The following is a 54,839-nucleotide window of genomic DNA, read 5'->3' on the forward strand; positions in this document are numbered from 1 at the left end:
AAGCCATGCTCGACCAGCTGATGAAGGTCGACCAGGATCGCCAGGCGGCCTACGTCGCCCTCGCCCACGTGGATGGCGAATTGCAGGAAGTGGGCATTTCCCGCTACGCCACCGCCAGCGGCAAGGACGAGTGCGAATGTGCCGTTACCGTCATGGACAGCTGGCAGCACCATGGCCTGGGTCGCCTGCTGCTCAAGCACCTGATCGATCATGCCCGGACCAAGGGCTTGCGGCAGATGTATTCGGTCGACGCGGCAGCCAACCATGCGATGCGCGACCTGGCCAAGGCGGCGGGGTTCACCACCGCCGCTGACCCAGATGACCCCAGCCAAGTCATTCACCGGCTCTCCCTGATCTGACCCAGGGCCGCCGCACCCTGACAGGTCAAGGCGCGGCGGCGCGACGACGGGAGTTTTCCCCTGAACGGCCCTTCGAATAAATTGATGGAAAAACTGTACGGCAAGCAGTATCAGGTCGACACTGCCGATATTGCCCCGGTGCTTCATCAGTACGCCGAACCTTTGCCACACCTGGATACGCCAGCATTCGCAGCGCTGTTCGACCGCTACACTGACGCGCGCGTCATCCTGCTGGGCGAGGCAAGCCACGGCCCTCCCCGCATTGCTTCAAGGCGTGTCTGCATGCCCCTCCTCGGGCAACAGATCGAACTGCGCGAGGCAGCGCTGCTCATCAGCGGGGGTCAGCGCCTTCAGGCCGCTCACTTCCTGCATCGGTGTCTCGAACAACGCCAGGCGGATCACCCCATTACGCTGGAGGAAGGTTTGCGCCAGGCAGGTGCACACGGGCTTGCCGACCAACGCTGCAAGCTGCTCATTTTCAGGCACCTGCACCTGTGCCAGCAGGTTGGCCGAGCAGTTTTCCATGATTTGCGCCACGGAGCGCCCGGCCAGCCATACGGTGGCACCGCCCAGCACCGCCAGGAGCAACAGCATGCCCATCAGCACGTTCGATTCCCGGGTGATCGAGCGCAGGAAGGCCAGCCTGGCCTGCCAGCCCGTCTCCTGGCCGTTGAAAATGGCTTTGCCGACCGTGCGTTTCACGCCACGCTGCACGGCCCAGCCCAGCGCCACACACAAGGCCAGCAGGCTCAGGAGCACGGCCGGATCGCGCATGGGCATGCGCCAACTCGGGCTCACGGCACGGTAGACAGACGCCGCTATGAGTAACGTGGCGATGGCCACGATCCAGCCCACGCTGCCCCTGGGCCGGTGCATCCAGGCCCGTAGTTTCGCACGTGCTTGCGTATTCATGACTACCTCCCGCGCCGGGTTCAGCGCACCGGGTCGATGGCAACGGTTTCCTGATATTCCGGCACGCACACCTGCCAGCCCAGCTCCAGGCTGATGCGCCGTCGCAAGGTGTCGGCAGCGTGTGGCTCGCCATGGATGACGTAGGTCTGCTGCGGTGGCCGGGTGAAACCACGCAACCACTCCATGATCTCGTCGGCGTCGGCGTGGGCGGAGAGGTTTTCCATGGCGTGCACCTGCGCCCGGATGGGCACGTCTTCGCCCTGCAGGCGTACGCTGTGGGCGCCAGCGACGATATCAGCCCCGCGCGTGCCTCCCGCCTGAAAACCGGAGAACAGGATGCTGTTGCGCGGATTGGGGGCCAGCGCCTTCAGGTGGTGCAGCACCCGACCACCGGTGGCCATCCCACTGGCGGCAATGATCACCGCCGGCTCGCGCAGCTGGTCAAGGTGGCGGGACTCATCGACCGTGCGGATGATCCGTGTGCCCTTGCACATCGCCGCACACTCCGCCGCCGGTAGCCGATGTTGATTGCGAAACTGCTGATACAGGGCCGTGGCATCGGTGGCCATCGGGCTGTTCAGGTACACCGGGATATCCGGGATCAGCCGGTCACGCTTGAGCTTGTAGAGGTAATACATCAGCAGCTGGGCGCGCCCGACAGCGAATGAAGGAACCAGGACGATGCCATGGCGCAGGAGTGTCTGGTTGATGACCTGGGCCAGATACTCCTCGATCGATTCTGTCGGGTGCTTGCGATCACCGTAGGTGGACTCCACAAGCAGCACATCCGCCGTACGGACCAGCTCCGGTGCCCGCATGATCGGGTCTTGCGGCCTGCCCAGGTCACCCGAGAAGACCAAGGTCTGGCCCTGCGCACTGACCTGCACAGTCGCCGCGCCCAGGATATGGCCAGCCGTGCGCAGCAGCAGGTCCATGCCCTCGGCAATCGGCGTTGCCTGATGCAGCTCCACCGGGCGCAATAGTGCCAGCGCCTGTTTGGCATCCTGCTCGGTATAGAGCGGCCGCGCCGGGGTGTGCTTGGAATAACCGTGGCGATTGGCATGTTCGGCCTGCTCCTCCTGCAGCCGAGCGCTGTCGAGCAGGAGCACTTCAGCCAGGGCGCAGGTTGCCGGCGTGGCATAGATCGGTCCGCTATAGCCTTCCCTGGCCAATACTGGAAGGTAGCCACTGTGGTCGAGATGGGCGTGGGTCAGCACGACTGCATCCAGCGCCCGCAGTGCCGAAGGCAAGGGTTCCCAGTTGCGCAGGCGCAATTGCTTGTAGCCCTGGTACAGCCCGCAGTCTACCAGTATCCGCGTGCGGTCGCGGGTCAACAGGAATTTGCTGCCGGTCACCGTCCCGGTGCCGCCGAGAAAGGTCAGTTGCATGGCCAAGGCTCCTGGGTTTCGAACACATGAGGATGGACCGCGAGCACGCTGCACGGCGGATGGCCGACCATGCGTTCAGTAGTGTCGCCCAGCAGCTTGTCCAGCCCTTTGGGCTGCACCACGCCCATCACCACGGCGTCGACTTCAAGTGCCACGACCTGTTCGCGTATCACCTGCACCGAGCCGCCCTCCACGAAGTGTCGGCGGTCCGGCGCCACACCTTCTGCCTCTGCCAAGGCGTTGAAGGGTTCCTGCAGCGCCGCGCGCAGCTCGTCGATCCACGCCTCGGTGACGTTCATGTCCGCGGCGAACACACCGGCCAGGTTGTAGGCCGACAGCAGATGCAACGCAGCATCGCACTGCAGTGCCAACGCCTGGGCGACGCGAATCAGCCCTCGATTAAACCGTTCCTGAACCTCTGGCGTCTCGCTGAAACAGGTATCCACGGCGACCAGAACGCGCCGAGGCAATGAAACGGCCGCTTTGGGCACGAAGAGGGTGAGCCCCTTGAAACCTCGCATCAGCGCACTGTCCAGCGGGGTACCGAACAGCCGCGCCAGGGTCGACGCGGATTCGCTGTCCTTGATCACCAGGTCCGGCTGCAGTTCGCTGATGTAGGCGATGGCCTCGCTGCGGATATCGACGGCGGCAAGGCTGTCGACCGTCAGTATCACACCGCTGCCGCGGTGCCGGTCGGCCAGCGCCCGCAGTTGCACGCAGTAGTGGTCGTACTGGCGTTTGATATCAGCCTCGTTCAGGCGCTCTTCGCGCAGCAGGTGCTCCTCGCTCGGCTCGAACAACCCCAGCACATGCACGCTGGCGCCGCTGACATGCGCCAGCGCCAGCCCACTGCGCAGCGCGGCTGAATGGGGATCGACTTCGGTAAGCAGCACCAGCAATTGTCGAAACTGACCCATGATGAACCTCCGGGGCTTGCGCGGCTGGGATGTGTTGAGGGAATTTTCCGAACGCTGGCGCGCTGGCGTTTGATGCAGATCAGAAACTGGTGATTCGGCCCGAACTTGACGATTGTCAGAATTGCGGCGGCGCGCCACGTTACAACGGCTTCAGGCATCTATCCGGGTAACGGGAGGCACCATGAACACGCAGCAGAGTGAACAGCCGAACGCCTGCGAGCACTGGGTCGAAAAGCTTGATGACGGTACGCCTGTGCTGATCCGCCCGCTGCGCGAGGAGGATCACGACCGGGACAAGCGTTTTCTCAGCACGATCGCCTACGAGTCTCGGCGCTTGCGCTTCATCGCCGGGCTCAGTGGCGGCCTGCCCAGCCTGGACCCGCAAGGGATGCCGGTCGACTATCACCAGCGCATAGCCTACATCGCGCTGGCGCACGTCGACGGTTGCCTGCAGCAAATTGGCGCCAGCCGTTACGCCGGCATACCGGGCAGCCTGAGCTGCGAATGTACGGTAGCGGTGCGTGAAGACTGGCAGCGCAAAGGCCTGGGTGCGCGCTTGCTGCGGCACCTGCTCGGCGCGGCGCGGCGCAGTGGCTTTGAGTGGATGATTTCCAGGGACCTGGCGAACAATTACGCCATGCACCGGCTGACCAAGGGGCTGGGGTTCAGCTCACGCTACCTGGGCGGCGATGTCAGCGAGATTCTCCACGAACTGGACCTGCGGGCCTGAAAACAAGGCCCTTGCGGGCCTTGTACCTCACCACTGGGAATGCTCGGGGGAAATCACCAGCACACTGCTGGACAAGCGATGCAACACCCGCTCGGCAGTACTGCCGATGAACCAGCCGATGCCATGGTGGTGATAACTGCCCATGACCAGTATGTCGATATCATTGTTGTCCATGAACACGGCCAGGGCTTTGGCCGGGTCGCCGATGCGCATGTGGCGGTGCTCGGCGGCAATGCCATTGCGCTCGGCAAGGGCCTGGAAGGCGTCGCTCTGTGCTTCGTGTAGCGTCCGGGCGACGTTGGAATCGAACAGGAACGAATGCGCCCGGCTGCCGCCCGCGTCCAGGTACATGGAACCCAGGTCGTAGGCATACAGCAATTCGATCTGCGCGCTGCACTGCAGGGCCAGTTTCAGCGCCTCACTGATGATCTGGTCGTTGAAGCCTTCGAACTGATCCTCGGGCCTGGACAGGTCCACCGCCGCCAGGATCCTGCGCGGTAACGCATGGCTGGCCTTGTGCACCAGATGCAGCGGTATGCGGGTTTCGCGCAGCAGCTGGATATCCAGGTTGGTGAACATGGCACGCGCCCACCAGGGCTCATGCTCGAACTCCTTGATCAGCAGGGCGAACGGCTGTTCGCGCAGGTGCACCAGGATCTCGTTCAAGGGATGTTGCACCCACACCACTTCAGTGGTGACTGTGACGCCGTTGCGCCGCATCGGCTGCGCCTGGTTTTCCAACCACTCCCGGTGTTGCTGCACATAACCTTCGCGCATCACCGCCAGCGCCTGGTCATTGACCAGGCCCGCCGTGGCAAGCCCTTCCACATAATCGAAAGCCACGATGTGCAGCGCCATGCCCTTGGCCTTGGCCAAGGCTGCGGCTCGGTCGTAGACGGGGGTTCGGCGCATCAGGGGCGATGCGATCAACAGCAGTCTTTGCGGGGTTTCCATGGCACACCTCGACGGTTGCGATACGTAACCGAAGCATCGTTTACCGGTGCTTTGCGGACTTGACGTTTGTCAACTGACGCCCCAATGGACCAACGGTATTTCCCACAGCACAAAAACTTGACGAGGATCAACGTATCGCCGATTGCCGGGCGCACGCTACGCCCATATCAACAACAATTTCCAGCCCCGGAGGCGTGCCATGGCCCTAATGAAAGCAGCGGTGTTCGTCGAAAAAGTGGCGATCACCCCCTGGCCCTCGCGCACTGGATGCAGGGACCCCTTTGTTTGCATCGTTCCGCAGTTTTCTTGCCCATGCATGCTCTTGGACTGGTCACCCCGCCCAGTTGCGCAGACTCGGGCTGATTTCCGATGCGCGAAGGAGGCCTGAACATGTCTGGCCAACTGAAAGTCACGCTGCTCGAACAGCCTGCTTCGCCTCCGGTTCACCTGAAACCGCTGGCGACGCTGTGCCGTGATTGTCGGGTCAGCGGCTTGTGCCTGCCCACCGGTTTGCCCCTGCACGACAATAGCTGCCTGGGCTCGCTGATCGGGCCGCGCATGCGCATCCGCAAAGGCACGGCGCTGTTCAATGCCAATGATCCCTTGACCATGCTCTATGCCGTGCGCTGCGGCAGTTTCAAGACCAGCCTCAACAGCGTCGAGGGCCAGGGTGTCGTGATCAACTTCTGGATGCCGGGCGACGTGCTCGGGCTGGATGCCATCGCTACCGATCACCATGTCTGCGACGCGATCGCCCTGGAAGATAGCGAAGTCTGCCCGGTCCCCTATCGTCGCCTGCAAGCGCTGGCGCGCGACTTTCCGGCCTTGCAACAAAGCCTGAACCGCTTGATGAGCCGGGAGATCGTACGTGAACACGAGCGCGTGCTGATGTTGTGCAACCTCACCGCCGAACAGCGCCTGGCCAGTTTTCTGATCGGGCTGTCCCGGCGCTTCGTCAACCGTGGCTACTCCGCCCATGGCTTCATGTTACGCATGTCGCGCGAGGACATAGCATCCTACCTGGGCCTGCGCCTGGAGACCGTATGCCGATCGGTCGCCCGCTTGCGTGCGCAAGACGTCGTCAGCCTGCACGGCAGGCTGGTGGAAATACTCGACATGCCAGCATTGATGGCGTTCGAGCAAGGCGGCCTTGACGGTGAACGCAAGCACTCCCCGAAAGCACCATGCTCGACACCCTGAAGCCCTGCCGCCGCCGGGCTGAGAACCTTCGCCATCACCGACCTGCAGGGTGTAGCATTTTTGTTCAGGCCAGCCCGCCAAAGCGCTGGTAGAAGCCCTCGTTCACATCCGGCAAAGGCCCGTCGGCCGTCTCCAGCGCCGCATTCAGCCACTCCTCTGCCTTGGCAAACACCAGCCGATACAGGTTGCGGCACAACTGTCGCGCGGCCCTTCCCTCCCAATCCCCTGGCAGCAGCTCGTCTGGCAGTTGCGGGTCGCGCAACAGCAGGCGGCGGTACTCGTGAATCAGCAGGGTGCGCGCCAGGAAACAATCTTGCGCATCGAGCAGTTGCTGCTCTTTCAGGCTCTGCCACAGCGGCCTGAACAGCTGGATGAACTCGCTGTACTGCTGCCCCAGCTCATCGATACGCCAGCTCTCCCGCACCTGGGCGCGCATGGCCTTGGACGCGAGCACTTCCTGGGTGTGGGTTTCGAAGACGATACTGTCGTCGCTGGCTTCCAGGTCACGCAAGGTTGCGGTCAGATCAGCGCGGTCTGCCCGTGGGCAGCCAAGCAGGTTCGGCGCCATAACGCCAAACCCCTGCCATTCCAGCTCTTCACGCAAGGCCTTGCGTTTGCCGGCCTCAAGCTGCGACAGCAACACCAGCGTCCAGGCGCCATCCCAGGCCGGTTGGCTCGGGCTGTAGACACGTTTGAAGGCTTTTTCGAAACGGCGGCGGCCAGTGCCCGTCAGGCTGTAGTAACTGCGTCGGCCAACTTTTTCAGCGGTGAGCCAACCCTCTTTGGTGAGGCGAAAGATCGACGTGCGGATCAGTCGTTCGTTGATGCCGATCGGCTCCAGCAGGTTGATCAGGCTACCCAGCCAGACGGTCCCCCCATGGGGCTCGATGGCATCGCCGTACAAGGTGATGATCAGTGAGCTGGCGCGGATTGGCGTCTGCTCCTGAAAGCGAGTGATCAGGTTGTTCAGTGGGGCAAGATTGCTCATGGGCGAACTGTGCGCGGATAAAGCACCGACTATACCTGTGCGGCGGGCCGCCTGACCATTGCGTGACGCTACCAGGCTCATGCCGAAGCCTGGCCTTTGGGCCGTACACCGGTATCTTCCATGCGCGGGCGCCCTGGTTCGGCTTCGGCCAATGGCGGGCATTCGACCATGCTGTTCATGCAGCGCTGCGCCAGGTGCTGATACTCCGCAGTACCGCGCTGCTTCCAGGCCAACTCCTGTTCGCTCAAGGGCCGTTTGACCTGGGCCGGCGACCCCATCACCAGGCTCTGCGCTTCACATGCGAAGCGGGCTTTGACGAACGCCGTCGCCGCGACGATGCAGCGTGGTGCGACATGGGCGCCATCCATCACCACAGCGTTCATGCCGATCAAGGCGTCCTCGCCCACTTTGCAGCCGTGCAACACCGCGCCATGACCAACATGCCCGTTTCGTTCGACCACCGTGTCGCCACCCGGAAAACCATGCATTACACAGGTGTCCTGCAAGTTGGCGCCCTCTTCCAGCACGATGCGGCCGAAATCACCCCTGAGCGATGCCAAGGGCCCTATGTAGCAACGTGGGCCGACGATGACGTCGCCAATCAGTACTGCGCTTGGGTGCACGTAGGCTGTGGGGTGAACCACAGGCGTCAAGCCGTCCAGTCGATAGCAAGGCATGAAAGCTCCAGAAATGATTTGAAATGGCACCCGATCTTGTATCAAAAAATATTTCGTCGTCAATCGGCGTAGTCGTGTATCGCTTTCTCATGGCTAAGATCCTCCTGAAAACCTAGCAAAAAAATCAGCAATCTCGCCATTATCAGCGCTGAATACGGCATTTGCACTGCACGACAGCAACACTATCATTGACGCTATGAGATACACGAAACAATTTTCGATGTTGCATTTCCGTATCACGTAATGCATATACTCACCCCACCTGGTCGTGATCCATCGTCACGCCCCTGCAAACAATTCCAAGAAATGCCGGCCCACGATGTGCCGTGCGTGCAGCCAGAGGAACCCGACATGCCGCGATATCTCGACGTGCAGGCGCCGGAAAACGGCGTTCAGCTCATTACCCTGCAACGGCCCGAGGCACTGAATGCCCTGTGTACCGAGTTACTGGCAGAGCTGGCCACTGCGCTCGACGCAGCCGCCCGGGATGACCAGATAGGCGCTGTTGTGCTCACCGGCAGCCGCAAGGCGTTCGCCGCAGGCGCTGACATCCGCGAAATGGCAGAGCGCGACCTGGTCGGCATCCTCAACGACCCTCGAGTAGCCCACTGGCAACGCATCGCCGCCTTTGCCAAGCCGCTGATTGCTGCGGTCAACGGCTACGCCCTGGGTGGCGGTTGCGAATTGGTGATGTGTGCCGACATCGTCATCGCCGGCAGCGACGCCCGCTTCGGCCAGCCGGAGATCAACCTCGGCATCATCCCCGGTGCTGGCGGCACACAGCGCCTGTTGCGTGCCGTCGGCAAGCCGCTGGCCATGCAGATGGTGCTGACCGGCGAAGCCATCACCGCCCGTCACGCCCAGCAAGCCGGCCTGGTCAGCGAAATAACCCAGCCCGAATTCACCGTAGAACGCGCCATGCAGATCGCCCGCAACATCGCCGCCAAGGCGCCGCTGGCAGTGCGCCTGGCAAAAGAGGCGCTGCTCAAGGCCGGTGATACCGACCTGGCCAGTGGCCTGCGCTTCGAACGCCATGCATTCACCCTGCTGGCCGGCACCGCCGACCGTGACGAAGGCATTCAGGCCTTTCAGGAAAAGCGCCCGGCGCGCTTCCAAGGCCGCTGATCATTTACCCCTCGACTGACGGAGCGAGTCTGTCATGACTTTCCAGCACATCCTGTTTTCCATCGAGGACGGCGTGGCCTTCCTCTCCTTGAACCGCCCCGAGCAGCTGAACAGCTTCAACGCCGCCATGCACCTTGAAGTGCGCGAAGCCCTCAAGCAAGTTCGCCAGAGCAGTGATGCACGGGTGCTGTTGCTGACGGCTGAGGGCCGCGGCTTTTGCGCCGGCCAGGACCTGTCCGACCGTAACGTCGCCCCAGACGCCGAGGTGCCAGACCTGGGCGAATCGATCGACAAGTTCTACAACCCGTTGGTGCGCACCCTGCGCGACCTGCCGCTGCCGGTGATCTGTGCGGTAAATGGTGTGGCCGCCGGCGCCGGTGCCAACATCCCACTGGCCTGCGACCTGGTGCTGGCCGGGCGATCGGCCAGCTTCATTCAGGCATTTTGCAAAATCGGCCTGGTGCCGGACTCTGGTGGTACCTGGTTGCTGCCGCGCCTGGTCGGCATGGCGCGGGCTAAAGCACTGGCCATGCTGGGCGAGCGGCTTGGTGCCGAACAGGCCCAGCAATGGGGGCTGATCCACCGCGTGGTGGACGATGCCGCCCTGCGCGACGAAGCCCTCACCCTCGCTCGCCAGCTCGCCAGCCAGCCCACCTATGGCCTCGCGCTGATCAAGCGCAGCCTCAATGCCAGTTTCGACAACGGCTTCGATGAACAACTGGAACTCGAGCGCGACCTGCAACGCTTGGCCGGGCGCAGCGAGGACTACCGTGAAGGCGTGAGCGCCTTCATGAACAAGCGCACACCCGCATTCAAGGGGCGCTGAACATGGGCGCACTCGCAAGCACAGTGCAAGTAGCGGTGATCGGTGCCGGTGCCATGGGCGCCGGCATCGCCCAGGTCGCCGCCCAGGCCGGTCACCCGGTAAAGCTTTACGACAACCGCCCGGGGGCTGCCGCCCAGGCAGTGGCCGGTATAGAACGGCAACTCGCCCGGCTCGTGGAAAAAGGCAAGCTGCGGGCCGTAGAGCGCGAAATGATCAGCCTTCGGCTATGCCCGGTCGACACGCTCGAAGCATTGGCTGATGCCGGCCTGGTGATCGAAGCCATCGTCGAGAACCTGCAGGTCAAGCAGGCGCTCTTCAGCCAGCTAGAAGCCCTGTGCACGGCTGATTGCATAATTGCCAGCAACACTTCGTCGCTGTCCATTACCAGCCTGGCTGCAGGCCTTGCACGCCCGCAGCAGGTGGTGGGCATGCACTTCTTCAACCCGGCACCGCTGATGGCGCTGGTCGAGGTGGTGTCAGGCCTGGCAACCGAACCGGCCGTGGCCGCGTGTATCTACGACACCGCCCAGGCCTGGGGCAAACAGCCGGTGCACACGCGCTCGACACCGGGCTTTATCGTCAACCGTGTGGCACGGCCTTTCTATGCCGAGAGCCTGCGCCTGCTACAGGAAGGAGCAGCGGACTGCGCCAGCCTTGATGCGCTGCTTCGCGATGCGGGTGGTTTCCGCATGGGGGCGTTCGAGCTTACCGACCTGATCGGCCACGACGTCAACTACGCCGTTACGTGCTCAGTGTTCGATGCGTTCTATGGGGACTTCCGCTTCCAGCCTTCACTGGTGCAAAAAGAGCTGGTGGATGCCGGCCGCCTCGGCCGCAAGACTGGGCAAGGCTTCTATAGCTACGCCGAAGGCGCCGAGCGCCCTGCACCGGTCGAATTGCACAGCTCCACCAAGGCCGAAGCCTGCGTTATCGAGGGGCAACTGGGTGTACTTCAGCCACTGGTCGAGCGCCTGCGCCAGAACGGCATCGTCGTGACCCAGCGTGCCGGTAGCGGCGTGATCCAGGTCGGTGATGCCACCCTGGCATTGTCCGATGGCCGCCTCGCCAGCCAGCGCGCCCGTGAAGATGGGCTGCGCAACCTGGTGCTGCTCGATCTCGCGCTGGACTACAGCATTGCCTCGCGGATTGCCATCAGCTGGTCGGGCGATACCACCGAAAGCGCCCGCGACCAGGCGGTGGCCCTGCTGCAGCGGGCCGGCCTCAAGGTCACTGCGGTCGCCGACCTGCCCGGCCTGGTGGTACTGCGCACAGTGGCAATGCTCGCCAACGAAGCCGCTGATGCAGTGCTGCAGGGCGTCGGCAGCGCCGCCGACATCGACCTGGCCATGCGCGCCGGTGTCAATTACCCCTGCGGCCCGCTGGCCTGGGCGACGAACATCGGTATTGCCCACACCCTGCGCGTGCTCGACAACCTGCAGCGCAGCTATGGCGAGAGCCGCTACCGCCCTTCCCTGTTGTTACGTCGCTGCGAGGCCAAAGGAGGCACCCTGCATGACTGAACTCGAACTGGCACACGCCTGTGCCGACGCCATGTATGCCCGCGACCCGGCCACTCAGGGCCTGGGCATCAGCCTGCTGGATGCCGGCCCGGGCCGGGCAAGCCTGCGTATGACGGTACGCGCCGACATGATCCAGGGCCACGGCACGTGCCATGGCGGGTTCCTCTTCGCCCTGGCCGACTCGGCGTTTGCTTTTGCCTGTAACAGCTATGACCAGGCCACCGTGGCGCTGGGCTGCAGCATTGACTACCTGGCCCCGGCGTTGCGCGATGACGTGCTCACCGCCGACGCCAGCGAGGTCAGCCGCAAAGGCCGCACCGGCCTGTACGACGTGCGCATCCACAACCAGCGCGGTGAGCTGGTGGCGATGTTCCATGGCAAATCCTACAAAGTGCGCGGCACCGTGCTGGCGCAGGAGACACAACATGACTGAACCCACCCTCGCCGATGCCTTGATCATCGACGCCGTGCGCACCCCCATCGGCCGCTATGCCGGGGCCTTGAGCGGCGTACGTGCCGACGACCTCGCCGCCATCCCACTGAAGGCCTTGATCCAGCGCCACCCCGAGCTTGACTGGAAAGCGATCGACGACGTGATCCTCGGCTGTGCCAACCAGGCCGGCGAAGACAACCGCAACGTGGCGCACATGGCCAGCCTGCTGGCCGGGCTGCCGATGGAAGTGCCCGGGACCACGATCAACCGACTGTGTGGTTCGGGCCTGGACGCCATCGGCAACGCGGCCCGCGCCCTGCGCTGCGGTGAAGCCGGGCTGATGCTGGCTGGCGGCGTAGAGTCGATGTCGCGTGCGCCATTCGTGATGGGTAAGTCGGAGCAGGCGTTCGGCCGCGCAGCGGAGTTGTTCGACACCACCATCGGTTGGCGCTTCGTCAACCCACTGATGAAGGCTGCCTACGGCACCGATTCGATGCCGGAAACCGCCGAGAACGTGGCTGAACAGTTTGGCATTTCCCGCGTCGATCAGGATGCCTTCGCCCTGCGCAGCCAGCACAAGGCGGCTGCAGCTCAGGCCTGCGGCCGCCTGGCGCAAGAAATCGTACCGGTCGAGATCCCGCAGCGTAAAGGACCGGCCAAACGGGTGGAGCACGGCGAGCATTTGCGCGGCGACACGACGCTGGAACAACTGGCCCGCCTCGGCACGCCATTCCGTGAGGGCGGCAGCGTCACCGCCGGCAATGCCTCCGGCGTCAACGACGGCGCCTGTGCCCTGCTGCTGGCCAGCAGCGCCGCTGCCCGGCGCCATGGCCTGAAAGCCCGCGGCCGTATCGTCGGCATGGCGGTGGCCGGGGTTGAGCCGCGGCTGATGGGCATCGGCCCGGTACCCGCAACCCGGAAGGTGCTTGAGCTTACGGGATTGTCGTTGGCCGACCTCGACGTCATCGAACTCAACGAAGCGTTCGCCGCCCAGGGCTTGGCAGTGTTGCGCGAGCTGGGCCTGGCCGACGACGACCCCCGGGTCAACCGCAACGGCGGAGCCATCGCCCTCGGCCATCCGCTGGGCATGAGTGGTGCGCGGCTGGTTACAACCGCCCTCCACGAGCTGGAAGCAACCGCCGGGCGCTATGCCCTTTGCACCATGTGCATCGGGGTTGGCCAAGGCATAGCCATGGTCATCGAGCGCCTCTGAGCGGATCAGACCATCAGCCTGTTACCGAACCGAACGCAGCCGTATATGCTGCGCTCATGACACTCACCGCGTGGCTTGCAACCGCTGGCGCGCGGCGTACAAGAACAATTCGAGTGAAGCCATGAACATGTACCATGATGCCGACCGTGCCCTGTTGGACCCGATGGAAACCGCCAGTGTCGACGCCCTGCGCCAGCACCAGCTGGAGCGCCTGCGCTGGAGCCTGAAGCACGCCTACGACAATGTGCCGCTGTACCGCCAGCGCTTTGCCGAATGCGGCGCCCACCCCGACGACCTCACGTGCCTGGAAGACCTGGCGAAGTTCCCCTTCACCGGCAAGAACGACCTGCGCGACAACTACCCCTACGGGATGTTCGCCGTCCCCCAGGAAGAGGTGGTGCGCCTGCATGCTTCCAGCGGCACCACCGGCAAGCCGACGGTGGTCGGTTACACCCAGAATGACATCAACACCTGGGCCAATGTCGTGGCGCGCTCGATCCGTGCGGCCGGCGGGCGCAAGGGTGACAAAGTGCATGTTTCCTACGGCTATGGGCTTTTCACTGGCGGGCTTGGTGCGCACTACGGCGCCGAGCGCCTGGGCTGTACGGTAATCCCGATGTCGGGTGGCCAGACCGAGAAGCAGGTGCAGCTGATCCGCGACTTTCAGCCCGACATCATCATGGTCACACCGTCCTACATGCTCAACCTGGCCGACGAGATCGAGCGCCAGGGCATCGACCCGCATGACCTCAAGCTACGCCTGGGAATTTTCGGTGCCGAACCTTGGACCGATGAACTACGTCGCTCGATCGAGCAGCGCCTGGGCATCAATGCCCTCGACATCTATGGTTTGTCGGAAATCATGGGCCCCGGGGTGGCCATGGAATGCATCGAAACCAAGGACGGCCCGACCATATGGGAAGACCACTTCTACCCCGAAATCATCGACCCGGTCACCGGCGAAGTATTGCCAGACGGTCAGCTGGGCGAACTGGTGTTCACCTCGCTAAGCAAAGAGGCGCTTCCGATGGTGCGCTACCGCACCCGTGACCTCACCCGCCTGCTGCCCGGCACCGCCAGGCCGATGCGGCGGATCGGCAAGATTACCGGGCGCAGTGACGACATGCTGATCATTCGCGGCGTCAACGTGTTCCCGACCCAGATCGAGGAACAGGTATTAAAAATAAAACAGCTTTCCGAGATGTATGAGATTCATTTGTATCGCAATGGCAACCTGGACAGCGTAGAGGTGCATGTAGAGTTGCGTGCGGAGTGCCAGCACCTCGATGAAGGCCAGCGCAAGCTGGTTATCGGGGAGCTGAGCAAACAGATCAAGACCTACATCGGCATCAGCACCCAGGTGCACCTGCAGGCTTGCGGCACGCTCAAGCGTTCCGAGGGCAAGGCGTGCCACGTGTACGACAAACGGTTGGCCAGCTGATTCATTCGGCTGCCTCTTCGGCCCCGGCATAGTCCGGGGCTTTTTTTTGCGTTTTATGCGCGCTTGCAGGTGCCGCGCAACCCCTGTGGCAGCGGGTTTACCTGCGAAGAGGTCGAAAAGCGATACACAAATCTTATTTGATACACCTAAAACTGTTTGACGTTGTGTTTTGTATCGCTTACAAATGACTCATGCCTTAGCAGGAGTCGCAGCACATGTACGCACAGCTAGTGGAAACCGGAGTCAAGCGCGTAAAGTCGCTGGAAGAAATGTCCCCCGAGGAACGCAACTTCCAGGAAAAGATCGACGCCGAAATCAAGATCGAAGCCAAGAACTGGATGCCCGAGGCCTACCGCCAGACCTTGATCCGGCAGATTTCCCAGCACGCCCACTCGGAAATCGTCGGCATGCTGCCCGAAGGCAACTGGGTCACCCGCGCGCCTAGCCTCAAGCGCAAGCTGCAACTGATGGCAAAGATCCAGGACGAGGCCGGCCACGGCCTGTACCTGTACAGCGCCATGGAGACCCTGGGCGCCGACCGCGACGAGGAGATCGCCAAGCTGCACAGCGGCAAGGCGAAGTATTCGAGCATCTTCAACTACCCCACCCTCAGCTGGGCCGACATGGGCGCAGTGGGCTGGCTGGTGGATGGGGCCGCTATCGTCAACCAGGTGGTGCTGCAGCGCACCTCCTATGGCCCCTACTCCCGCGCAATGGTTCGTATCTGCAAGGAAGAGAGCTTTCACCAGCGCCAGGGCTACGAAATCCTCCTGACCATGATGCGTCACGGCACACAGGCCCAGCGCGACATGGTCCAGGACGCGATCAATCGCCTGTGGTGGCCATCGCTGATGATGTTCGGCCCCAGCGACGAACACTCCCCGAACAGCGCACAGTCCATGGCCTGGAAGATCAAGCGCCAGACCAACGATGAACTGCGCCAGCGTTTCATCGACCAGACCGTGCCGCAGCTCGAACTGCTCGGCTGCACCGCCCCCGACCCTGAACTGAAGTGGAACGCCGAGCGCGGTCACTACGACTTCGGCGAAATCCAGTGGGACGAGTTCTACGAAGTGATCAAGGGCAACGGCCCGTGCAACCAGGAACGTGTCGCCACCCGCCGCAAGGCCATCGAGGACGGCGCCTGGGTACGCGAGGCCGCCGTGGCCTACGCGCGCAAGCAACAGAACAAGAACGCCGCCTGAGCGGCGATTGATGCGGAGATCGAAAATGTCTGTCTGGACCCTCTACGAAGTGTTCGTGCGCAGCAAGCACGGCCTTAACCACAAGCATGTCGGCAGCGTGCACGCCGCCGACGCCGCCATGGCCATCGAAAATGCCCGCGAGCTGTACACCCGCCGCAGCGAGGGCGTCAGCCTGTGGGTAGTGCCTTCGGCGCTGATCACCGCCTCCTCCCCCGACGAGAAAGACCCGCTGTTCGCTCCTTCGGACGACAAGGTCTACCGCCATGCCAGCTTCTACGAGCTGCCCGATGAAGTCGGACACATGTGAGGTTGGTCATGCACAACGAAGCCCTGATCCCTTACCTGTTGCTGCTCGGCGACAGTGCCCTGGTCCAAGGCCAGCGCCTCTGCGAATGGTGTGGCCACGCCCCTGCCATCGAAGAAGAGCTGGCCCTGATGAACGTTGGCCTGGACCTGGTCGGCCAGGCCCGCAACTGGCTGGAATACGCAGCCGAACTGCTTGACGACGGTCGCGACGCCGACGCCCTGGCCTTCCGCCGAGACGAGCGCGCCTACCGCAACCTGCTGCTGGTCGAGCAACCCAACGGTGATTTCGCCGTGACCATGACCAAGCAGTTCCTCTACGACGCCTGGCACTTCGCCGTGCTACAGGGCCTGGTCGGGTCCCGCGACGAGCGTATCGCCGGTATCGCCGCCAAGGCACTCAAGGAAGTCACCTACCACCTGCGCCGTTCCAGCGAGTGGGTACAGCGTATGGGGGGCGGTACAGAACAAAGCCGCCAACGCATGCTCGCCGCCATTCCGGCACTGTGGCGCTTCACCGTCGAACTGACGGCCGCCAGCGACAACGAGGTGCGGTTGGCCGAAGCGGGTATTGCCGCTGCCCCGGCAACTGTGGGTGCCGCGTGGCTCAAACAGGTGAGCGAGACTTTCGCTTCGGTCGAGCTGCCGCTGCCCAAGGCTGCCAGCCACTTCTACCTGGACAGTCGCAAAGGCCTGCACACCGAGCACCTGGGCCTGCTGCTGGCCGAGATGCAGTTCCTGCCAAGGGCTTACCCCGATGCAACCTGGTGAGCTGATTGCCGGCGACCGTGGCGCGCGGCCGCCACGCGGCGACGACCTGGCCCGGGCCTGGGAGGTCCTTGCCCAGGTCATGGACCCGGAAGTACCTGTGGTCAGCGTGGTCGACCTGGGAATAGTCCGCGACCTCGACTGGCGCGCCGGCCACCTGCACCTGGTGGTCACGCCGACCTACTCCGGCTGCCCGGCCACCGAGGTGATCGAGGGTGATATCCGCCAGGCGCTGGAGCAGGCGGGCTTCCCCGCACCGGATCTTGAGCGCCGGTTGACCCCGGCCTGGAGCACCGACTGGATCAGCGAGCTGGGCCGCGAGCGCCTGCGCCTCTACGGCATCGCTCCGCCGCAAGGCAGCGCCAGCAAGCGCAGCCTGCTAGGTGAAACACCCCAGGTGTGCTGCCCGCAGTGCGGCAGCGCCCATACCGAATTGCTCAGCCAGTTCGGCTCCACCGCTTGCAAGGCGCTGTACCGCTGCCGCGAGTGCCTGGAGCCGTTCGACTATTTCAAATGCATTTGAGCCGTGGAGAACGCCATGAGCCAGTTTCACAGCCTGACCATCAAGCAAGTGCGCAACGAAACCCGTGATGCGGTTTCGATTGCCTTCGACGTGCCCGAGCACCTGCAGGCGCAGTTCCGCTTTACCCAGGGCCAGTACCTGGTCATGCGCACGCAGCTGGACAACGAAGAGGTCCGCCGCTCTTACTCTATCTGCAGCGCCGTGCAGGACGGCGAGCTGCGCGTGGCCGTCAAGCGCGTGCCAGGCGGGCGTTTCTCGGCGTTTGCCAATGAAGTGCTCAAGGCCGGCCAGCAACTGGAGGTGATGCCGCCAGCGGGCAGCTTCTTCGTGCCGCTGGACGCTGCCCGCCAGGGCAATTACCTGGGCGTGGCCGCTGGTAGCGGCATTACCCCAATCCTGTCGATTATTGGCACCACCCTGGACAGTGAGCCGCACAGCCGCTTCACCTTGCTGTACGGCAACCGCTCCAGCTCTGGCGCGCTGTTCCGCGACAAGCTCGAAGACCTGAAAAACCGCTACCTCGACCGGCTGAACCTGATTTTCGTGTTCAGCCGCGAGCAGCAGGATGTCGACCTGTACAACGGTCGCATCGATGCGGACAAATGCGGCCAGCTGTTCTCCCGTTGGCTGGATGTGCCAGGCCTGGACGCCGCCTTCATCTGCGGCCCCCAGGCGATGACCGAAACCGTGCGTGACAGCCTGCAGGCCAATGGCCTGGGCAAGGAGCGCATTCATTTCGAGCTGTTCGCCGCCGCCGGCAGCGAAACCCGCCGCGAAGCCCGTGAGGCCGCGCGCCAGGTGGATTCCGCGCTCAGCCACATCACCGTGATCAGCGACGGCCGTGCCCTCACCTTCGACTTGCCACGCAACACCCAGAACGTGCTGGACGCTGGCAATGCCATCGGTGCGGAACTGCCCTACTCGTGCAAGGCCGGCGTGTGCTCGACCTGCAAATGCCGGGTGATCGAGGGGGAAGTGGAAATGGACAGCAACCATGCCTTGGAAGACTACGAAGTGGCAGCCGGGTATGTGCTGTCGTGCCAGACCTACCCGGTGAGCGACAAGGTGGTGCTCGACTTCGACCAGCTTTAAGACCGCCCCGCCTGCTTCGCGGGCGCGCCCGCTCCCACAGGCACCGCACAAAGGCTGAGGACAACATCCTCCCTGTGGGAGCGGGCATGCCCGCGAAGAGGCCCTTTGCAATACCGCAACACCCGCGTGACCTCAACAAAACAATTACAAAACCAAGAGATCGCTTGCCATGACACCCGAACGCATAGAAAGCATCGCCAACCACCCCGATTTCCAACACCTGGTGCGGCGTAAACGCCGCCTCAACGGCAGCCTGACCCTGGCCATGCTGGTGATCTACTACGGCTTCGTCCTGTTGGTGGCGTTCTCTCCCAGCACGCTTGGCCAATCCCTTAGCGGCGGTGTGACCACAGTCGGCATGCTGGTGGGGGTGCTGATGGTGCTGCTGTCCTTCGCCCTGACCGGCATCTACGTACACCGCGCCAACAATGTGCTCGACCCGCTCAACGAAAAGGTCAAGCAGGAGTGCGCACAATGAACTGGACCGCCATCTCGATGTTCATGGTGTTCGTCTGCTTCACCCTGCTGGTCACCCGCTGGGCGGCCTTGCGCACCCGTTCGGCCAGCGACTTCTATACCGCCGGTGGGGGCCTGACCGGCATGCAGAACGGCCTGGCGATTGCCGGCGACATGATCAGCGCCGCCTCCTTCCTGGGCATTTCCGCGATGATGTTCATGAACGGCTATGACGGCCTGTTGTATGCCCTGGGCGTGCTGGCCGGCTGGCCGATCATTCTGTTCCTGATCGCCGAACGCCTGCGCAACCTGGGCAAGTACACCTTTGCCGACGTAGTCAGTTACCGCCTGGCACAAACCCCGGTGCGCCTGACTTCGGCGTTCGGCACCCTGGTCGTGGCGCTGATGTACCTGGTGGCGCAGATGGTCGGCGCCGGCAAGCTGATCGAGCTGCTGTTCGGCATCAGCTACCTGTACGCCGTGATGCTGGTCGGTGTACTGATGGTTGCCTATGTCACCTTCGGCGGCATGCTCGCCACCACCTGGGTGCAGATCATCAAGGCGGTGATGTTGCTGTCGGGCACCAGCTTCATGGCCTTCATGGTGCTCAAGCACTTCGGCTTCAGCACCGAAGCCATGTTCGCCAGCGCCGTCGCCGTGCATGCCAAGGGCCAGGCCATCATGGCCCCGGGGGGCTTGCTGTCCAATCCGGTGGATGCCATTTCCCTGGGCTTGGGCATGATGTTCGGCACCGCCGGCCTGCCGCATATCCTGATGCGCTTCTTTACCGTCAGTGACGCCAAGGAAGCCCGCAAGAGCGTGTTCTACGCCACTGGTTTCATCGGTTACTTCTACCTGCTGCTGATCGTCATCGGCTTTGGTGCCATCGTGATGGTCGGCACCGAGCCGTCCTACCGCGACGCGACCGGTGCAATCATTGGCGGCGGCAACATGATCGCCGTGCACCTGGCCCAGGCTGTCGGTGGCAACCTGTTCCTTGGCTTCATCTCCGCTGTGGCCTTTGCCACCATCCTGGCCGTGGTCGCCGGCCTGGCGCTGTCCGGCGCATCGGCGGTCTCCCACGACCTGTATGCCTGCGTGATCCGCCAAGGCAAGGCCACCGAGCAGGAAGAAATGCGCGTATCGCGTATCGCCACCCTGCTGATCGGCCTGCTGGCGGTGCTGCTTGGCCTGATGTTCGAGTCGCAGAACATCGCCTTCCTGTCCGGCCTGGTGCTGGCGGTGGCTGCCTCGGTCAACTTCCCGGTACTGCTCCTTTCGATGTTCTGGAAGGGCCTGACCACTCGCGGCGCGGTGTGCGGCAGCATGGCCGGCCTGGCGTCGGCGGTGCTGCTGGTGGTATTGGGCCCGGCAGTGTGGGTCAACGTGCTGCATCACGAGAAAGCGCTGTTCCCGTACAGCAACCCGGCGTTGTTCTCCATGAGCCTGGCATTCCTCAGTGCGTGGGTGTTCTCGGTTACCGACAGCTCCGAACGTGCCAGTGAAGAACGAGGCCGCTACCTGGCCCAGTTCATCCGCTCCATGACCGGTATCGGCGCTGCCGGCGCCAGCAAGCACTGACCTCAAGGACGAACAACCATGTCGGGTAAAACAACAACAATGAACCGCACTCACTTCATGTCAGCTGCCTGCCTGGCCACCCTTGCGTTGCCAGTGCCGGCGATGGCCGACTTCATCGGCGACAGCCACGCACGCCTGGAGCTGCGCAACCACTACATCAACCGCGACTTTCGCCAGAGCAACGCCCCGCAGGCCAAGGCAGAGGAATGGGGCCAGGGCTTTACCGCCAAGCTGGAGTCCGGCTTCACCGAGGGCCCGGTCGGCTTTGGCGTTGACGCCATGGGCCAGCTGGGTATCAAGCTCGACTCCAGCCGCGACCGCCGCAATACCGGGCTGCTGCCCTTCGGCCCGAACAGCCACGAACCGGTTGATGATTACAGCGAACTGGGCCTGACCGGCAAAATCCGCGTGTCCAAAAGCACCCTGCGCCTGGGCACCTTGCAGCCAATCTTGCCGGTGGTGGTCTACAACGACACCCGCCTGCTGGCGTCCACCTTCCAGGGCGGCCTGCTGACCAGCCAGGATGTCGATGGCCTGACCTTCAACGCCGGCCGCCTGACCAAGGCCAACCTGCGCGACTCCTCGGGCCGCGACGACATCGGCTACGGCGCTGCCAGCAGTGACCACCTGGACTTTGGCGGTGGCAGCTACGCCATCACCCCGCAAACTAGCGTCAGCTACTACTACGCCAAGCTCGAAGACATCTACCGCCAGCAGTTCGTCGGCCTGATCGATACCCGCCCCTTGAGCGAAGGCGTGAGCCTGCGCAGCGACCTGCGCTACTTCGACAGCCGCAACGACGGCGCCGAGCGTGCCGGCAACATCGACAACCGCAACTTCAACGCCATGTTCACCCTGGGCGTGCGCGCGCACAAGTTCACCGCCACCTGGCAACAAATGTCCGGCGACAGTGCCTTCCCGTTCGTCAACGGCGGCGACCCGTTCACCGTCAACCTGGTGACCTACAACACTTTCACCCGCGCCGGGCTGGACTCCTGGCAAGTGCGCTATGACTACGACTTTGTCGCGATGGGCATCCCCGGCCTGAGCTTCATGACCCGCTACACCGACGGCCGCCACGCCGAAACCGCCACTGTCAGCAATGGCCGCGAGCGCGAGCGCGACACCGACATCACCTACGTCATCCAGAGCGGCCCGTTCAAGGACGTGAGCCTGCGCTGGCGCAACGTCACCTTCCGTTCCGGCAATGGCCTGACCAACGCCGTGGACGAAAACCGCCTGATCATCGGCTACACCCTGGCGCTGTGGTAACAGCGCCCCCTTAAATTTGAACAGCATGGAGAACAGCATGTCTGCCGCCCCTACCCTGCAAAGCTTCATCGCCGGCCGCTGGCTCGGCCAGCACGGCGCCCAGGCCCTGCGCAGCGCCCTTGACGGCCACGTACTGGCCTACAGCCACGAAGAGCGCCCGGACTTCGCCGAAGCCGTCGACTTCGCCCGTGCTCGCGGCCTGGCCAGCCTGATGGCCATGGACTTCCAGCAACGCGCTGCACGCCTGAAAGCGCTGGCCCTGTACCTGGCCGAACGCAAGGAGCAGCTGTACACCCTGTCGCACCATAGCGGCGCCACCCGTGCCGACAGCTGGATCGACATCGAAGGCGGCAACGCCACGTTGTTCGCCTATGCCGGCATCGGCAGCCGCGAGCTGCCGTCGGGCAACCTGGTGCACGAGGGCCCGGCCATCCCGCTGGGCAAGCAAGGTCACTTTGCCGGTAGCCACATCCTGGTGCCGCGCGCCGGGGTGGCGGTGCACATCAACGCCTTCAACTTCCCCATCTGGGGCATGCTGGAAAAGTTCGCCCCGACCTTCCTGGCGGGCATGCCGTGCATCGTCAAGCCGGCCACTTCCACCAGCTACCTGACCGAAGCCGTCGTACGCCTGATGAACGCCTCCGGCCTGCTGCCAGAGGGCAGCCTGCAACTGGTGATCGGCAGCACCGGCGACCTGCTCGACCGCCTGCAAGGCCAGGACGTGGTGACCTTCACCGGTTCCGCCGATACCGCCGCCAAATTGCGCGTCACCCCGAACCTGATACGTAATTCGGTACCGTTCACCGCCGAAGCCGACTCGCTGAACTGCGCCATCCTCGGCCCGGACGTAACGCCAGACAGCGAAGAGTTCGACCTGTACATCAAGGAGGTGGTGCGTGAAATGACCACCAAGGCCGGGCAGAAGTGCACCGCCATCCGCCGCGCCATCGTGCCGGCCAAGCACATCGACGCAGTTGCCACGCGCTTGCGCGAGCGGTTGAGCAAGGTGGTAGTGGGTGACCCGTCGCTGGAAGGCGTACGCATGGGCGCCCTGGCCTCTCACGACCAGCAGCACGACGTGGCCGAGCGGGTGCGCAGCCTGCTAAACAGTTGTGATCAGCTGTTCGGCGCCAGCGATGGCTTTGCTCCGCGTGGCGAGGGCGTGGCCGAGGGTGCATTCTTTGCCCCAACCCTGCTGCAGGCCCGCGACCCGCATGCCGAAGGCGGCGCCCACGATATCGAAGCGTTCGGCCCGGTCAGCACGCTGATGGCCTATGAGGATCTCGACGAAGCTTTGGCGCTGGCCGCGCGAGGCAAAGGCAGCCTGGTGGCGACACTGGTCACCGCCGACCGCAGCATCGCTGCCAAGGCCATTCCGGTGGCGGCTGCCTGGCATGGCCGCCTGCTGGTACTCGACAGCGAAGCCGCCAAGGAATCCACCGGCCACGGCTCGCCTCTGCCGCAGCTCAAGCATGGCGGCCCGGGCAGGGCCGGTGGCGGCGAAGAGCTGGGTGGCTTGCGCGCGGTCAAGCACTACCTGCAACGCGCCGCCGTACAGGGCTCGCCAAGCATGCTTACGGCAGTCACGGGCGAATACGTACGCGGCGGTGAAGTGATCGAGACCGAAGTGCACCCGTTCCGCCGCTACTTCGAGCAGCTGCGCATCGGTGAATCCCTGCTCACCCATCGCCGCACCGTCACCGAAGCAGATCTGGTCAACTTCGGCTGCCTGTCGGGTGACCACTTCTACATGCACTTCGACGAAATCGCCGCCAAGCAATCGCAGTTCGGTAAACGCATTGCTCACGGCTATTTCGTTCTGTCGGCAGCTGCCGGCCTGTTCGTATCGCCTGGCGCCGGGCCAGTACTGGCCAACTATGGCCTGGACACCCTGCGTTTCATCAACCCGGTGGGCATCGGCGATACCATTCAGGCGCGCCTCACCTGCAAGCGCAAGATCGACCAGGGCAAGACCAGCCCGCTGGGCCAGCCGCAGGGTGTGGTGGCGTGGGATGTAGAGGTGACCAACCAGCTGGGTGAGCTGGTAGCCAGCTATGACATCCTGACCTTGGTGCTGAAACAGCCTGAGTGACTTGTTGACCTCGCGTGCCTCTTCGCGGGTACATCGGACCGCGAAGAGGCACGCACAGGTTACATAAAGGCCAAGGGCCACCTCGTACATCTGCCCTAATCGCCCACCTCGTCCCTCGGCGTTATAGTCCAGCGATAACAACGCCAAGGAAGCTCCCATCATGCACGCCCTCAAGCTCGTCCTCAGTGCCGCCCTCCTTGCCGGCGTCGCCGGCTGCCAGACCATCAAACCCTCCGAAGACACGCTCAAGCAGCGCACCGAGTTCATTCTGAACACCAAGGTTTCCAATGTCGCCGACGTGCGCAGTGACAGCACCATCACCTACTACACCGCCACCACCGCCAAAGGCCGGTACGAGTGCCAGATGCCCAGCGGTGGCATCGTCGCGGTCGCCGGCATGGGCCTGTACGAGCCCACGCCCTCCTGCATGAAGGAAGGCCAGGCGATCATCCTGCAATAACCCACGCACAACCCCTGCGCCCTTGCGCCGGTCTAAAGCGCCGGCGCCGCAGGCTCCTCGCGCAATGCGCGCAGGGCCGCACGCAGTTCAGCTGGGCGTACCGGCTTGGAAAGCACGGCGATATTGCGCTCATGCACCGCTGCCTGAATCTTCTCCGGGTCGTGCCCGGTCATGATCAACGCGGGTACGTCCCAGCCGCGCTGGGCCCGCAACCGGTCGATGCAGTCGACCCCGGTTGCCTCCTGCCCCAAGTCATAATCGGCAACGATCACTTCACAATCACTGCTCAAACCAGCAGGCGAACTGTGCGCCTCTACTTCACACCCCCAGCGCTGCAGCAGCGCCGAGGTCGCCCGCAGCACATTGTGGTCGTCTTCCACCAGGCATACCCGCAAGCCGCCAAGCAGGCCGGCCGCTGCCGGCGAGCGCTCGCCCACAACCAGGGCTGGCTGAGCGCTGAGGCGCGGCAAGCCTTGCAGGCTGACCGCCGTGCCGTGGCCTGGCCGCGAACGCAGCTTTACTTTCAGGCCCATCAGATGCCCAAGCCGCCGCACAATCGACAAACCCAGGCCCACACCCTCGACATCGTTGTCGCGTACCTGGCGTACCCGGTAGAACTCTTCGAACACCAACCGCTGATGTGCTTCGTCTATGCCTCGCCCCTGGTCATAAACGACGATGGCAAGGCCTTCGCCGCAGCGCCGTACCGCCAGCAGCAGCGGGCGATGCGCCGCATATTTGAAGCAGTTGGACAGTACGTTCTGCACCATGGTCGTCAGCATGCCGCGGTCGGTGCACGTCCAGTACGCGCAGGGCCGCAAGCGTATCTCCACCCCGGCCCAGCGGGCGGGCTCGGTGTTCTGACGCACCAGCTCCGCCAGAAATCCGGCCAGGGCGAATGTCTCGCTGCGCGGTTGCACGCGCCCGTTGTCCAGGGTGTAAAGGTCGAGAATCGAGCGAAAAAGCTGCGATACATTGAGCAGCGAGCGGTCGATGCTATCCACCAGTCGCCGCTCCTCTTCGCCCAGCTGCGCCTCGCGCAGGCATGCCGTGAACAGGCCGATAGAGTGAATCGGTTGGCGCAGGTCGTGGCTGGCCTGCGCCAGGAAGCGGGATTTCTCGCGGTTGGCCGCCGCAGCCTGTTCAGAGGCCTTGCGCGTGCGCTCCAGCAGCAGGTGCGCATACACCGGGATGACCGTGCTGGTGGTAAGCAACATCAACACCATGAACGGGTTGGCCTGCCAGTAAGGCGTGATCTGGTACACCACCAGCAACGCCGCCAGCGCCAGCACCGTGGCAATCGCCAGGTAGCGCGAGCCGAAGCGCATGCCGTTGCCCAGGTTCACCCACACCATCACCGCATAGATCGGCAACGCCGCCTCGCCACCTACCACCAGGCCGAAGCAGGTACCGGTGTAGTCATGCACCATCCCCAGTACCCGTCGCCAAGGGTAATTCCCGGGCCAACGGGCAATGGCCTGGCGCAAACCGATGGACACCAGCACAAAGGTGACGATGTAGTAGATGACCGGCAGATAAGGGGCAGGCGAACTGCCCGGCAGAAAGCCCAGCACGGTCATGTAGACCAGCGCACAGCAGGCAACGATCACGCGCAGGTTGGCTTGATCGAGTTCGTTGTTCTTGTCCAGGTCCATGACCAGCCTCCCTGTGCACGGGGTCGCATTGCCGCCATCCGTAGGCAGCACCCTTTCTCCGAGGCTGCTAAATTAGCATGGCCTTCTACACTTGCGGCTACAGGGAGTTGCCAAGCGTGACGTGTCGCATCATCGTGGCGGATGACCATCCGCTGTTCAGGGAAGCCCTGGCGCGCACCGTAAAGCGCGTGGTTGCGGGTGCCTGCATAGAAGAGGCCGGCAACCTGGATGAAGTAATGGCCTTGGCTGATGGCGGGGAGGTACCTGATACCCTGATCCTCGACCTGCGTTTCCCCGGGCTGGTGGACATCCAGTGCCTTGCGCGTTTACGCCAACAGTTTCGACGCACCACGCTGATCATCGTGTCGATGGTCGACGACCCCGCTATCGTCGAGCAGGTGATGGCTACGGGAGTCGAGGGGTTCATCGGCAAAAGCATCGCCGCAGATGAGATAGGGGCGGCAATCCTCGCCATACGCAATGGCGAGGTGCTGGTCAGGTATGCGCCCTCAGGTTTGCTGCCCAACCTCGGTGGCGAATGTGCAGTGGAGCAACTTACCCACCGTCAGCAAGAAGTACTCCGGCTGATTGCCCAGGGCAAGACCAACAAGGAAATTGCCAAGGCCCTGAGTATCTCCCCGTTTACCGTGCGCATACATGTTTCGTCGCTGCTCAAGCTGCTTGGGGTCAGCTCGCGTACCGCTGCTGCGGTGAAGTACACCGGCAGCTGACACCCTTGGTCAGGGGCTGCCGGCGCTCGGATGGCGGGTTAGACCGTCGCCGCCGGGTCCCCCACCGCCTGGTTCGGCTTGCTCCCCGAAATTCGCCAGCTCACGGCGGTAATCCCGTAGCGCTCGGCCATCGGCCGGCTGATCTTCCTGATCTTCTCACGCCCGAACTTGGGAATGATGCCGATACCCGCATCGCAACTTGCCCAATGCCAGGCCTCGGCATTGTCCAGGCGTTCCAGGCGAATGATGAAACTGCGCGGTTGGCCATGCAGTTGGTAATCGATGATGTAAAGCTGTGGGCTAGGCATCGCAGGGGCCTCCTCTTCTCCATGGATGACTCCCTGATTGATCAGGCCATCGCCAGAAGATTCAATATTTTGTCGAGCAATTGGCACCAGCGGCCGTTACCGGGTGCTAGAGCAGGCCAGGTCATGGGGCGATTCCGGGTCGGTAAACCCGGAATCGCTTCGTGTCAGCAAGGGTGTTCACTGCTGACTGCGACCGCTGCCGTGGCTATTCTGGCCACCTTTGCGCCCGGCGTCCGAAGCCCGCTGGCGGTCGTTGGCGAAGTTGCCGCCAGAAGCCTGCCCGCCCTTGTGACCCGCGCGCGAAGCCCGTTCCCGGTCGTTGGCAAAGTTGCCCGGGTTGGTTTCCTTGGTGCCGCCGCGCCGGCTTGTTCGCTCTTGGTCCTGCGCCATTTGGTTTCTCCTTGCGATGGATTGGCTGGTCGCATGAGCATGTGCCCTGCCTTTGTTCCGAGCGGCCGATTGCCGGGTCTGCTCAAAGCTTTTGACTGCAGCTGACCAGTGGCACGAAAAGGACGCCGACAAAATGTTTGCGTGGGCGCGATTAAAGGACAAACCCCTGTCTTGACCGTTCGTCGGGTTAAACGCAACGTTTGTTTCTGCCAAGGGCCGAATCCTCATAAAACAAGCGCATCGCTCAGGAGGCCTGATGAAGTTGAACAAGGACCGCGCCACCATCATCTGCCGACATGGCAAGCAAACCCATAAATGGTTATGGGTGAGAAAGTCCAAAGGCGCCTGGACCCTTCCCGGTGGCAAGATTGAACCTGGCGAAACGCCCATGCAGGCAGCTGAGCGTGAATTGCTCGAAGAAACCGGGTTGCAGGCCGATTCCCTGACCTTGTTGATGCGCCACGAAACCTCCGAGCGAATGCACTACGTATTCGAAGCAGAGTTTGCAGACGCACCGCAGCCCAAGGCACGGCATGAAATTGCCGATTACCGCTTCGCCCACCTGGACCAGGCACCCGGGCTCAAAGGTGAGATCAAGTCGCTTATCCGCTCGCTACTGGCTTGCGACAGAACCACTGCGGCGTCAGTCCGGTAAGCCTGCGCGGAATGTTTTCGCCGAACCTCGGGAGCGGGTTTACCTGCGAAGAGGCCCGCCAAGGCAAACGCTAGGCATGCACACTCCACTGAACTGACTCCGGCTCGATCGGCATCTCGTCCACGGAATGGATCATCCCGTTCTCCAGGGCCTCGCGTGGGCTCAGAATCCGCGGGTGGGCCATCAGGTATCGCGGCACATCCAGCACCTGCGCCGCACCCTCGGTCCGTTCGGCAACGATCTGCGCATACAACTCCAGATCGTAATCGAGGCTCATTGCATATTCGGCCATCCGCGCATGGTCAACCGAACCATGCAAGGTCCAGTGAAACGGATGGAACAGGAACTTGCTGAAGCTGCACGCCGTGCGCCGCTCCCCCGCCAGGAACAGGATATTACCCATGGATTCCACCGTGCCCAGGTTGTGGGTATGCACCGCTACCGGCAATGCCCGCAAGAAGTTGTACAGGGTAAACCCGTAACTGCATTCGCCGCCCATGGTGGCGATGTTCAACTGCAGGATCCCGGCGCCCTGTTGCAACGCCCGCGAGCAGGTGTTGATCAGGTTGCCACAGGTCGACGAATTGATCGGCCCGGTGAAATGAATGATATGTCTGGCCATGCTTTCCTCCAGGGTTGGCAGGCATCCGTTGCTCTGGCATCGTCCCCTGCCCGGCCACCTGCCAAGGCTGACCTTCCAAGAGCCTGATATGCGGTGGAAACGCCAGGGGCTGCAAAGTTCAACCCGGCATCGGTCAATCCGTTGGTCAAGCGCGTTGAACCCCCGCCACTCATCACGAGTCGACCGATTCAGGACCGCAATGAGGAACTGACAAGGGCCCTGTGCCCTGGAGGTGGAAAATGCGCTTTTCTGTGCTGATGGTGATGGTTGCCAGCCTGGCCAGTGGCGAAGCCCTGGCCGAAGCTTGCAATGTGCTGACCCGCTCCTCCAGCGATGCGGTAACGCCAGTGGACCGGCACACCTGCTACAGCTACAGCAATCTGCCTGCAGAAGCGATCAACTGGTCCTGCAGCAACGAGAGCAAGGACATGCTTAACAGCGAGAAGCGCAAGGTAGAACGTTGTGCGGATGGCAGCGTCGGCAGCTGCATCGCGCCCTTGACTCAGGAAGCGCTGGCCAATCCCAAAGCCGTCGGTGGCGACAAGCCGGCTTTGCCCAAGGATGCCCGCGTGATCACCTACTACTACGATACTCCCAGCCTTGGCCAGGCACGAACCGACTGCGAGCGTAACAACGGGGTCTGGCAGACTCATTAAATCTTCTAACCCGTGCCTGTCCCACTCGCAGCAACTACCGTGCTCAGCAACTACACGTCAGGGGGTGCGCTGTGGGACCGGCTCTAGCCGCGAACACCGGCAACGCCGGTGCCATCCACCGCGTTTTCGATCAGCGCTCAAACCTGGCTGAACAGCACCCGCTTGAATGCCTCGGCCGCCAGGTGCACCTGCACGGCCCAATCCCCTGCGGCATCGCTGCCGGCGTCATCGGATATGTATTTCAGGCACACAAACGGAATGCCTTCTCCGCGTGCGATCAACGCCAGCACATAGGCTTCCATGTCGACCACGTCATAAGGCGCGTCGCCATGGTTGATTTCGAAGCTGTCACCGCTGCCACAGGTTTCCAGCGGCAGGCCGGGGATTGCTGCGCCGTGTTCCAGGACTACCGGGACAGCCGACAAGGGCGTTTCGTAACGGGCAAAGCCCAGCGGTGTCACGTCCATGTCGCGTTGTACGAAACGGTTACAGCACACCACCTGGCCCTTGCCGTGGCGCTGGCTGCCCGCCGAGCCAAGGTTGACGATAAGTCTGGGCCTGCGGGTTGCAATTGCCTTGGTCAATGCGATCGCCGCATTGACTTTGCCAATGCCGGTGAACACGGTGTTCACCTCTGTGAAAACATCGCCAGCCTCGGCCTCGAGGGCGAAGACGAACAGCGTGTCATCCAGGGAAATGTCGGGGAATTGCTTGATCAGCATCATGGAGCAGGTGTTTCCGCGTGGCTGCAAGGGGCGCGGCCATTGTCGGCCAACCCCGGCTAATTGCAAGTCCCGGCCGCCACCACGGCCTGCAGCGCCTGTGCCTTGTCGAGCCCGCCCTCGATGGCCTGTGCCAGGTGGTGCAACTGCTGGTCGGCATGGGTGCCGGCGCGCAGCAGGTGCCGGGCATGCTGGCAGGCACGCTCGGCATCCACGCTGTCGACCGGCACCTGCTCTTGCAACTGGCCAAGCCAGCCTTCGGCCGTGACTGGCTGTTGCTCGTGCATACCAATGAATTGTGCATGGCGCCCATAGCGCATGGCGCGCCAATAGTTCTCCTGGGCGATCCAGCGCAGTTCGCGGTTGCTGGGCAACAGGTCATGGCGACCAGTAATGGCGTGCTCCACCAAATGGCGAAACAGCGCGGCGATGCACAGGGCATCTTCCAGTTGCGGGCAGCCATCGCAGATACGCAACTCCACCGTAGGGAAGCGCCGCGAAGGCCGAATGGCCCACCAGAAGTCGCCATCCGCAGCCAAGGCACCGGTTCGCTGCAAAAAGGCCCGGTAGCGTTCATAGGCGGCCCAGTCCGGCAAGGCTTCGGGCAAGCCCATATGCGGCCACTCCCCGCAAATCACTCGGCGGTAGCTCATGTAGCCGGTACGCTGGCCAGCCCAAAAGGGCGACGAGGTGCTCAGTACCAGCAACAACGGCAGCCAGACCAACACGCGGTTGACCAGTTGCATGCGGTCACAACCTGGAGGAACCCCAACGTGCACATGCAAGCCGTTGAGCAGGCTTCGCCGGGCCACATGCCGGTAGTCATCGAACAGTTGCTGATAATGTGCCGTGGCTGCAGCCTTCTGCCGCAGCCAGGCGGCACTGGGGTGACTGGCCGCACCGTACAGTCCCATCCCCTCCTCGGCCAGCGCCACGCTCAGACGCTGCCGCCTGTGCTGGAAGAACTCACGTGCTTCATGAAGGTTGTTGAACACCGGCGAGGCCAGCTCGATCTGGCTGCGGAACATTTCCTGGGCAAAATATTGGCCCAACGCTTCGCGACAACGCCCTATTACCGCAGGTGACGGTGTTGCAGGGACCTGCCCTGAGTCCAGCCTCACCAGCAGGTATTCCTCCTCGATGCCAAATGTGCAGGCCCGGGCCATGTTGCCTCAGCGATGACGGGTTACCGTGAGCGCCACGGCGGCGATGCGTTCGACCTGCTCATAGCCCGGTTCGGCCAGTTGCTCGCCAAACACGTCAGGGTCGATCTCGCGGTATACCCAGGCCCATTGTGGCCCTGCCAGGCGCAAGCGGACAGCTTCGAGCAAGGCGTCGCGGCCATCGACAATGGCCACGCCGGTGTATAGCAGCAAGGTGCCATGGCGGGTCAGGCGTTCGCATGCCTCCTCAACGATGCGCAGCGACAGTTCAGCGCCCAGCGCACCACCGCCGTGGCGATAGGTGCGAGCGCTGCGGTCGAGCATGTAAGGCGGGTTGGCGACAATCAGGTCGAACGTACCGGTGATGCCGTCCAGCAGGTCGCTGGACGCTATCGACACATTACCCACCCCCGCCAGCGCCGCGTTGATCGTGGCGTAGCGCAACGCCAAGGGGTTGATGTCCACGGCGCTGACCTGCGCATGCCGGGCGGCGCGAGCGATCAGCAACGCTCCCACCCCGCTGCCGCAGCCGATATCGACTGCATGCTCGACCGGCATGGGGTTGTGCTGCAGGTGCTGGTGGATGACCTGGGCAAAGCGGTAGCTGTCCGGGCCGAAGAACACCGCATCGCTGGCCTCGGTGGGGAACGCTGAATGCACCAGCAGCAGGTCTTCCAGGCTGGACCAGCGCACCGAACTGCCCAGCAGTTCGCCCCTGGGGGCCAGCACCTGCGCGCGTTCGAGCAACTGAAGTTCATCATTTGATAACAAGCCTGGGGCGAAAGGTCGGCTCCAGCCGAACACGTCGCGCAAGCTGCTGGCCCGTCCGGAACCCTCGCGGGCATTGACGCGGCTGTGGGTCGCGGGTGTCACGCAGGTAAATCGGTAGCCGTCGGCGCGTAACCGCTGGCCCAGTTGCAGCAACGCCTGGTCGGCCGCGACTTGTCTGGCATCAAGCATCATCAGCGGGGTTCCTCCTGAAGCAGCCCGGTGGTGCGAATGTATGCCCGGGTCGCCGCCAGGCCCTCAGGTGTGGCATGGCGGTTGCCGGCCATTTGCCCTATCAACGCGGCGGGTGCTTCACTGGGCATTTCGCCTTGTGATTCCCCCGGGGATTCGGGCAGGCCCCAGCTACCGGGCGCGACACGGCGGATCGTGGGGCGCCAGGTGTCGGCTATCCAGTCGTGCCACAGTTGTTTCTCGTAACTGTTGAACACACCGAACATAACCGCCGCAGGCCCTTCGATCAGCTTCCACCAGCGGCTGTGGGCCGGGTCCTGGCCCCGCACAATCCAGCCTTGGGCCTGCAACGCGGCAACGAACTCGGGCATGGCGCCAGGTGTGGCCAACCACTGATTGATAGTGCGCTGCTGCAGGCGGCAGCGGTCGGCATGCATGAACTGGCCGTAAATACGCTTGCGTTCCAGGGCTGCGAACAGTTCATCCTGCAGGTTGAACTGGCGGATCAGGTCAGCTGCCGCAATACCCAGCTCGTTCAGGCGATAACCGTTGCGCACCCTGTCGTAGAACGCTTGCTGGTCGTGCTGGGGGCTGAGCTGGCGCAGGGCCTGAAGCGATAGCTGAGCGTGGCCGCTGGCGGCATTGTCGATCGTCACATGCAACTGGAAGTAGTGGCCGTCGATGCCCAGTTCTGCCAGCTCGTAAGTGGTGATCAGCAGGTGCAGCGGTGGTTGTTCATAGCCGAGGTTATAGCCAATGACCTCAGGCAGGTGCGTGTTGCAATGCTGCCCCAGGGCCAGCTGCAGGCTGCCTTGCAGATACCGTGCATCGTCCAGTGGCATCGCCTCTACACACCCCAGGCGACCCAGCAGACGCTGGTAGATCAGTACATGATTGCAACGCGGGTCACCATTGCCGAGCTCTTCCAGGTAAGTCCGGATCAGACCGTGAAAACGTGGGTCGCCCCAGTGCTGCAGCGTGCCGTGCAGCCAGGCTCCATCCACCGCTTTGGTCGGTGCAACCTGTTGCAGAAACCACAGCGCATGTGCGCGGCAGGCAAAGAAGCGGCGTGGTGCGCCTTGCCGGCGTTGCTCAAGGTACTCGGCGTAGCCGGCGGCTACATCACCAGCGCACCTCGCGCTCCAGGCTGGCAAATTCGAAGGTGAGTCAGGCAGGTCATCCGGCAGGCGTGCAGCACGTGAAAGTTGTTCGTCGAGCCATGCGGCGCTGCCGTCATAGTGGCCTGTCAGCATTGCCTGATAGCGCTGTTGCACGCTGGACCGCTCGGCGGCCATGGGCAAAATTGGAGCGGTGTCGCGGTTCATCACCCTCATGCCGTGCTCCTTGTGAGCCTATTGGCTCGGTTTCTGCCCCGGCATCGGTTCCGGGTCGGGCGCAGGCTGCGGTGCCGGCTTGGTATCGGGTTGCTGCATCTGCAGTGATGGCTTGCTGGGGTCGGCATCCTTCCCCGGGTGGTCATTGTCGCGGTCAAAGCAGCCGCCGACCAATGTCAGCGAGCCCATCAGGATGATCAGTGGAGTCAGTCGCATGGGTATTCCCCCTTTGGCTGATTGCAGTGCCAGGTCGCCCCGGCACTGCGCGTCGGTCAATTACGAGCGGCCGCCCTTGCGGCCCGACTCGTGCGGCATGTCCTTGCCAGAGGACTGGCCGCCCTTGCGTCCGGCTTCGGAAGCCTTGTCACGATCGTTGGCGAAGTTGCCTGGGTTCTTGTTACCGCCTTGGCTGCCTTGTTGGTTGCCGGTACGGCTGTTGTCTTTAGTGGCCATGGTGTTCAAACCTCGTATGACTTCGGAATGCACGGCAAGCTGCCGTACACAGGTTGGGAGTTCGGCGATATCGCGGGATTCGTTTTATTGCGAAGGGTTCGGACCGGTGGCGTTAAATAAGCGGCAACACCATATTTGGCGCGCCTGTCAGTCGTGCGGCGGGTTATCCAGATGGGCCTGGCGGCGGCCCAGCCAGCTACCGGTTGCAGCCCAGCCCAATGCAATCACGGCGCCGATCAGCATCGCCAGTTGCGGGTGCTCACCCATTACGTCCAGCGCACGCTTGACCCAGCCGCTGAGGGCATCGCCGCCTCGGTAGACCACCGTGTCGATGAAGTTCTTGGCCTTGTACTTGTCCTCGGCGGGCAGCACGGTGAACAGCATCTCCCGCCCTGGCCGCACCAACGCGTACTCGCCGGCCCGGCGCACCACCATCACCACGACGAATACCGCGAACACCGGGGCCAGTGCCAGCCACAGGAAACCCGCAGCCATTACCAGCGGCACTGCCACCAGCAACACCCCCACACCCAAGCGCCGGGCCAGGCGCCCGGTGAGGAATACCTGAGTGAGGATGGCCAAGGCCTGCACCACCGTATCGATCAGGCCGAAGACCTGGGTTTGCCGGGTGCGATCGGTGAAGGTTTCACTGACGATGCGCGCCTGCTCGAAATACAGGAAGGTGCTGACGCTGGCCAGCAACACCACGAACAGGGCGATGCCCAGCAGATACGGGGAGCGCAACACGGCGGTAGCGCCGGCAAACGGGTTGCCACCCAAGGGCCGCGAGCCCGCCCGCTCGGCCTGTTCTGGTAGTGGGTGGCGCAGTCGCCAGCGATGCAGGAACAGCGCGGCACCGATACTGCCCAGCAGAAACACTACGGCCAGCACCAGCAGCCCGGAATGGCCCAGCGGGGCCACCAGCAAGGTGCCAAGGATTGGGCCACTGAGCCCGCCCAGGCTGGCCCCGGCGGCCAGCAGGCCGAACAGGCGCTTGCCCTGCGCAGTTGAAAACAGGTCGGCGAGCACGCTCCAGGCCAGGGAAATGGTCAGCAGGTTGAAAACCGATAGCCAGATGTAGAAGGCTCTGGCGGTCCAGAGATCGTCCGGGTTGCCGCCAAACAGCGCCGCGAACAGCAACAGGTTGCTGGCAAAGAAACCGTAGGTCCAAGGCAGGATATACCTGCGCTGCACCTTTGCCGCCAGCCAGCCAAACAGCGGCATGCAGGCCAGTGTGGCGATGAAGGTGCCGGTGAATAGCCATTGCAGGTTGTCTACCCCACCGGCGACGCCCATGGTTTCTCGCACCGGGCGCAGCATGAAGTAGCCGGTGAACAGCAGGTAGAATAGCAGCAGGCCGGCGATTACTGCTGGCCCCTCGCCGGGCTGAATGTTCAGCCCTTGGTCCAGGCGCCGCCGCCAGCCATGCATGATGTCAGGCAAACTGCTTGATCAGCGCCTGTTGCTGCGCCTGGGTGAGCATGGGTGCTTGTCCGGCCTTGAGCTGGTCGAGCTGGCGATCGGGCCGGCCGGTGGCGGGGATTACCGTGCTCACTGCCGGGTGGCTGATGGCGAACTTGAGAAACAGCTGCGCCCAGCCGCCAATACCTGCCTCAGCAGCCCAGCCGGGTAACGCCAGGTCCTTGACCTTGGCGAACAGGCGGCCATCGTCGAAAGCCCGGTTGATGAGCACCGCAACGCCCTTGTCCTGGCACAGCGGCAGCAGTTCGCGGGCAGCGTCGGGGGCATTGACCGAATAGTTGATCTGGATGAAGTCCAGCGGCTCGCTGCGCACGATACGGGCGACTTCGTCTTGCCCGCTGTTCAGGTAATGGGTTATGCCGACATAGCGGGTCTTGCCCTGCCGCTTCAGCTCGCGGGCGTAGGGCAGTTGGGTTTGCCAGTCACGCAAGTTATGGATCTGCAGCAAGTCGACCTTGTCGGTGCGCAGGCTCTTCAGGCTGCCGGCCCATTGCGCTTCGGCATCGGCACGGCTGTCGGCGGCGATTTTGGTGGCAATGAAGCACTGCCTGTGCCAGCCGCCCTCTTCCAGCAACTGCCCCAGGATGCTGTCGGCACCGCCGTAGTTGGGCGAGGTGTCGATCACCCGGCCGCCCCCTTCGAAAAATGCCTTGAGCACCGCTTTGAGCTGCTGATATTGGGCCGAGTCGGCCTGTACCTCAAAACTGCCGGAAGTGCCGGCACCGATCACGGGTAACGCCTCACCGGTGGACGGTACTTTGCGGGTCAGCAAACCCGCCGGGGTGGCGGCGTGCAGCCAGGGGCTGACGGCGGCCAGCACCCCCAGCGTGGCACCCGCGCGTAGGACATCACGACGTGCGTACATGGAAAAGCTCCCGTCATGAATCGGAAACTTTCAATGCTAGCCGCACTATCCCGTGCCGGCAGGTGTTTCTGTATCTGGATGTTTAGTGATCAGGCCAGCAGCAGGCTCAGGTCAACACCGGTCTCGCCCATCGGCGGGCACCAGTAATAGCCACCGGTCAGTGGCCGACTGAAGCGGTACAGGCCGTCGATGATGCCGTCCTCCAGGCCGCTCATGCGCCGCAGCTGTACTTCAAATGCATCGAAGCTGTGGCCCAGGGCAACGAAGGCAAGGCCGGCGCCACGCTGGTCTGCCCAGGCCACCGAGCGACGGACCATGAATGCTTCGGGCTCAAAGCTTTCCTGAGCGGTGCGTTTGACGTGCGCAGACTCGGGCGCATCGTCCAGCTCTTCGTTGTCGCTCAGGCGGCGGCCGATGATGTTGTCCTGGTCAGCCTGGGGCAGCGACTTGAAGTACTCCAGGTCGTGCTTCCACAGCTGAAACGCCGCAAAGCTGGAGCCGTCGGCAGCAATGGCCGCCTGCACAGCGTCTTCGTCCACCGGGTTTTCGGTGCCGTCTTCATAGCCGGTCAGGTCATGGCCGCCACGGTGCAGGAAGCCGTCAACGCTGTCCGTCTGGCGCAGGGCTGGTGCCAGCGCGTGCTCCAGGGCCTGGGCGCGCAGTAGCAGATCGCCGCGCTCGTTACCGCGCAGCCACAGCCACAGCGCGTGCTGGGTGCTGGGGTTCTCCACGGCGGCGTCCAGCAGCGGGAAAGCTCGCAGGCCAGGCACGACTCGGCCCAGGGCCTTGGCCAGCGGTGCACCGACACCCAGGATCAGCTGGTCGCCATCGACCTGTGGCAGCAAGGCATCCAGAGCGGCGGGCAGCGCCTCGGGCGATTGCAGGGTGAAAAACAGGTGACGGGCATGGGCCGGCACCGGGGTGGCAAGCAGCCCTTTCTGGAACGGCATGACAGGCTAATCCTCGGATAAAAGCGGAATGCTACTGCGCCTGCAAGCCTGCTGCAATGCGGCATGCAGCCTCGCCAACTGCCGTAGTTGGTAACAAACGGTTACCAATAGCTGGCCCTTTGCGATTAGCTATCAATCAGGCTCGACCTACACTGCTCGAGATCCTTCGCCCGAGAGACTGCCCATGACCGCCTCGCCCTTGCTCACCGCCTTTCTGCCGCTTGCCTTGGGCATCATCATGCTCGGCCTTGGGCTGTCGCTGACCCTGGCCGACTTCGCTCGTGTGGTGAAGTACCCCAAGCCAGTGGTGGTGGGCCTGGCCTGCCAGATTCTGCTGCTGCCGCTGGTGTGCTTCCTGATTGCCAACGGCTTTGGCCTGGAGTCGGCCCTGGCGGTGGGGCTGATGCTGCTGGCCGCTTCGCCGGGTGGCACCACGGCCAACCTGTTCAGCCATCTGGCCCATGGCGATGTGGCGTTGAACATCACGCTCACGGCCGTCAACTCGCTGATCGCGATTTTGACCATGCCGTTGCTGGTGAACTTGTCGCTGAGCTGGTTCATGGCCTCGGACCAGGCCATTCCACTGCAGTTTGCCAAGGTCTTGCAGGTATTTGCGATTGTCCTGCTGCCGGTCGCCCTGGGTATGCTGATTCGCCGTTACGCCCCTGCGTTTGCCACACGCATGCAGAAGCCTATGAAACTGGTGGCGGCACTGTTCCTGGCCTTTACCATTGTCCTGGCGCTGGCCAAGGATTGGCAGACCGTGGTCGAGTACGCACCGGTGGTGGGCCTTGCTGCGCTGTTGTTCAACATGCTGAGCCTGGCCGTGGGCTACTGGGTGCCGCGCCTGTTGAACATCCCCAAACGTCAGGCAATTGCCATCGGCATGGAGATTGGTATTCACAACGGCACGCTGGCGATTGCCTTGGCACTGAGCCCGTCATTGCTGAACAACCCGACCATGGCGGTGCCGGCGGCACTTTACAGCCTGATCATGTTCTTCACGGCAGCAGGGTTTGGCTGGTGGGTGAGCCGCGGGCATGTGGCCGCGCAGCCCGAGGGTGAAACCGCAAATTGATGGTGCAGACCTGCACTGCCCTTTGTAGGAGCGAGCCAACCGCCCGGGTCGTTATTGCCGGCCGCGCTCGCGCCGAAGCTGCTGCTTCAACACCTTCAACGGCGGCGCATAGAAAAACCCGAACGACACACTCCCCGTGCGCCCCTTCACCGCGTGGTGCAACTGGTGCGCACGGTGCAGCCGCTTGAGGTAACGGTTGACCGGCCGCGGCGCGCGCGGCCAATGCCGGTGAAAGAACCCGTCGTGGGCCACGACATACAACATGCCGTACCCCGCCACCCCGCCACCAATCCACTGCAAAGGGGCATAACCACTCTTGCCCAAGGCGACCAGCGCTGTGGCGATCAGCCCCAGCGCCACCAGGTACAGGTCGTTGGTTTCGAGCATGCCCAGGTGTGGCTCATGGTGCGAGCGGTGCAGCCACCAGCCCCAGCCATGCATGATGTACTTGTGAGCCAGCGTGCCAGCGCCCTCCATGGCCACCAGGGTGCCGAACAATACGGCGAGATTGAACAGCATGGAACGGTCCGGTGGATGGCAAAGGGAGGCGCAAGGTTACCGGCTGCCCAGGTTTTTTTCCATGCGGGCGTGACCGGTTGCAGGCCACCCACGGATGAAGCCATCGTCATGTTTTCACCCTTGACCTGCTCTGCCACGCGGCGTATGGTCCGCGACGCAATTTTGCCTTCCTCAACAGGAGACCTGCCTTGGACAGTAGCCCCAGTCGCTTGCGACAGGCCCGCGTGGCGCGCTAGCCCGGCAGTGTCCTGCACTGTCTGGCCGCTCTGGCAAGACGGTGGTTTCCTGTAACCCCCGCTTCTTCTCCCCTCCTCGTGGTCCTGCGCATTTTTCTGGTTTTTCAACCACGCCAACTGATGGCGTTCATGCGGGCGTGTGCCTGCGGAAGAGGTTTGCTATGGATTGGAAAGTATTTCTGCTGCGCGTCAGCATTGCCCTGCTACTCGGAGCACTGATCGGCGCCGAACGGCAATTGCGCCAACGCCTGACCGGGCTGCGCACCAATGCGCTGGTCAGTACCGGTGCCTGTCTGTTCGTGCTGATGACCCAGGCGGTGCCAGGCATGGCACCTGCCGATGCGTCGCGCGTCGCCGCCTATGTCGTGTCGGGCATCGGCTTTCTCGGTGGCGGTGTGATCATGCGCGATGGTTTCAACGTGCGCGGCCTGAACACCGCGGCCACCTTGTGGTGCACAGCTGCGGTCGGCGTGCTGTGCAGCTTGGGGCTGTTGCTGGAGGCAGCATTGGGTAGCCTGGTGGTGCTATGCGCCAATATCCTGTTACGTGACATCGCCCAGCGCCTGGACCGACAGGACGTGGTGCCGGCCAGCGAAGTGGAACAGCACTTCGAAGTGCGCATCGTCTGCCGCGCCGAGGACGAAATCCAGGTGCGCAGCCTGATGCTGCATAGCCTGGGCGATCCGCAGCTGCGCTTGCAGTCACTGCAGAGCGAAGACCTGGACACCCCTGCGCGCCTGGAAGTGCGCGCCGAACTGCTGGGCACTGCGCAGGCGCCGGCGCAACTGGAGCGGCTGGTCAGCCGCGTCAGCCTGGAAAAAGGCGTAAGCTCGGTGCGCTGGCAATTACAGCCGCAGGTGTTGGCGGCGGACTAGAACGACAGGAGTGGTTCATGCTTATCCGCCCTACCCTTGAACACGATGTTCAATTCCTGCCGGACATCGAGCGTTCCGCAGCCCAGGCATTTGTCGGCTGGCCGGCACTGGCCTGGCTGGCCCAGGGTGATGTGATGGATTGCGCTGCACACAGGGCTTTCGTCGAGGCTGGTGGTAGCTGGGTGGCTGAGGATCCTGCCGGGCGTATTGTGGGATTTGCGTGTGCCCGGCTTGTGGGCCAGGCACTGCACCTTCATGAGATATCGGTGTGCCAGGAGGCCCAAGGGCGGGGTGTCGGGCGCCTATTGCTGCAGCAGGTGGTTAATGCTGCCCGCTGCGCCGGTGTGCGCGAGCTGACGTTGACCACCTTTGTCGATGTGCCCTGGAATGCGCCGTTTTATGCACGGTTCGGGTTTGAGGTGATCGATGAGGGGCTGTCAGGCGAACGGCTTCAGGGCATTCTTGCCAGCGAGCGCGCTCACGGCCTTGAAGGGCGTTGTGCAATGCGCCTCTGCGTTGCGCGTTAGGCGTTGGGGCTGCTTCGCAGCCCATTGCCACAGCCATCCCACCAGGACAAACGCCCGCATCGAAAACGCCGGCAAAAAAGATTAAACCTTTACCGCTCCCTCACCCTCAACCGTACGCGACACTGAGGTCGCGCCACGGTTTAAGGAGTGAAGCATGAGCAATCTCTTCATCAAGCGCGTTGGTTTCTCCATGGTGTTGGGCCTGGCATCGGTGCATGCACTGGCGGCGAGTTCCGATGACTTCGTCGATGCGGCTACCGAAGCCGGCATTGCCGAAGTGGTCACCGGCAATCTGGCCAAGGAAAAAAGCCAGAATGCCGATATCAAGGCATTCGCCCAGCAAATGGTCACTGATCACACCCAGGCTAACCAGAAACTCGGCGACATCGCCCGCAAGCTGGACATTTCCGTTCCGGATGACGCAGCCATGACCGACAAGGTCAAGAAAATGATCCTGGAATGGCGGGATGAATCCTTTGACAAGTCGTACCTCAACAACCAGGTCGATGCGCACGAAAAAGCGGTGGAACTGTTCAAGAAAGAAGCCGCATCGTCCGACAAGGCCGAGCTGAAAGCCTTCGCCAGTGAAACCCTGCCCAAACTCGAGCAGCACCTGGAGCATGCCAAGGCGCTTCAGGCCAAGCACGCCAAGTGAGGTTCGACATGAGTAACGATGCATTGAAAACCGAAGTCCTTACTCGCCTGCTGCATTCGCACCCTGAAGGCCTAGGCAAGGAAGTGCTGGACAACTACCGCGGAGAGAAAGCGGTGGCCGGCATGCTGAAGACACTGCAGGAAGCAGGCCTGATCCACGACGGCAGCGTGGTAGTGGGTAGTGATCACCAGATCAGCGTGCACTACCCGATCAAGCTGTCGGCGTCGGGGGTCGAAGCGGCGCGAAAAGCCGAAGCCTGAAAACTCGCCCGTCGGGCCATAAGGCCGCTATTACGGCAAACCTGCTAGCTCAATGAGCTAGCAGGGCGCTGTTGGAGCGCTGGGCACAGCCGCACTCACTTGTCCTTCTCAATGTCTCTGGGCGCCTTGGCCGGCCCTTGCGGGTCCACCTGTGGGTCGTCAACATCCGGGGAATCAGGGTCGAAACCAAGGTCGTCCGGTTTATCCGACTGCTCCGTCGAGTGAGGCCCCTCTTTGCGTACTGGTTCAGAATCATGCATGGTGTTTTCTCCCGTGAGTGTCAAAGGAAGAACACGCCAGCCACGGAAAGTTTGATTAATCTCCAACGGGTGCCAGCTGTGCGCGACATTGCGCCAGCGCCTGGTCCCGTTCCTTCAACTGTTCCTCAAAGCGCTGCAATTGCCGCGCTTGTTCGGCGCACAGGTCTCGTCTGGCCTCCAGGCTTTGCGCCTGCACATCCAGCTGCCGACGCATTTCTTCGCTGGCACCCTGAGCCTGGGCCAGGATCGTGCGCAAGCCCTGAATCTGCGCATCGCGTTGCTCCAGCAACTCGTCCTGCGCCCGGCACTCGCTGGCCGCCTGGCGGTGTTCGCCCAGCAAGCGCTCGTTGTCGCGGTGCAGGCGGGTCAGTTCATCCTGCTTGACGATCATGCCCTGCTGCAACTGGCGCACTTCCACCTGCATCTGCTGCAACTGCGCTTCGTGGCGGCGCTGCTCCTGCTCGCGCTGCTCACGGCTGGCATTGCGGTAGTGCTCCAGAGCATCGCGGGCATGGCGATGCTTGTCTTCCAGCGATTTGACCTGTTCGTCCTTGTCGGCCAGACGCACCTGCATCTCGCCCAGTGACTGGTTGAGGCTGGCACTGCGCAGCTGTTCGGCCTGCAGGGTGCTTTGTGTGGACAGCAGCTTTTCCGTCTCGGCGGCCAATGCCGCTGCATCGATCTTGTGTTGCTGATGCGCTGCCGCCAGCGCCTGCTGGGCAATCTCCAGCTGCGCTTCAAGCGTTTCCCGCTGTTGAGTGAAGGTGCTTTCGGCCTGCTCAATCGTCAGGTCGGCCTCGTCCTGCAACTGGGTTGCCAGTTGCCCGACCAGGCGGCTCAGCACATCGCTCAGCGCGGCGCCGCCTTCGGAAGCCACCGGCTGCTGGCCGTTCAACTCCTTCAGGTAACGGTGAATGGTGGTCTTGGAGCCGGTATTACCCAGCTCGATACGTATGGCATCGATGCTGGGGTTCTCGCCCCGGGCAATCAGCGCCTGACGCGCCTGCTGCACTACCACCTTGTTGATACCGCCCCGGGCCATGCTTGCTCCTACGATTTTGTACTGTGTTATGTACCATGTAATTACGTACTAATTATGGCGATATCCAATCGCTCCTGCAAACAGTTCCTGATATGGAATAATCACGGCTTATCGCATGTGATAAGCAAAATGTTGTTGTTTTCGAGGCTGGCAGCCGTACGGAAGGCGCAGGGGCACGACCTTGTGCCGGTTACGCTTTGCCGCCACCATGGGCGTCCAGCACTGATCACCGACAGAAAATGAACCTGGAAAACTACAAGGCAATCGCCGACAGCATCGCCCTGCTGCTGTACCCGCACGCTGAAATCATCGTCCATGACCTGCGCAGCCAGACGGTGGTGCACATCGCCAACAACTTCTCCCAGCGCAAGCTGGGCGATGACTCGGCGATCGATAACGAATTGGGCGATGTGCTTGACGGCGCCAACCTAGGCCCGTACGAGAAGCTCAACTGGAATGGGCAGAAGGTCCGTTCCATCAGTACCGTCCTGCGCAACGCAGATGGCGAAGCCGAGCACCTGATGTGCATCAATCTGAACGTGTCGGTACTGGAGCAAGCCCGTGTGGCGCTCGATGCGTTCTTCCAGATGGGCCGGCTGGTACCGCAACCTGACTCGTTGTTCCGCAACGATTGGCAGGAACGTATCAACACCTTCCTGCACGCGTGGCTGCAAGCACGCAACCTGTCGCTGCAGACACTGCAGATGAAGGACAAGCGCAGCCTCGTGCAGGCACTGCACGCAGAAGGCGCGTTCGAAGGGCGAAGTGGTGCTGACTATGTCGCCAACGTGCTGAGCATGGGCCGCGCCACCGTGTACAAGTACCTGAAAGAGCTGAAGCCCTAGCAGCGCGAAGTTGACCGACAGGAGGTCGCCAAGCGGGCCTGCTCGCACACTTGTCTGGCATGGATAATTATTCTACTGTGGACAAATATTCCATTCGGAGCACAGCATGCCAGCCACTACAGCCTCACCGACCTTTGCCGACAGCCTTTACCTTGATGCACTCTACGAATCCATCAAGGAAGCACACAGCGCACTGCGCCCCGCCGTCTGCATTACACCACTCACCTACAGCCCCCGGTTGTCGGCATTGAGCGGCTGCGAAGTCTTGCTGAAATGCGAACACCTGCAGCACACGGGGTCGTTCAAGTTCCGTGGCGCCAGCAACAAGATCCGCCTGCTGCCGACCGAAGCACGCAAGCGCGGGGTAATCGCTGCCTCTTCCGGCAACCACGGGCAGGCACTTGCACTGGCCGGCAAAACGGCTGGCGTGCCAGTGACTGTCTACACCGCCACTTCCGCCTCGCCATACAAACTGGAGGCGATGCGGGCGCTAGGCGCCGAAGTGCTCTGCCTGCCCACGGACCCGCTAAGTGCAGAGCTGGAGGCAGCCAGGCAGGCCAAGGCTCAGGGTGTACCGTTCGTGTCCCCCTACAACGACCTGCAAGTCATTGCCGGCCAGGGCACCATCGGCATGGAGTTGTTCGAGCAGGCACCCGACCTGGACGCCGTATTTGTCGCCGTCGGCGGTGGCGGGATGATTGCCGGCATCGGTGCCGCCCTGCGCGTACTCAAGCCGGGTACCGAGGTAATCGGCTGCTGGCCGGCGAATGACCCTGCACTGGAGCAATCCCTCAAGGCCGGAGCGATTGTCGAGGTGGACGCCCGCGAAACGCTGTCGGACGGCACAGCTGGCGGCGTCGAGCCCGGCGCTGTCACCTTGCCGCTGTGCCAAGCGTTGCTCACCGATACCGTACTGGTCAGCGAAGACGAGATTCGCGCCGCCATGCGCGTTATCGCCAGCACTGAACGCTGGATCATCGAAGGCGCTGCAGCGGTTGCGGTCGCCGGCATGCAAAAGCTCGCCGAGCGCTATCAGGGCAAACGTGTCGCAGTGATCCTGTGCGGCCGTAACATCGTGCTGGAAAAATTCCTCGAGGCCGTGCAATGAAAGTCTTCAGCAAGGCGCAGATCACCGCCAGCTTCAACCCGGAGCTGGCGGTTAGCCTGCTGGAAGAAGGCTTCATCGCCTACTCCAACGGCAAGGTCCAGGTGCCGCCCGTGCAGGCCTTCGCATTTCAAGCGGCGAACGGTGACTGCTGCGTGAAATCGGCCTACATCGAAGGCAGCCCTACCTTCACCGTCAAGCTTTCAACCGGTTTTTATGACAACCCTTCCAAGGGCCTGCCGAGCAACGATGGCCTGATGCTGGTGCTCTCGGCGCTCACCGGGCAGCCGCTGGCACTGCTGCAGGACCAGGGCTGGCTGACCGCCATGCGCACCGCGCTGGCCGGGCGTATCGCTGCCCGGCTGCTGGCACCGGCCGAGGTCAAGGCCATTGGCATCCTCGGCACCGGCATGCAGGCGCAGATGCAGCTTGAACAGCTGCGCGCCGTTACCCATTGCCGCCAGGTCATTGTCTGGGGCCGGCATGAAAACGGGCTTGCGGCCTATGCAGCATTTGCCCGTGAACTGGGCTTTGAGGTTCGCACCACACGGGATGCGGCAGAGGTCGCAGGCGCGGCAAACCTGATTGTCTGCACCACCCCTTCCCGCCAGGCGCTGCTGCACAGCGAGTGGGTCCAACCGGGTACGCATATCACTGCCGTCGGCGCCGATGCACCCGGCAAGCAGGAGCTGGACCCGGCACTGGTGGCCAGGGCAGACCGCATCATCGTCGACTCGGTCGCCCAGTGCAGCCAGTACGGCGAAGTGGCTCACGCGCTCGAGAGCGGTCAGCTACACGCGAACCAGCTGATCGAGTTGGGTGCGCTGTTGGCCGGCCACGCCATTGGGCGCGAGCACGACGGCCAGATCACCCTCGCAGACCTGACCGGCGTGGCTGTGCAGGATGCTCAAGTTGCGAGCTGCGCCCTGGCTGCACTGAGCACCTGAACCCACAGCGAAGTCAGAACAGACGCTGCACCTGCGCCGGCGTACGCTGCATCAGCACCTTGCCATTGCGTACCGACACCAGTGCATGCCCCTGGGTGCGCACCATTTCGTAATCGTCAGGCGCCGACAACAGCAACAGGTTTGCCGGCCGCCCCACCTCGATGCCGTAGCGCTCGCCCAGGTTCAAGGTGCGGGCGCTGTTATCGGTGATCAGGTCAAGGCAACGCTGCAGGTCTTCGTAGCCGAGCATGTGGCAGATGTGCAGGCCGGCCTCAAGAATGCGCAGGATGTTGCCGTTGCCCAGCGGGTACCACGGGTCGACGATGGAGTCCTGGCCAAAGCACACGTTCATCCCGGCACGGTCGATCTCGGCAACACGGGTGACGCCACGGCGTTTGGGGTAGTTGTCAAAGCGCCCCTGTAGGTGAATGCTCTCGGTCGGGCACGACACGAAGTTGATGCCCGACAGCTTGAGCAGGCGGAACAGCTTGTAGCAGTAGGCATTGTCATACGAGCCCATGGCCACGGTATGGCTGGCCGTCACCCGGGCACCCATGCCGCGCACCCGGGCCTCTTCGGCCAACACTTCAAGAAAACGTGATTGCGGGTCATCGGTCTCGTCGCAGTGCACGTCCACCAGACAACCGGTACGCTCGGCCAGGTCCATCAGAAACTTCACCGACGACACGCCCTGGTCGCGGGTGTTCTCGAAATGCGGAATGCCGCCGACCACATCGGCGCCGATGGCCACCGCTTCGGTCATCAGCGCCCGGCCGTTGGCGTACGACTCGATCCCCTCCTGCGGGAAGGCGACAATCTGCAGGTCGACCAGCTCGCGTACTTCGTCACGCACCTCGACCATGGCCTTGAGCGCGGTGAGTTTCGGGTCGGTCACATCGACGTGGGTGCGCACATACTGGATTCCGTGGTCCACCAGCATGCCGATGGTCCTTTTCGCCCGTATCTTGATGTCTTCATGGGTGGTGATTTCCTTGCGCTCAGCCCAGCATTCGATGCCTTCGAACAGGGTACCGCTCATGTTCCACCGGGGTTCGCCGGCAGTCAGTGTGGCGTCGAGGTGGATATGCGGCTCGACAAAGGGCGCCACCACCAGGTTTTGCCCTGCGTCCAGGTCATGGGCGGCAACGGGCGCCACCACCTCGGCCTGCGGCACGATGGCGGCAATGCGCTCGTCGTTCAGTTCGATGCGGAACAGGCCAGGCTTGCCGCGCAGCCGTGCGTTGATGATGTTCATGCTGTTACTCCTTGCCGTGGGCTTCGCTCATGCGCCATACCAGCATGGCGACCGAAGCATTCATGCGAAAAAGCGGGTCATCAATGGACTGCCCGCTCAGGTGTTCGATGCGCTGGATGCGCTGATTGATGGTGTTGCGGTGCAGCCCTAGCCGCTGTGCAGCCTTGAGGCCGTTGCCGTTTTCCATGAGCAAGGCGTCGAGGGTGTGCACCAGAGCATTGGCCTGCTTGCGGCCAGGGGCGATCAGCGGGCCAAGCGTACGGCTGACGAAATCGTCGATCAGCGAGCGGTCGACGATGCCTTGCAGCAGGCGCAGCACGCCCAGTTCGCTGAAGTTGCAATAGCCGTTGGCTGGGCGCAGGTGCTGGGCGACGTCCAGGGCCTGACGCGCCTCGTTGAGGGCTTGTCGATAGTGCGCGCAATCGTCGGCGACGCTCGACAAACCCATGTGCAAACTCAGTTCACCCGTCGTGGCCTGCAGCTGCCGGTAAAGCGCAGCCAACGTCTCGGGCAGGTCGTGTGTATCGGCCAGCAGCAACACGAACAGATCACCCGGCAGCTGCGCGGTAACGCTGCCTGGCCGTTGGCGGCACCAGGCTTCGAGCTGGTCTTCCAGGGCCTGCCGGGTAGCTTGCCAGGTACGCTCGCCGTGGGCCAGCCCGTGGCGCTCGAACAAACCGTCCACGCCCGCCAGGCGCAAAGCCAGCAAACGACGCGGCTCGTCCAGTGCCAGCTGTAGGTGCGTTGCGCGCTGCCGGGCAATCGCCAGGCTCGGGTAGTCGCCAGTGAGCAGCTGGCCAATGATATCGTGACGCGAGCGGCGTACCTGGCTCATCTGCACCAACGCCGTACCGATAAGGTGGGTAACCACCACCATCTTCAGCGCGTAGGGCTGCTCGATCAGCGGCAGACCAAGTTGCTCGGCTCGTGCGATGACAGACGCCGGGACGCTCTGGATAAAGCTGCCGCCGGTGAGGATCACCATGCCGGCGATGCCCACGGCGTCGCCGTCTTCCAGCAGGCTCAACAGGTTGGCCTCACCGCGCGGGTGGTTGATGCCGGTAACGAACACCAGTTCACCGCCCATTACCCATTCAGCGATGCCTTCATTTTCCGCCACATACGGCCAGCGCACCCGCCGCTGAAGGTTACGTGCGCCGGCCAGCACACGCATCTCGTGCAGGCCAGGCAAATGCAGGATCTCGTCCAGCGCCAGGCTCACGGCTCCACACCTGCCTGGCCCGGCGCCCGGCGGCGTGCGCCCAGTTCGAGCATGACGATGTAGCACAGGGCCGAGGCGCCTATACCCACCAGCGGAGCGACCCAGGGCGAGGCGTACGCCAGTACTGCGCCCACGGCATAGGCAAACAGCCCGGTGAGGTTGTAGCGTGGCAGGCTTGCGGTGCCCAGTGCCGGGTATTGGCCGCGGTGTCGGTACCAGAAATCAGCCATGATCACCCCGCCCACCGGGGGAATGATCGACCCCAGCAGCACCAGGAACGGGATCAGCATTTCGTACATGCCACCAATCGCCAGCACAATGCCGACCCCGGCCGCCACCAGCGTTGCCGTGCGCCGGCGCTCACTGCGCAACAAATGGCAGGCGGCCGCCGACACGTTGTAGATGGTCGGCCCCTGAATGGTCCACAGGTTCAGGCACAGCATCACTACCGCCGCGAACGACAGGCCCTGCAGCATCATCACTTCGACAATATCGGCCTGCTGGTAAACCATCGCGCACCAGGCACCGGCCACCACCATCAGGCCGTTGCCAAGCAAGAATGCCACCACGCTGGCGATCACAGCCACCCGGCCGCTACGCGACAGCCGTGTCCAGTTGGTGGCTTGGGTGGCACCACTGGCGAAGGTGCCGAACACCATGGTCACGGCTGCGGAAAAGGTCATGGTCTCGTGCGGCACTACTGCAGCCAGCCCGGCAAAGCCACCGGCATCGCGGGTAGCGATGTACATCGACACCAACAGCAGCACGAACATCAATGGCACCGACACGCGCGACAGCACGTCCAGCCCCTTGAAGCCGATGATGGCAGTAATGCTGAAACCCAGCCCGAACAGCACCATCAACGGTAAACCGAAGCCTTCCGCCAACCCCAACAGCTTGACCAGCACGATGGCCACCGTGGCCGTACCCCAGGCGTACCAACCCAGCTCAGCGAAACCCAGCAGAAAGTCCGAGAGCCGGCTACCTGCCTCACCGAAACAGAAACGCCCCATCAGTACGGTATTCAGCCCGCTGCGCGAAGCGATGAATGCCAACGCTGCGGCATACATCGCCAGCAGGCTGTTGCCGACGGTGGCCACCCACAACATGTCGACAAAATTGAAAGCCATGCCCAGCTTGCCACCGGCGAACATCGTGCCGGTGAAAAAGGTAAAGCTGAACAAGACCATGGCAATCGGCAGCAGGCCCTTGCGGGCAGACTGCGGGGCTTCGCTGAGGGGAAATTCGCTGGGTGAGCTCATTGCACGGGGCTCCGGGTGATAGTTGGGAGCTGGGAGAGCAATATGCGGGCCGCTTTTTCGAGGGCCGAAACCCGGAATCAAATCGGGCAGGCAGCCCAGAAGGTGATGTGCACTGTGAACATTAAAGTCGCATTTCGGCGTTATGAAGGTGTGCTGAACGACTTATTTTGAGGCATTCATGCACCAAAGCAGGCTTGGGCTGGGTAGGATTCACCCAGTCGACCAAGCACTTTGGGGCTGCTGCGCAGCCCCAGGGGGCTACGCCACCCCGTCCAAACCCATCTGCCAGAAGTCTGCCTCCAGGCTGGATGCCTGGCCAAAGATCCCCACCAACTCGGCAAACCGCTGCTCGGTCATGCTCCGCGCTGCCAGCTCATCCAGGTGCTTGCGCGCTGCGGCCGCCACCCCTTGGTAGCCTTCACCGGCATACTCGCCAATCCACTCGCGGTACGGGTGGTTGCTCAAGTCGCCAATGCGCTCGGCCAAAGTCCGGCCGATCTCCGCATAGCCGATCACGCAAGGCGCCAGCGCCACATGCAGTTCCAACAGGTCGCCAGCGGCGCCACAGTCCAGCACGTAACGGGTGTATGCCACCGTGGCCTGGTGCTCTGGCGCGGCCTCGATATCCGCCTGGGTCAGCCCCCAGCGCGCGCACAGGCGCAAGTGCAGGTCGGTTTCATCCAGAATCGCCGCCAACCCGGCCTGCGCCGCGCGGATGTCGGCCGGGCGCCGGCTCTTGTAGGCCGCCAGTGCCCAGGCGCGGGCGAACTGGATGAGGAACAGGTAATCCTGTACCAGGTAGGTCCGGAACGCTTCCTCGCTCAGCGTGCCCTCGCCCATCTGCCGCACAAAGTCATGGTCTACGTAGCTGTGCCACTGTTGGGTGGCTGCGGCCTTGAGGCGCTCGAAGATATCCATGCTCATTTGCCCTCCGGGTAGACGGCATCGAAGAAGGCCAGTTCCAGCGCAACGGTGCGCTGGTAGAAATCGCTTGCCAGTGCGGCTTCCTGCGGGCCGACACGGTCCAGCTCAGACTGCAGGAAGGCAACAAAGGCCTGGAATGCCGGGTTGTCGTGCAGGGTGATCCACTCGGCATGGACAAAATTATCCGGCATCGGCTTAGGTGCCTTGAGCGCCCAGTCGAGGTAAAGGCCTTCGGCAACGTTGAGCACTGCCAGCGCCGCTGCATAGGAGCGGGTCGCTGCCGCTTCACGCATGATCGCCTTGAACCCTGCGGTTGGCACGGTATCATCGGGTGCGCTGCGTTGTGCGGGGCTCACGTCCAGGGCCTCGAAGGCACGCAGGAAGTAGGTGTTCTCATCGCTGGAAATCATCCCGGCAAAGCGGCCGAAGCGCAGGCGCGCGTCGAACGTATCGGCGGTGGCAATGGCCGCACCCAGCAAGGTCAGGAAACTGTCGAGAAAGCGATGGTCCTGCACCAGGTAGTCGACCATGATCGGGTCCGGCAGGCTGCCGTCGCACAATTGGGTCACGAAACGGTGGCCAACGGCCGCCGACCAGGTCGGCTCGCTTTGGCGGCGCAGGGAGTGGCTGAAACGTTCGGTCATGTTGCTGTCCTTGATGAAGGTGACAGCGAGACCTTGGCAGTTGACATGGACGGGCCTCGCAGTGAGGCCGGCAAAAAGGCAGGTTACAAGCCCCATCCCTTCGCCGGCATGATCCGGATCAGGTTCGAAGGGTCACCGCGCTGCTGCTTGCAGCGGTTTCTCAGCCCTTTGCCGGGCTCCCCTTGGTGGCGAACAGGTATACCCCAGCAGGTCGGGGCTGTCACGTCCCAATCCACCCAAATAGTGGGCATTGGCCCCCGCTTGTGGGGAGTTAGACCCATTCTTGACGCCCCGTCATTTAGCGCACATCAGGCGCCACAAGGATTTGTTTAACAAAGCATTACTGAAACTTTTGTTGGCACAGCCGTTGCTCAAGGCCTTTTACCGGGCAAAACGCCATTGATGGCTATAAGCCATACAGCCGCGAGCGAGGCACAAGGCAATGAAAATATCTGCCGTGATCCACCCTACCAGGCACTCATTCCAGCTATCTTCGGTCACTGCGCTGATGCTCAGCCTCGGACTGATCACGGCCATGGCCTCCCCCCTGGACGACAACAGCCAGCCGCCACCGACCGACCCATCAGCCTATACCGACCAGCCGGCTGACCCGACCCCGGCCTTGCTCAACCTGAACACTTTGCCAGAGGCCAACCAAGGCTCACTGGAGCTGATCAATGGTGCGTACGGCGACCGCAATACAGTGCGGATCGACAACGTGCTGCCGCCCGCTTTGCAAACCTCGGACAGGTACCCCACCAACGGCAAACCCAGCCCATTATTCGGTGCGCAACCCTTCACTCAGCAACTGTTGATGTTCGAAGAGTTCGGACCAGAGAAGCTCGACCCGACCACGCCGGCGCCAGAGCTGACCTTCCCGGTCCCCACCCTCGGCGCGGCCCCCGCGCAAGACCCCAACGTAGTGGCGCGCAGCGGGCCAAGTGGCACCGCACTTGAAGCGTTCCTCAAGCAACCCGGCCTGTACCCCTTCCCGACCCAGTACTCCAACGTGCTGGACCGCAACCCATGGAAGGCGCAGATCGAGATGTTCCTCAACCGCCAGCCGGTTGGTTCGCCTGCTGAAGGCCGGCCACCAGGAAAAGGCTGGTCGCACCAGCGCTGGAACGAGTTCTACCCACAGGCGGCGTTCAAGACTGCGCAGGCCGGTGCGCGGATCAACCTCGGCCTGCGTGACCGCAAGCAACTGCACAACTATGCGTATGGCGAGTTCGCACCCGGCGGCCTGTACTACCAGACCTCCGACATCCCGACCACGCTGGGCACCACTAAAGGCATCGATACGCGCTTCCATCCGAACATGCCCTTGCAGAACCACAAGTCACTGTGGACTTTCGACGGCACCTTCCCGCCTAAACTGTTGATGGTGCGCTACGGCCAGCCGATCCTGATGCGCCATTACAACGCCCTGCCGATCGACCCCTCGGCCAACGGCGGCTTTGGCCTGCACACCATCTCCACCCACGAGCACAATGGCCACTCCCCGGCCGAGAGCGATGGCTTTGCCAATGCCTACTTCTTCCCGGGCCAGTACTACGACTACCGTTGGCCAGTGCAACTGGCCGGGTACGACACCATCAACACCCGTGCCCAGGACCCGCGTGCCGCCTTCCCCTGCTCACCGGGTGAAACCCTGTTCGTCAACGACGGCACGCCGGGCCTTAAAACCTGCCAGAACGGCAGTATCAAGATCCGCGGTGACTGGCGTGAAACCATGAGCACCCACTGGTTCCACGACCACATGATGGATTTCACGGCGCAGAACGTCTACAAGGGCAACGCCGTGATGATGAACTACTACAGCGCCCTGGACCGCGGTAACGAGGCCCTGCAGGATGGCGTAAACCTGCGTTTCCCCAGCGGCTCGGGCATGCCATGGGGTAACCGCGACTACGACGTCAACCTGGTGATCGCCGACAAGGCGTGGGATGCCAACGGCCAGCTGTGGTTCAACCCGTTCAACACCGACGGCTTCCTCGGTGACCAGATCCTGGTCAACTGGCAGTACCAGCCCAGGCTCAAGGTGCGTGCGCGCAGCTACCGCTTCCGTATCCTCAACGGCTCGGTATCGCGCTACTTCAAGTTTGCCGTGGTGCGGGAAATTGCCGGTACCAGCGGTGAGTTCAAAGGCCCGTCCGGTTCCAACCTGTCGTATGCGCGGGTGCCGTTCCACATGATCGCCAACGACGGCAACATCATGGAGCACGCCGTCCCATTCGACGGCACCATGGACCTCAACGGCGACGGCAACCTGCAGGACAACAACGGCATCCTTCCGCTGCAAGGTATCGCCGAGCGCTACGACATCATCATCAACTTCGCCAAGAACGGCATCAAGGCGGGCGACAAGCTGTACTTCGTCAACCTGGAGGAGCACCGCACCGGCAAGGGCCCGGAAGGTACCATTGCGCTGGCCGACGTGCTGTCGGGGAAATACAAGGCGGTGATCAAGCAGACCAGCAAAGGCCCGCAGTGGGACAACGGCGACCCCGCAGTCGGCAAGTTCCTGCAACTGCTGGTGCAGCCCTACACCGGCCAGGACGTGAGCATGGACCCGGTGGCCTATGAACCGGCCAAGCCAGGCAAGGCCGCAGGCCTGAAAATGCTGCCGCTGCCAATTGACCGCGACTCGGCCACCGACCAGGCCAAGATAAAGAACGCCCGCCACCGCGAGTTCATCTTTGGCCGCTCCGACGGCACCGACACCAAGCCGTGGACCATCAAGACCGACGGCGCTTTCGGCTACAGCATGGACCCACGACGCATCAGTGCGGCGCCGCAACTGGCCAACCAGTCCACCGACGGTGGTTTCAGCGGCGACGGCACCCTGGAAGTGTGGAAAATCGTCAACGGCGGCAATGGCTGGAGCCACCCGGTACACGTGCACTTCGAGGAGGGCGTGATTCTCAGCCGCGACGGCAAGGCCCCACCAGAGTGGGAAAAATGGGCGCGTAAAGACGTGTACCGCATCGGGCCGGATGCCGACTCTTCGGAAGAGGTGGAAATGGCCATCCGCTTCCGCGAGTTCGCCGGCACCTACATGGAGCACTGCCACAACACCCAGCACGAGGACTCGTCGATGCTGCTGCGCTGGGACATCGAGCACCCGGGGCAGTTCCAGGTGATGCCGACCCCGCTGCCAGGATGGGATGGCGTGCAATACATGGCTTCGGTGGGCCTGCCGACCTTCCGTACCAAAGGCCATGACGACAACGACGACCCGGCCAACAAGCCACCCGTCGCGGCCAATGACAGTGCAGCCACTACCGCTGGCAAGCCGATCACCCTGAACGTGCTGGCCAACGACACCGACCCGGACGGCAACGTGCCGCTGACCGTGACCGGCCTCAGCCAGCCAGACTCCGGCCAGGGTACCGTCAGCACCGACGGCACCACGGTGACCTACACCCCACCCGCCACGGTCGCCACACCGTTCACTGCCAGCTTCAACTATACGGCGCGTGATGCCAAGGGTGCCGAGTCGGTGACCCCGGCCACGGTCAGCATCGCCGTAACCGCAGCGGCAGCGGTCGACCAGATCCAGGTCACCAGTGCCACAGTGCAGGTGCGCAGCGGCAACCGCTTCACCTGGGATGTGCAAGGGACCACCACGGTGGCCACGGGGAACAGCATCAGCGTGACAGCGGCAACCACCGGCGGCCCGGTAAGCCTGGGGAACGCCACGCTGACAGCTGCAACCACGGGCGCCCGTTGGCGGGTATCGGTCACCACCACCGGCTTCGGTCCGGCCACGCCAGCGACGGTCACTGTGAAGTCGGCGTTG

Annotated in this window: 58 protein-coding genes, 1 pseudogene and 1 riboswitch (1 of these 60 running past the window's edge); of the genes and pseudogenes, 32 read left to right on the forward strand and 27 right to left on the reverse strand. The window is 62.9% G+C overall.

The genetic code is table 11. The features are described 5' to 3' along the window. A partial coding sequence (locus tag E8E78_RS12355; protein ID WP_280312263.1) for a GNAT family N-acetyltransferase occupies positions 1-359 on the forward strand: 359 nt, incomplete at its 5' end. A 60-nt stretch (positions 360-419) separates the two neighbouring features. Then, positions 420-611 (forward strand): annotated as a pseudogene (locus E8E78_RS12360) (erythromycin esterase family protein); the annotation flags it as partial. A gap of 15 nt (positions 612-626) precedes the next feature. Here the strand turns inward: E8E78_RS12360 and E8E78_RS12365 are convergent. The 3 genes from E8E78_RS12365 to E8E78_RS12375 are packed head-to-tail and all read right to left on the reverse strand — an operon-like array spanning position 627 to position 3,576. Further along, on the reverse strand, positions 627-1,235 hold the full coding sequence (locus E8E78_RS12365) for a hypothetical protein (protein ID WP_280315143.1): 609 nt from the start codon (positions 1,233-1,235) through the stop codon (positions 627-629). 56 nt (positions 1,236-1,291) lie between these two features. Next, the gene (locus tag E8E78_RS12370; RefSeq protein WP_049277868.1) at positions 1,292-2,659 is read right to left on the reverse strand and encodes an MBL fold metallo-hydrolase; all 1,368 of its coding nucleotides are present in this window, start codon (positions 2,657-2,659) and stop codon (positions 1,292-1,294) included. Continuing rightward, a complete protein-coding gene (locus tag E8E78_RS12375; RefSeq protein ID WP_049277870.1) occupies positions 2,650-3,576 on the reverse strand; it encodes a universal stress protein in 927 nt (308 codons plus the stop codon). Before E8E78_RS12375 ends, E8E78_RS12370 begins: the two co-directional genes overlap by 10 nt. 181 nt (positions 3,577-3,757) lie before the next feature. Here E8E78_RS12375 and E8E78_RS12380 point away from each other — a divergent pair, with 181 nt between their 5' ends. Continuing rightward, positions 3,758-4,306, forward strand: a complete 549-nt coding sequence (locus E8E78_RS12380; protein WP_280315138.1) for a GNAT family N-acetyltransferase — start codon at positions 3,758-3,760, stop codon at positions 4,304-4,306. A gap of 27 nt (positions 4,307-4,333) precedes the next feature. On the opposite strand, the gene E8E78_RS12385 is transcribed toward E8E78_RS12380, so the two are convergent. Then, positions 4,334-5,260, reverse strand: coding sequence for a universal stress protein (locus tag E8E78_RS12385; protein ID WP_049277874.1), 927 nt, complete (start codon positions 5,258-5,260; stop codon positions 4,334-4,336). A 390-nt stretch (positions 5,261-5,650) separates the two neighbouring features. Here E8E78_RS12385 and E8E78_RS12390 point away from each other — a divergent pair, with 390 nt between their 5' ends. Beyond that, the gene (locus E8E78_RS12390; RefSeq protein ID WP_049277876.1) at positions 5,651-6,460 is read left to right on the forward strand and encodes a helix-turn-helix domain-containing protein; all 810 of its coding nucleotides are present in this window, start codon (positions 5,651-5,653) and stop codon (positions 6,458-6,460) included. A 64-nt stretch (positions 6,461-6,524) separates the two neighbouring features. Here the strand turns inward: E8E78_RS12390 and paaX are convergent, their stop codons facing one another. Together paaX and paaY are read right to left on the reverse strand one after the other, a co-directional pair. Further along, positions 6,525-7,448 carry a phenylacetic acid degradation operon negative regulatory protein PaaX gene (paaX, locus tag E8E78_RS12395; protein WP_016499683.1) on the reverse strand — a complete coding sequence of 308 codons (924 nt, stop codon included), beginning with the start codon at positions 7,446-7,448 and terminating at the stop codon, positions 6,525-6,527. Positions 7,449-7,525: 77 nt separating this feature from the next. Further along, a complete protein-coding gene (gene paaY, locus E8E78_RS12400; protein ID WP_049277877.1) occupies positions 7,526-8,125 on the reverse strand; it encodes a phenylacetic acid degradation protein PaaY in 600 nt (199 codons plus the stop codon). 351 nt (positions 8,126-8,476) lie between these two features. Here paaY and paaF point away from each other — a divergent pair, with 351 nt between their 5' ends. The 16 genes from paaF (at position 8,477) to E8E78_RS12480 (ending at position 24,435) form a co-directional block, all read left to right on the forward strand. Continuing rightward, positions 8,477-9,250 carry a 2,3-dehydroadipyl-CoA hydratase PaaF gene (gene paaF, locus E8E78_RS12405; protein WP_049277880.1) on the forward strand — a complete coding sequence of 258 codons (774 nt, stop codon included), beginning with the start codon at positions 8,477-8,479 and terminating at the stop codon, positions 9,248-9,250. A gap of 34 nt (positions 9,251-9,284) precedes the next feature. Next, the gene (gene paaG / locus E8E78_RS12410; protein ID WP_049277884.1) at positions 9,285-10,076 is read left to right on the forward strand and encodes a 2-(1,2-epoxy-1,2-dihydrophenyl)acetyl-CoA isomerase PaaG; all 792 of its coding nucleotides are present in this window, start codon (positions 9,285-9,287) and stop codon (positions 10,074-10,076) included. A gap of 2 nt (positions 10,077-10,078) precedes the next feature. Then, the gene (gene paaH, locus E8E78_RS12415) at positions 10,079-11,596 is read left to right on the forward strand and encodes a 3-hydroxyacyl-CoA dehydrogenase PaaH (RefSeq protein ID WP_049277885.1); all 1,518 of its coding nucleotides are present in this window, start codon (positions 10,079-10,081) and stop codon (positions 11,594-11,596) included. Beyond that, entirely contained in the window at positions 11,589-12,029 is a 441-nt protein-coding gene (gene paaI, locus E8E78_RS12420; protein WP_016499678.1) for a hydroxyphenylacetyl-CoA thioesterase PaaI, read from the forward strand. The genes paaH and paaI overlap by 8 nt, the downstream gene beginning before the upstream one ends. Beyond that, positions 12,022-13,242 (forward strand): 3-oxoadipyl-CoA thiolase, encoded by a 1,221-nt coding sequence (pcaF, locus tag E8E78_RS12425; RefSeq protein WP_280315131.1) that lies wholly within the window; start codon positions 12,022-12,024, stop codon positions 13,240-13,242. The genes paaI and pcaF overlap by 8 nt, the downstream gene beginning before the upstream one ends. Before the next feature lie 121 nt (positions 13,243-13,363). Continuing rightward, complete coding sequence (gene paaK / locus E8E78_RS12430) at positions 13,364-14,683, forward strand: phenylacetate--CoA ligase PaaK (RefSeq protein WP_059394932.1); 1,320 nt, start codon at positions 13,364-13,366, stop codon at positions 14,681-14,683. 215 nt (positions 14,684-14,898) lie between these two features. Then, positions 14,899-15,888, forward strand: a complete 990-nt coding sequence (paaA, locus tag E8E78_RS12435; RefSeq protein ID WP_049276226.1) for a 1,2-phenylacetyl-CoA epoxidase subunit PaaA — start codon at positions 14,899-14,901, stop codon at positions 15,886-15,888. A gap of 25 nt (positions 15,889-15,913) precedes the next feature. Further along, on the forward strand, positions 15,914-16,195 hold the full coding sequence (gene paaB / locus E8E78_RS12440; RefSeq protein ID WP_004374528.1) for a 1,2-phenylacetyl-CoA epoxidase subunit PaaB: 282 nt from the start codon (positions 15,914-15,916) through the stop codon (positions 16,193-16,195). Positions 16,196-16,203: 8 nt separating this feature from the next. Further along, positions 16,204-16,962 carry a 1,2-phenylacetyl-CoA epoxidase subunit PaaC gene (gene paaC / locus E8E78_RS12445; RefSeq protein WP_049276229.1) on the forward strand — a complete coding sequence of 253 codons (759 nt, stop codon included), beginning with the start codon at positions 16,204-16,206 and terminating at the stop codon, positions 16,960-16,962. Continuing rightward, positions 16,949-17,482 carry a 1,2-phenylacetyl-CoA epoxidase subunit PaaD gene (paaD, locus tag E8E78_RS12450; RefSeq protein ID WP_016499673.1) on the forward strand — a complete coding sequence of 178 codons (534 nt, stop codon included), beginning with the start codon at positions 16,949-16,951 and terminating at the stop codon, positions 17,480-17,482. Before paaC ends, paaD begins: the two co-directional genes overlap by 14 nt. A 15-nt stretch (positions 17,483-17,497) precedes the next feature. After that, on the forward strand, positions 17,498-18,574 hold the full coding sequence (paaE, locus tag E8E78_RS12455; RefSeq protein WP_049276231.1) for a 1,2-phenylacetyl-CoA epoxidase subunit PaaE: 1,077 nt from the start codon (positions 17,498-17,500) through the stop codon (positions 18,572-18,574). A 169-nt stretch (positions 18,575-18,743) separates the two neighbouring features. Then, complete coding sequence (locus E8E78_RS12460) at positions 18,744-19,052, forward strand: DUF485 domain-containing protein (RefSeq protein ID WP_016499671.1); 309 nt, start codon at positions 18,744-18,746, stop codon at positions 19,050-19,052. Next, positions 19,049-20,611 (forward strand): cation acetate symporter, encoded by a 1,563-nt coding sequence (locus tag E8E78_RS12465; RefSeq protein ID WP_049276232.1) that lies wholly within the window; start codon positions 19,049-19,051, stop codon positions 20,609-20,611. Before E8E78_RS12460 ends, E8E78_RS12465 begins: the two co-directional genes overlap by 4 nt. A gap of 39 nt (positions 20,612-20,650) precedes the next feature. Then, the gene (locus E8E78_RS12470) at positions 20,651-21,883 is read left to right on the forward strand and encodes an OprD family porin (RefSeq protein ID WP_049276234.1); all 1,233 of its coding nucleotides are present in this window, start codon (positions 20,651-20,653) and stop codon (positions 21,881-21,883) included. A gap of 37 nt (positions 21,884-21,920) precedes the next feature. Continuing rightward, the gene (paaZ, locus tag E8E78_RS12475) at positions 21,921-23,975 is read left to right on the forward strand and encodes a phenylacetic acid degradation bifunctional protein PaaZ (RefSeq protein WP_049276235.1); all 2,055 of its coding nucleotides are present in this window, start codon (positions 21,921-21,923) and stop codon (positions 23,973-23,975) included. Between the two features lie 160 nt (positions 23,976-24,135). Further along, positions 24,136-24,435 (forward strand): hypothetical protein, encoded by a 300-nt coding sequence (locus tag E8E78_RS12480; RefSeq protein WP_016499667.1) that lies wholly within the window; start codon positions 24,136-24,138, stop codon positions 24,433-24,435. 32 nt (positions 24,436-24,467) lie between these two features. Here E8E78_RS12480 and E8E78_RS12485 read toward each other — a convergent pair whose 3' ends face one another. Beyond that, entirely contained in the window at positions 24,468-26,090 is a 1,623-nt protein-coding gene (locus tag E8E78_RS12485) for a hybrid sensor histidine kinase/response regulator (protein ID WP_049276236.1), read from the reverse strand. Positions 26,091-26,206: 116 nt separating this feature from the next. On the opposite strand from E8E78_RS12485, the gene E8E78_RS12490 reads away from it, so the two are divergent. Then, positions 26,207-26,821 (forward strand): response regulator transcription factor, encoded by a 615-nt coding sequence (locus tag E8E78_RS12490; RefSeq protein WP_059394933.1) that lies wholly within the window; start codon positions 26,207-26,209, stop codon positions 26,819-26,821. A gap of 38 nt (positions 26,822-26,859) precedes the next feature. Here E8E78_RS12490 and E8E78_RS12495 read toward each other — a convergent pair whose 3' ends face one another. Together E8E78_RS12495 and E8E78_RS12500 are read right to left on the reverse strand one after the other, a co-directional pair. After that, a complete protein-coding gene (locus tag E8E78_RS12495; protein WP_049276238.1) occupies positions 26,860-27,129 on the reverse strand; it encodes a DUF6555 family protein in 270 nt (89 codons plus the stop codon). Positions 27,130-27,306: 177 nt separating this feature from the next. Then, complete coding sequence (locus tag E8E78_RS12500; protein WP_049276239.1) at positions 27,307-27,519, reverse strand: general stress protein; 213 nt, start codon at positions 27,517-27,519, stop codon at positions 27,307-27,309. A 256-nt stretch (positions 27,520-27,775) separates the two neighbouring features. Between E8E78_RS12500 and E8E78_RS12505 the strand changes: the two genes are divergently transcribed. Further along, on the forward strand, positions 27,776-28,174 hold the full coding sequence (locus E8E78_RS12505) for an NUDIX hydrolase (RefSeq protein ID WP_016499662.1): 399 nt from the start codon (positions 27,776-27,778) through the stop codon (positions 28,172-28,174). 70 nt (positions 28,175-28,244) lie between these two features. On the opposite strand, the gene E8E78_RS12510 is transcribed toward E8E78_RS12505, so the two are convergent. After that, positions 28,245-28,796, reverse strand: coding sequence for an ATP-dependent Clp protease proteolytic subunit (locus E8E78_RS12510; RefSeq protein WP_016499661.1), 552 nt, complete (start codon positions 28,794-28,796; stop codon positions 28,245-28,247). 239 nt (positions 28,797-29,035) lie between these two features. On the opposite strand from E8E78_RS12510, the gene E8E78_RS12515 reads away from it, so the two are divergent. Beyond that, positions 29,036-29,452, forward strand: a complete 417-nt coding sequence (locus E8E78_RS12515) for a hypothetical protein (protein ID WP_049276240.1) — start codon at positions 29,036-29,038, stop codon at positions 29,450-29,452. A gap of 137 nt (positions 29,453-29,589) precedes the next feature. Here E8E78_RS12515 and E8E78_RS12520 read toward each other — a convergent pair whose 3' ends face one another. The 9 genes from E8E78_RS12520 to E8E78_RS12560 form a co-directional block, all read right to left on the reverse strand. Then, positions 29,590-30,177 (reverse strand): nucleosidase, encoded by a 588-nt coding sequence (locus E8E78_RS12520; RefSeq protein WP_059394899.1) that lies wholly within the window; start codon positions 30,175-30,177, stop codon positions 29,590-29,592. Positions 30,178-30,233: 56 nt separating this feature from the next. Next, the gene (locus E8E78_RS12525; RefSeq protein ID WP_049276242.1) at positions 30,234-31,340 is read right to left on the reverse strand and encodes a carboxylate-amine ligase; all 1,107 of its coding nucleotides are present in this window, start codon (positions 31,338-31,340) and stop codon (positions 30,234-30,236) included. A 6-nt stretch (positions 31,341-31,346) separates the two neighbouring features. Then, positions 31,347-32,300, reverse strand: a complete 954-nt coding sequence (locus E8E78_RS12530; protein ID WP_059394900.1) for a class I SAM-dependent methyltransferase — start codon at positions 32,298-32,300, stop codon at positions 31,347-31,349. After that, positions 32,300-33,631, reverse strand: a complete 1,332-nt coding sequence (locus tag E8E78_RS12535) for an iron-containing redox enzyme family protein (RefSeq protein ID WP_049276244.1) — start codon at positions 33,629-33,631, stop codon at positions 32,300-32,302. The genes E8E78_RS12530 and E8E78_RS12535 overlap by 1 nt, the downstream gene beginning before the upstream one ends. An 18-nt stretch (positions 33,632-33,649) precedes the next feature. Beyond that, positions 33,650-33,847 carry a hypothetical protein gene (locus E8E78_RS12540; RefSeq protein ID WP_016499655.1) on the reverse strand — a complete coding sequence of 66 codons (198 nt, stop codon included), beginning with the start codon at positions 33,845-33,847 and terminating at the stop codon, positions 33,650-33,652. A gap of 60 nt (positions 33,848-33,907) precedes the next feature. Further along, on the reverse strand, positions 33,908-34,084 hold the full coding sequence (locus tag E8E78_RS12545; protein ID WP_016499654.1) for a KGG domain-containing protein: 177 nt from the start codon (positions 34,082-34,084) through the stop codon (positions 33,908-33,910). Positions 34,085-34,231: 147 nt separating this feature from the next. Beyond that, positions 34,232-35,515, reverse strand: a complete 1,284-nt coding sequence (locus E8E78_RS12550; protein WP_049276245.1) for an MFS transporter — start codon at positions 35,513-35,515, stop codon at positions 34,232-34,234. Positions 35,516-35,519: 4 nt separating this feature from the next. Beyond that, entirely contained in the window at positions 35,520-36,431 is a 912-nt protein-coding gene (locus E8E78_RS12555; RefSeq protein ID WP_280315123.1) for an aldo/keto reductase, read from the reverse strand. 89 nt (positions 36,432-36,520) lie between these two features. Continuing rightward, entirely contained in the window at positions 36,521-37,381 is an 861-nt protein-coding gene (locus E8E78_RS12560) for a Dyp-type peroxidase (protein ID WP_049276246.1), read from the reverse strand. A 184-nt stretch (positions 37,382-37,565) separates the two neighbouring features. Between E8E78_RS12560 and E8E78_RS12565 the strand changes: the two genes are divergently transcribed. Continuing rightward, complete coding sequence (locus tag E8E78_RS12565; RefSeq protein ID WP_049276247.1) at positions 37,566-38,459, forward strand: bile acid:sodium symporter family protein; 894 nt, start codon at positions 37,566-37,568, stop codon at positions 38,457-38,459. Positions 38,460-38,510: 51 nt separating this feature from the next. Here the strand turns inward: E8E78_RS12565 and E8E78_RS12570 are convergent, their stop codons facing one another. Continuing rightward, entirely contained in the window at positions 38,511-38,978 is a 468-nt protein-coding gene (locus E8E78_RS12570) for a sterol desaturase family protein (protein ID WP_049276248.1), read from the reverse strand. Between the two features lie 397 nt (positions 38,979-39,375). Between E8E78_RS12570 and E8E78_RS12575 the strand changes: the two genes are divergently transcribed. The 4 genes from E8E78_RS12575 to E8E78_RS12590 all read left to right on the forward strand — a co-directional run bounded on the left by E8E78_RS12575 (position 39,376) and on the right by E8E78_RS12590 (position 41,531). Further along, complete coding sequence (locus E8E78_RS12575; RefSeq protein WP_016499648.1) at positions 39,376-40,089, forward strand: MgtC/SapB family protein; 714 nt, start codon at positions 39,376-39,378, stop codon at positions 40,087-40,089. 17 nt (positions 40,090-40,106) lie between these two features. After that, on the forward strand, positions 40,107-40,616 hold the full coding sequence (locus E8E78_RS12580) for a GNAT family N-acetyltransferase (RefSeq protein WP_049276249.1): 510 nt from the start codon (positions 40,107-40,109) through the stop codon (positions 40,614-40,616). Positions 40,617-40,770: 154 nt separating this feature from the next. After that, on the forward strand, positions 40,771-41,271 hold the full coding sequence (locus tag E8E78_RS12585) for a DUF4142 domain-containing protein (RefSeq protein ID WP_049276250.1): 501 nt from the start codon (positions 40,771-40,773) through the stop codon (positions 41,269-41,271). Positions 41,272-41,279: 8 nt separating this feature from the next. Further along, positions 41,280-41,531, forward strand: coding sequence for a hypothetical protein (locus E8E78_RS12590; RefSeq protein ID WP_016499645.1), 252 nt, complete (start codon positions 41,280-41,282; stop codon positions 41,529-41,531). A gap of 95 nt (positions 41,532-41,626) precedes the next feature. On the opposite strand, the gene E8E78_RS12595 is transcribed toward E8E78_RS12590, so the two are convergent. Both E8E78_RS12595 and E8E78_RS12600 read right to left on the reverse strand, forming a co-directional pair. Then, on the reverse strand, positions 41,627-41,791 hold the full coding sequence (locus tag E8E78_RS12595; RefSeq protein WP_172439592.1) for a DUF6021 family protein: 165 nt from the start codon (positions 41,789-41,791) through the stop codon (positions 41,627-41,629). Between the two features lie 55 nt (positions 41,792-41,846). Further along, a complete protein-coding gene (locus tag E8E78_RS12600; RefSeq protein WP_049276251.1) occupies positions 41,847-42,833 on the reverse strand; it encodes a DNA-binding protein in 987 nt (328 codons plus the stop codon). 239 nt (positions 42,834-43,072) lie between these two features. Here E8E78_RS12600 and E8E78_RS12605 point away from each other — a divergent pair, with 239 nt between their 5' ends. The 3 genes from E8E78_RS12605 to E8E78_RS12615 all read left to right on the forward strand — a co-directional run bounded on the left by E8E78_RS12605 (position 43,073) and on the right by E8E78_RS12615 (position 45,730). Continuing rightward, complete coding sequence (locus E8E78_RS12605) at positions 43,073-43,678, forward strand: PAS domain-containing protein (protein ID WP_049276252.1); 606 nt, start codon at positions 43,073-43,075, stop codon at positions 43,676-43,678. A 106-nt stretch (positions 43,679-43,784) separates the two neighbouring features. Then, positions 43,785-44,786: a threonine/serine dehydratase gene (locus tag E8E78_RS12610; protein ID WP_049276253.1), complete on the forward strand. Its 1,002-nt coding sequence runs from the start codon at positions 43,785-43,787 to the stop codon at positions 44,784-44,786. Next, positions 44,783-45,730, forward strand: a complete 948-nt coding sequence (locus E8E78_RS12615) for an ornithine cyclodeaminase family protein (RefSeq protein WP_049276254.1) — start codon at positions 44,783-44,785, stop codon at positions 45,728-45,730. Before E8E78_RS12610 ends, E8E78_RS12615 begins: the two co-directional genes overlap by 4 nt. Before the next feature lie 13 nt (positions 45,731-45,743). Here E8E78_RS12615 and codA read toward each other — a convergent pair whose 3' ends face one another. From codA to E8E78_RS12640, 5 genes are all read right to left on the reverse strand, one after another. Next, on the reverse strand, positions 45,744-46,985 hold the full coding sequence (gene codA / locus E8E78_RS12620) for a cytosine deaminase (protein WP_049276255.1): 1,242 nt from the start codon (positions 46,983-46,985) through the stop codon (positions 45,744-45,746). 4 nt (positions 46,986-46,989) lie between these two features. After that, a complete protein-coding gene (locus E8E78_RS12625; protein WP_049276256.1) occupies positions 46,990-48,207 on the reverse strand; it encodes a PucR family transcriptional regulator in 1,218 nt (405 codons plus the stop codon). Further along, entirely contained in the window at positions 48,204-49,469 is a 1,266-nt protein-coding gene (gene codB, locus E8E78_RS12630; RefSeq protein WP_016499637.1) for a cytosine permease, read from the reverse strand. The genes E8E78_RS12625 and codB overlap by 4 nt, the downstream gene beginning before the upstream one ends. A 258-nt stretch (positions 49,470-49,727) precedes the next feature. Next, complete coding sequence (gene tenA, locus E8E78_RS12635) at positions 49,728-50,393, reverse strand: thiaminase II (RefSeq protein ID WP_049274902.1); 666 nt, start codon at positions 50,391-50,393, stop codon at positions 49,728-49,730. Further along, the gene (locus E8E78_RS12640; RefSeq protein ID WP_049274903.1) at positions 50,390-51,037 is read right to left on the reverse strand and encodes a TenA family protein; all 648 of its coding nucleotides are present in this window, start codon (positions 51,035-51,037) and stop codon (positions 50,390-50,392) included. The genes tenA and E8E78_RS12640 overlap by 4 nt, the downstream gene beginning before the upstream one ends. Before the next feature lie 78 nt (positions 51,038-51,115). Beyond that, positions 51,116-51,230, reverse strand: a riboswitch (TPP riboswitch). 249 nt (positions 51,231-51,479) lie between these two features. Between E8E78_RS12640 and E8E78_RS12645 the strand changes: the two genes are divergently transcribed. Next, positions 51,480-54,839: the 5' portion of an Ig-like domain-containing protein gene (locus E8E78_RS12645; RefSeq protein ID WP_197864018.1), read on the forward strand. 36 nt of this gene lie beyond the right edge of the window; 3,360 of the gene's 3,396 nt are visible here — the first part of the coding sequence; the start codon lies at positions 51,480-51,482; its stop codon lies beyond the right edge, outside the window.

Origin of the sequence: Pseudomonas sp. BN505, assembly GCF_029873175.1 — a bacterium.
In the GTDB taxonomy this organism is placed as follows: domain Bacteria; phylum Pseudomonadota; class Gammaproteobacteria; order Pseudomonadales; family Pseudomonadaceae; genus Aquipseudomonas; species Aquipseudomonas putida.

Excerpts from the sequence above, each read along its gene's own strand:
- E8E78_RS12510 (WP_016499661.1), bottom strand. The coding sequence starts at position 28,796 with ATGGCCAGACATATCATTCATTTCACCGGGCCGATCAATTCGTCGACC.
- paaC (WP_049276229.1), top strand. The coding sequence starts at position 16,204 with ATGCACAACGAAGCCCTGATCCCTTACCTGTTGCTGCTCGGCGACAGT.
- E8E78_RS12460 (WP_016499671.1), top strand. The coding sequence starts at position 18,744 with ATGACACCCGAACGCATAGAAAGCATCGCCAACCACCCCGATTTCCAA.
- E8E78_RS12550 (WP_049276245.1), bottom strand. The coding sequence starts at position 35,515 with ATGCATGGCTGGCGGCGGCGCCTGGACCAAGGGCTGAACATTCAGCCC.
- paaY (WP_049277877.1), bottom strand. The coding sequence starts at position 8,125 with ATGCCTTGCTATCGACTGGACGGCTTGACGCCTGTGGTTCACCCCACA.
- paaE (WP_049276231.1), top strand. The coding sequence starts at position 17,498 with ATGAGCCAGTTTCACAGCCTGACCATCAAGCAAGTGCGCAACGAAACC.
- E8E78_RS12585 (WP_049276250.1), top strand. The coding sequence starts at position 40,771 with ATGAGCAATCTCTTCATCAAGCGCGTTGGTTTCTCCATGGTGTTGGGC.
- paaH (WP_049277885.1), top strand. The coding sequence starts at position 10,079 with ATGGGCGCACTCGCAAGCACAGTGCAAGTAGCGGTGATCGGTGCCGGT.
- paaF (WP_049277880.1), top strand. The coding sequence starts at position 8,477 with ATGCCGCGATATCTCGACGTGCAGGCGCCGGAAAACGGCGTTCAGCTC.
- E8E78_RS12570 (WP_049276248.1), bottom strand. The coding sequence starts at position 38,978 with ATGCTGTTCAATCTCGCCGTATTGTTCGGCACCCTGGTGGCCATGGAG.
- E8E78_RS12485 (WP_049276236.1), bottom strand. The coding sequence starts at position 26,090 with ATGGACCTGGACAAGAACAACGAACTCGATCAAGCCAACCTGCGCGTG.
- E8E78_RS12615 (WP_049276254.1), top strand. The coding sequence starts at position 44,783 with ATGAAAGTCTTCAGCAAGGCGCAGATCACCGCCAGCTTCAACCCGGAG.
- E8E78_RS12580 (WP_049276249.1), top strand. The coding sequence starts at position 40,107 with ATGCTTATCCGCCCTACCCTTGAACACGATGTTCAATTCCTGCCGGAC.
- E8E78_RS12545 (WP_016499654.1), bottom strand. The coding sequence starts at position 34,084 with ATGGCCACTAAAGACAACAGCCGTACCGGCAACCAACAAGGCAGCCAA.
- E8E78_RS12500 (WP_049276239.1), bottom strand. The coding sequence starts at position 27,519 with ATGGCGCAGGACCAAGAGCGAACAAGCCGGCGCGGCGGCACCAAGGAA.
- E8E78_RS12465 (WP_049276232.1), top strand. The coding sequence starts at position 19,049 with ATGAACTGGACCGCCATCTCGATGTTCATGGTGTTCGTCTGCTTCACC.
- codA (WP_049276255.1), bottom strand. The coding sequence starts at position 46,985 with ATGAACATCATCAACGCACGGCTGCGCGGCAAGCCTGGCCTGTTCCGC.
- paaK (WP_059394932.1), top strand. The coding sequence starts at position 13,364 with ATGAACATGTACCATGATGCCGACCGTGCCCTGTTGGACCCGATGGAA.
- paaA (WP_049276226.1), top strand. The coding sequence starts at position 14,899 with ATGTACGCACAGCTAGTGGAAACCGGAGTCAAGCGCGTAAAGTCGCTG.
- E8E78_RS12590 (WP_016499645.1), top strand. The coding sequence starts at position 41,280 with ATGAGTAACGATGCATTGAAAACCGAAGTCCTTACTCGCCTGCTGCAT.
- pcaF (WP_280315131.1), top strand. The coding sequence starts at position 12,022 with ATGACTGAACCCACCCTCGCCGATGCCTTGATCATCGACGCCGTGCGC.
- E8E78_RS12390 (WP_049277876.1), top strand. The coding sequence starts at position 5,651 with ATGTCTGGCCAACTGAAAGTCACGCTGCTCGAACAGCCTGCTTCGCCT.
- E8E78_RS12565 (WP_049276247.1), top strand. The coding sequence starts at position 37,566 with ATGACCGCCTCGCCCTTGCTCACCGCCTTTCTGCCGCTTGCCTTGGGC.
- tenA (WP_049274902.1), bottom strand. The coding sequence starts at position 50,393 with ATGAGCATGGATATCTTCGAGCGCCTCAAGGCCGCAGCCACCCAACAG.
- E8E78_RS12560 (WP_049276246.1), bottom strand. The coding sequence starts at position 37,381 with ATGCCGTTCCAGAAAGGGCTGCTTGCCACCCCGGTGCCGGCCCATGCC.
- E8E78_RS12605 (WP_049276252.1), top strand. The coding sequence starts at position 43,073 with ATGAACCTGGAAAACTACAAGGCAATCGCCGACAGCATCGCCCTGCTG.
- E8E78_RS12495 (WP_049276238.1), bottom strand. The coding sequence starts at position 27,129 with ATGCCTAGCCCACAGCTTTACATCATCGATTACCAACTGCATGGCCAA.
- E8E78_RS12480 (WP_016499667.1), top strand. The coding sequence starts at position 24,136 with ATGCACGCCCTCAAGCTCGTCCTCAGTGCCGCCCTCCTTGCCGGCGTC.
- E8E78_RS12505 (WP_016499662.1), top strand. The coding sequence starts at position 27,776 with ATGAAGTTGAACAAGGACCGCGCCACCATCATCTGCCGACATGGCAAG.
- E8E78_RS12375 (WP_049277870.1), bottom strand. The coding sequence starts at position 3,576 with ATGGGTCAGTTTCGACAATTGCTGGTGCTGCTTACCGAAGTCGATCCC.
- paaG (WP_049277884.1), top strand. The coding sequence starts at position 9,285 with ATGACTTTCCAGCACATCCTGTTTTCCATCGAGGACGGCGTGGCCTTC.
- E8E78_RS12555 (WP_280315123.1), bottom strand. The coding sequence starts at position 36,431 with ATGTACGCACGTCGTGATGTCCTACGCGCGGGTGCCACGCTGGGGGTG.
- E8E78_RS12600 (WP_049276251.1), bottom strand. The coding sequence starts at position 42,833 with ATGGCCCGGGGCGGTATCAACAAGGTGGTAGTGCAGCAGGCGCGTCAG.
- E8E78_RS12595 (WP_172439592.1), bottom strand. The coding sequence starts at position 41,791 with ATGCATGATTCTGAACCAGTACGCAAAGAGGGGCCTCACTCGACGGAG.
- E8E78_RS12365 (WP_280315143.1), bottom strand. The coding sequence starts at position 1,235 with ATGCACCGGCCCAGGGGCAGCGTGGGCTGGATCGTGGCCATCGCCACG.
- E8E78_RS12535 (WP_049276244.1), bottom strand. The coding sequence starts at position 33,631 with ATGAGGGTGATGAACCGCGACACCGCTCCAATTTTGCCCATGGCCGCC.
- E8E78_RS12640 (WP_049274903.1), bottom strand. The coding sequence starts at position 51,037 with ATGACCGAACGTTTCAGCCACTCCCTGCGCCGCCAAAGCGAGCCGACC.
- codB (WP_016499637.1), bottom strand. The coding sequence starts at position 49,469 with ATGAGCTCACCCAGCGAATTTCCCCTCAGCGAAGCCCCGCAGTCTGCC.
- E8E78_RS12380 (WP_280315138.1), top strand. The coding sequence starts at position 3,758 with ATGAACACGCAGCAGAGTGAACAGCCGAACGCCTGCGAGCACTGGGTC.
- paaX (WP_016499683.1), bottom strand. The coding sequence starts at position 7,448 with ATGAGCAATCTTGCCCCACTGAACAACCTGATCACTCGCTTTCAGGAG.
- E8E78_RS12540 (WP_016499655.1), bottom strand. The coding sequence starts at position 33,847 with ATGCGACTGACTCCACTGATCATCCTGATGGGCTCGCTGACATTGGTC.
- E8E78_RS12385 (WP_049277874.1), bottom strand. The coding sequence starts at position 5,260 with ATGGAAACCCCGCAAAGACTGCTGTTGATCGCATCGCCCCTGATGCGC.
- E8E78_RS12530 (WP_059394900.1), bottom strand. The coding sequence starts at position 32,300 with ATGATGCTTGATGCCAGACAAGTCGCGGCCGACCAGGCGTTGCTGCAA.
- E8E78_RS12515 (WP_049276240.1), top strand. The coding sequence starts at position 29,036 with ATGCGCTTTTCTGTGCTGATGGTGATGGTTGCCAGCCTGGCCAGTGGC.
- paaZ (WP_049276235.1), top strand. The coding sequence starts at position 21,921 with ATGTCTGCCGCCCCTACCCTGCAAAGCTTCATCGCCGGCCGCTGGCTC.
- paaI (WP_016499678.1), top strand. The coding sequence starts at position 11,589 with ATGACTGAACTCGAACTGGCACACGCCTGTGCCGACGCCATGTATGCC.
- paaD (WP_016499673.1), top strand. The coding sequence starts at position 16,949 with ATGCAACCTGGTGAGCTGATTGCCGGCGACCGTGGCGCGCGGCCGCCA.
- E8E78_RS12610 (WP_049276253.1), top strand. The coding sequence starts at position 43,785 with ATGCCAGCCACTACAGCCTCACCGACCTTTGCCGACAGCCTTTACCTT.
- paaB (WP_004374528.1), top strand. The coding sequence starts at position 15,914 with ATGTCTGTCTGGACCCTCTACGAAGTGTTCGTGCGCAGCAAGCACGGC.
- E8E78_RS12370 (WP_049277868.1), bottom strand. The coding sequence starts at position 2,659 with ATGCAACTGACCTTTCTCGGCGGCACCGGGACGGTGACCGGCAGCAAA.
- E8E78_RS12520 (WP_059394899.1), bottom strand. The coding sequence starts at position 30,177 with ATGATGCTGATCAAGCAATTCCCCGACATTTCCCTGGATGACACGCTG.
- E8E78_RS12575 (WP_016499648.1), top strand. The coding sequence starts at position 39,376 with ATGGATTGGAAAGTATTTCTGCTGCGCGTCAGCATTGCCCTGCTACTC.
- E8E78_RS12470 (WP_049276234.1), top strand. The coding sequence starts at position 20,651 with ATGAACCGCACTCACTTCATGTCAGCTGCCTGCCTGGCCACCCTTGCG.
- E8E78_RS12525 (WP_049276242.1), bottom strand. The coding sequence starts at position 31,340 with ATGGCCCGGGCCTGCACATTTGGCATCGAGGAGGAATACCTGCTGGTG.